Origin of the sequence: Mesorhizobium sp. B2-6-2, from assembly GCF_006440615.1 — a bacterium.
GTDB lineage: Bacteria > Pseudomonadota > Alphaproteobacteria > Rhizobiales > Rhizobiaceae > Mesorhizobium.
The window spans coordinates 226116-283786 of sequence record NZ_VFUG01000006.1 but is presented as its reverse complement, the minus strand read 5'-3'; the positions used below and the strand labels follow the sequence as shown (position 1 = coordinate 283786).

At 64.2% G+C, this 57671-nt stretch carries 47 protein-coding genes and 1 tRNA gene (2 of these 48 cut by a window edge); 19 read left to right on the top strand and 29 right to left on the bottom strand.

The annotated features are described in order from the left end of the window. Both FJ419_RS15760 and FJ419_RS15755 read left to right on the top strand, forming a co-directional pair. Positions 1 to 113: the 3' portion of an SET domain-containing protein-lysine N-methyltransferase gene (locus FJ419_RS15760; protein WP_095766869.1), read on the top strand. Its footprint begins 277 nt before the window's first position; the window shows 113 of its 390 coding nt (coding positions 278-390); its start codon lies beyond the left edge, outside the window; the stop codon is at positions 111 to 113. Between the two features lie 201 nt (positions 114 to 314). Beyond that, entirely contained in the window at positions 315 to 1127 is an 813-nt protein-coding gene (locus tag FJ419_RS15755; RefSeq protein ID WP_140694738.1) for an LON peptidase substrate-binding domain-containing protein, read from the top strand. Positions 1128 to 1138: 11 nt separating this feature from the next. Here the strand turns inward: FJ419_RS15755 and FJ419_RS15750 are convergent, their stop codons facing one another. The 4 genes from FJ419_RS15750 to FJ419_RS15735 all read right to left on the bottom strand — a co-directional run bounded on the left by FJ419_RS15750 (position 1139) and on the right by FJ419_RS15735 (position 4414). Further along, positions 1139 to 2086, bottom strand: coding sequence for a cytochrome c (locus FJ419_RS15750; protein WP_140694846.1), 948 nt, complete (start codon positions 2084 to 2086; stop codon positions 1139 to 1141). 10 nt (positions 2087 to 2096) lie between these two features. Next, the gene (locus tag FJ419_RS15745) at positions 2097 to 2531 is read right to left on the bottom strand and encodes a cytochrome c (RefSeq protein WP_140694735.1); all 435 of its coding nucleotides are present in this window, start codon (positions 2529 to 2531) and stop codon (positions 2097 to 2099) included. Between the two features lie 193 nt (positions 2532 to 2724). Beyond that, entirely contained in the window at positions 2725 to 3327 is a 603-nt protein-coding gene (locus tag FJ419_RS15740) for a superoxide dismutase (RefSeq protein ID WP_140636177.1), read from the bottom strand. Positions 3328 to 3535: 208 nt separating this feature from the next. Then, positions 3536 to 4414 carry a branched-chain amino acid aminotransferase gene (locus FJ419_RS15735; protein WP_140694731.1) on the bottom strand — a complete coding sequence of 293 codons (879 nt, stop codon included), beginning with the start codon at positions 4412 to 4414 and terminating at the stop codon, positions 3536 to 3538. Between the two features lie 151 nt (positions 4415 to 4565). Here FJ419_RS15735 and FJ419_RS15730 point away from each other — a divergent pair, with 151 nt between their 5' ends. The 3 genes from FJ419_RS15730 (at position 4566) to FJ419_RS15720 (ending at position 7031) form a co-directional block, all read left to right on the top strand. Beyond that, the gene (locus tag FJ419_RS15730; RefSeq protein ID WP_140636179.1) at positions 4566 to 5228 is read left to right on the top strand and encodes a haloacid dehalogenase type II; all 663 of its coding nucleotides are present in this window, start codon (positions 4566 to 4568) and stop codon (positions 5226 to 5228) included. A 171-nt stretch (positions 5229 to 5399) separates the two neighbouring features. Continuing rightward, positions 5400 to 6218 (top strand): L,D-transpeptidase, encoded by an 819-nt coding sequence (locus FJ419_RS15725; RefSeq protein ID WP_140694728.1) that lies wholly within the window; start codon positions 5400 to 5402, stop codon positions 6216 to 6218. A 189-nt stretch (positions 6219 to 6407) separates the two neighbouring features. Beyond that, complete coding sequence (locus FJ419_RS15720) at positions 6408 to 7031, top strand: FMN-binding negative transcriptional regulator (RefSeq protein ID WP_140694724.1); 624 nt, start codon at positions 6408 to 6410, stop codon at positions 7029 to 7031. Positions 7032 to 7080: 49 nt separating this feature from the next. On the opposite strand, the gene FJ419_RS15715 is transcribed toward FJ419_RS15720, so the two are convergent. The 7 genes from FJ419_RS15715 to FJ419_RS15685 form a co-directional block, all read right to left on the bottom strand. Further along, positions 7081 to 7557, bottom strand: a complete 477-nt coding sequence (locus tag FJ419_RS15715; RefSeq protein ID WP_140546124.1) for a DUF4189 domain-containing protein — start codon at positions 7555 to 7557, stop codon at positions 7081 to 7083. A 49-nt stretch (positions 7558 to 7606) separates the two neighbouring features. Further along, positions 7607 to 8332, bottom strand: coding sequence for a hypothetical protein (locus tag FJ419_RS15710; protein WP_140694720.1), 726 nt, complete (start codon positions 8330 to 8332; stop codon positions 7607 to 7609). A gap of 12 nt (positions 8333 to 8344) precedes the next feature. Continuing rightward, on the bottom strand, positions 8345 to 8917 hold the full coding sequence (locus FJ419_RS15705; RefSeq protein WP_140694715.1) for an invasion associated locus B family protein: 573 nt from the start codon (positions 8915 to 8917) through the stop codon (positions 8345 to 8347). 8 nt (positions 8918 to 8925) lie between these two features. Then, positions 8926 to 12627, bottom strand: a complete 3702-nt coding sequence (locus tag FJ419_RS15700) for a YadA-like family protein (protein ID WP_246679215.1) — start codon at positions 12625 to 12627, stop codon at positions 8926 to 8928. A gap of 98 nt (positions 12628 to 12725) precedes the next feature. Next, the gene (locus FJ419_RS15695; RefSeq protein WP_140694709.1) at positions 12726 to 13181 is read right to left on the bottom strand and encodes a hypothetical protein; all 456 of its coding nucleotides are present in this window, start codon (positions 13179 to 13181) and stop codon (positions 12726 to 12728) included. A gap of 183 nt (positions 13182 to 13364) precedes the next feature. Beyond that, on the bottom strand, positions 13365 to 13793 hold the full coding sequence (locus tag FJ419_RS15690) for an AraC family transcriptional regulator (protein WP_246673616.1): 429 nt from the start codon (positions 13791 to 13793) through the stop codon (positions 13365 to 13367). A gap of 393 nt (positions 13794 to 14186) precedes the next feature. After that, positions 14187 to 15710, bottom strand: coding sequence for a helicase HerA-like C-terminal domain-containing protein (locus tag FJ419_RS15685; RefSeq protein WP_140694706.1), 1524 nt, complete (start codon positions 15708 to 15710; stop codon positions 14187 to 14189). A gap of 249 nt (positions 15711 to 15959) precedes the next feature. Between FJ419_RS15685 and FJ419_RS15680 the strand changes: the two genes are divergently transcribed. Continuing rightward, positions 15960 to 17402, top strand: coding sequence for a methylmalonyl-CoA mutase subunit beta (locus tag FJ419_RS15680; protein ID WP_140694703.1), 1443 nt, complete (start codon positions 15960 to 15962; stop codon positions 17400 to 17402). After that, positions 17399 to 19522, top strand: coding sequence for a methylmalonyl-CoA mutase (scpA, locus tag FJ419_RS15675; protein WP_140694699.1), 2124 nt, complete (start codon positions 17399 to 17401; stop codon positions 19520 to 19522). Before FJ419_RS15680 ends, scpA begins: the two co-directional genes overlap by 4 nt. Positions 19523 to 19832: 310 nt before the next feature. On the opposite strand, the gene greA is transcribed toward scpA, so the two are convergent. Continuing rightward, a complete protein-coding gene (greA, locus tag FJ419_RS15665; RefSeq protein WP_140694696.1) occupies positions 19833 to 20315 on the bottom strand; it encodes a transcription elongation factor GreA in 483 nt (160 codons plus the stop codon). A 106-nt stretch (positions 20316 to 20421) separates the two neighbouring features. On the opposite strand from greA, the gene FJ419_RS15660 reads away from it, so the two are divergent. Then, on the top strand, positions 20422 to 21798 hold the full coding sequence (locus tag FJ419_RS15660) for a TIGR03808 family TAT-translocated repetitive protein (RefSeq protein ID WP_140694693.1): 1377 nt from the start codon (positions 20422 to 20424) through the stop codon (positions 21796 to 21798). On the opposite strand, the gene FJ419_RS15655 is transcribed toward FJ419_RS15660, so the two are convergent. Next, a complete protein-coding gene (locus FJ419_RS15655; RefSeq protein ID WP_140694690.1) occupies positions 21795 to 22607 on the bottom strand; it encodes a methyltransferase domain-containing protein in 813 nt (270 codons plus the stop codon). The genes FJ419_RS15660 and FJ419_RS15655 overlap by 4 nt on opposite strands. A 181-nt stretch (positions 22608 to 22788) precedes the next feature. Between FJ419_RS15655 and FJ419_RS15650 the strand changes: the two genes are divergently transcribed. Beyond that, positions 22789 to 23070 (top strand): DUF1778 domain-containing protein, encoded by a 282-nt coding sequence (locus FJ419_RS15650; protein WP_140694687.1) that lies wholly within the window; start codon positions 22789 to 22791, stop codon positions 23068 to 23070. Next, entirely contained in the window at positions 23070 to 23549 is a 480-nt protein-coding gene (locus FJ419_RS15645) for a GNAT family N-acetyltransferase (RefSeq protein WP_140694684.1), read from the top strand. The genes FJ419_RS15650 and FJ419_RS15645 overlap by 1 nt, the downstream gene beginning before the upstream one ends. On the opposite strand, the gene FJ419_RS15640 is transcribed toward FJ419_RS15645, so the two are convergent. Next, the gene (locus FJ419_RS15640; protein WP_140694679.1) at positions 23542 to 24546 is read right to left on the bottom strand and encodes an asparaginase; all 1005 of its coding nucleotides are present in this window, start codon (positions 24544 to 24546) and stop codon (positions 23542 to 23544) included. The genes FJ419_RS15645 and FJ419_RS15640 overlap by 8 nt on opposite strands. Positions 24547 to 24598: 52 nt before the next feature. Next, positions 24599 to 25765 carry an acetyl-CoA acetyltransferase gene (locus FJ419_RS15635; RefSeq protein ID WP_140694675.1) on the bottom strand — a complete coding sequence of 389 codons (1167 nt, stop codon included), beginning with the start codon at positions 25763 to 25765 and terminating at the stop codon, positions 24599 to 24601. Between the two features lie 188 nt (positions 25766 to 25953). On the opposite strand from FJ419_RS15635, the gene betI reads away from it, so the two are divergent. Genes betI through betB form a run of 5 tightly spaced genes read left to right on the top strand, consistent with a single transcriptional unit; the run spans position 25954 to position 32229 of the window. Further along, a complete protein-coding gene (gene betI, locus FJ419_RS15630) occupies positions 25954 to 26544 on the top strand; it encodes a transcriptional regulator BetI (RefSeq protein WP_140546056.1) in 591 nt (196 codons plus the stop codon). Next, positions 26541 to 28070, top strand: a complete 1530-nt coding sequence (gene betC / locus FJ419_RS15625) for a choline-sulfatase (protein ID WP_140694672.1) — start codon at positions 26541 to 26543, stop codon at positions 28068 to 28070. The genes betI and betC overlap by 4 nt, the downstream gene beginning before the upstream one ends. After that, on the top strand, positions 28067 to 29071 hold the full coding sequence (locus FJ419_RS15620; RefSeq protein ID WP_181170710.1) for a threonine/serine dehydratase: 1005 nt from the start codon (positions 28067 to 28069) through the stop codon (positions 29069 to 29071). Before betC ends, FJ419_RS15620 begins: the two co-directional genes overlap by 4 nt. After that, positions 29064 to 30716, top strand: coding sequence for a choline dehydrogenase (betA, locus tag FJ419_RS15615; RefSeq protein ID WP_140694666.1), 1653 nt, complete (start codon positions 29064 to 29066; stop codon positions 30714 to 30716). The genes FJ419_RS15620 and betA overlap by 8 nt, the downstream gene beginning before the upstream one ends. A 49-nt stretch (positions 30717 to 30765) precedes the next feature. Then, the gene (betB, locus tag FJ419_RS15610; protein WP_140694662.1) at positions 30766 to 32229 is read left to right on the top strand and encodes a betaine-aldehyde dehydrogenase; all 1464 of its coding nucleotides are present in this window, start codon (positions 30766 to 30768) and stop codon (positions 32227 to 32229) included. A gap of 219 nt (positions 32230 to 32448) precedes the next feature. On the opposite strand, the gene FJ419_RS15600 is transcribed toward betB, so the two are convergent. Beyond that, the gene (locus FJ419_RS15600; RefSeq protein WP_140694659.1) at positions 32449 to 34686 is read right to left on the bottom strand and encodes an AGE family epimerase/isomerase; all 2238 of its coding nucleotides are present in this window, start codon (positions 34684 to 34686) and stop codon (positions 32449 to 32451) included. A gap of 191 nt (positions 34687 to 34877) precedes the next feature. Between FJ419_RS15600 and FJ419_RS15595 the strand changes: the two genes are divergently transcribed. Then, positions 34878 to 34954, top strand: a tRNA-Pro gene (locus FJ419_RS15595). A gap of 257 nt (positions 34955 to 35211) precedes the next feature. Further along, positions 35212 to 35538 (top strand): hypothetical protein, encoded by a 327-nt coding sequence (locus FJ419_RS15590; protein WP_140694656.1) that lies wholly within the window; start codon positions 35212 to 35214, stop codon positions 35536 to 35538. 27 nt (positions 35539 to 35565) lie between these two features. Here the strand turns inward: FJ419_RS15590 and FJ419_RS15585 are convergent, their stop codons facing one another. The 4 genes from FJ419_RS15585 to FJ419_RS15570 all read right to left on the bottom strand — a co-directional run bounded on the left by FJ419_RS15585 (position 35566) and on the right by FJ419_RS15570 (position 40997). Further along, complete coding sequence (locus FJ419_RS15585) at positions 35566 to 37185, bottom strand: ABC transporter ATP-binding protein (RefSeq protein ID WP_140635160.1); 1620 nt, start codon at positions 37183 to 37185, stop codon at positions 35566 to 35568. Position 37186: 1 nt separating this feature from the next. After that, positions 37187 to 38311: an ABC transporter permease subunit gene (locus FJ419_RS15580; RefSeq protein WP_140694653.1), complete on the bottom strand. Its 1125-nt coding sequence runs from the start codon at positions 38309 to 38311 to the stop codon at positions 37187 to 37189. After that, entirely contained in the window at positions 38304 to 39227 is a 924-nt protein-coding gene (locus FJ419_RS15575; RefSeq protein WP_140541606.1) for an ABC transporter permease subunit, read from the bottom strand. Before FJ419_RS15575 ends, FJ419_RS15580 begins: the two co-directional genes overlap by 8 nt. A 177-nt stretch (positions 39228 to 39404) precedes the next feature. Then, positions 39405 to 40997, bottom strand: a complete 1593-nt coding sequence (locus FJ419_RS15570; RefSeq protein WP_140541605.1) for a peptide ABC transporter substrate-binding protein — start codon at positions 40995 to 40997, stop codon at positions 39405 to 39407. A gap of 294 nt (positions 40998 to 41291) precedes the next feature. Here FJ419_RS15570 and FJ419_RS15565 point away from each other — a divergent pair, with 294 nt between their 5' ends. Further along, the gene (locus FJ419_RS15565; protein WP_140694843.1) at positions 41292 to 41738 is read left to right on the top strand and encodes a TadE/TadG family type IV pilus assembly protein; all 447 of its coding nucleotides are present in this window, start codon (positions 41292 to 41294) and stop codon (positions 41736 to 41738) included. Continuing rightward, positions 41735 to 43489 (top strand): TadG family pilus assembly protein, encoded by a 1755-nt coding sequence (locus tag FJ419_RS15560; protein WP_140694650.1) that lies wholly within the window; start codon positions 41735 to 41737, stop codon positions 43487 to 43489. Before FJ419_RS15565 ends, FJ419_RS15560 begins: the two co-directional genes overlap by 4 nt. Positions 43490 to 43496: 7 nt before the next feature. Here FJ419_RS15560 and FJ419_RS15555 read toward each other — a convergent pair whose 3' ends face one another. The 9 genes from FJ419_RS15555 to FJ419_RS15515 all read right to left on the bottom strand — a co-directional run. Further along, positions 43497 to 45152: an alpha-glucosidase family protein gene (locus FJ419_RS15555; protein ID WP_140694647.1), complete on the bottom strand. Its 1656-nt coding sequence runs from the start codon at positions 45150 to 45152 to the stop codon at positions 43497 to 43499. Continuing rightward, positions 45152 to 47149: a glycogen debranching protein GlgX gene (gene glgX, locus FJ419_RS15550; RefSeq protein WP_140694643.1), complete on the bottom strand. Its 1998-nt coding sequence runs from the start codon at positions 47147 to 47149 to the stop codon at positions 45152 to 45154. The genes FJ419_RS15555 and glgX overlap by 1 nt, the downstream gene beginning before the upstream one ends. Before the next feature lie 172 nt (positions 47150 to 47321). Then, positions 47322 to 48950, bottom strand: coding sequence for an alpha-D-glucose phosphate-specific phosphoglucomutase (locus tag FJ419_RS15545; protein WP_140694640.1), 1629 nt, complete (start codon positions 48948 to 48950; stop codon positions 47322 to 47324). Between the two features lie 3 nt (positions 48951 to 48953). After that, a complete protein-coding gene (glgA, locus tag FJ419_RS15540) occupies positions 48954 to 50399 on the bottom strand; it encodes a glycogen synthase GlgA (RefSeq protein ID WP_140694637.1) in 1446 nt (481 codons plus the stop codon). Positions 50400 to 50566: 167 nt separating this feature from the next. After that, positions 50567 to 51835 (bottom strand): glucose-1-phosphate adenylyltransferase, encoded by a 1269-nt coding sequence (gene glgC, locus FJ419_RS15535; protein WP_140694634.1) that lies wholly within the window; start codon positions 51833 to 51835, stop codon positions 50567 to 50569. Between the two features lie 63 nt (positions 51836 to 51898). Continuing rightward, positions 51899 to 54112 carry a 1,4-alpha-glucan branching protein GlgB gene (gene glgB, locus FJ419_RS15530; protein WP_140694838.1) on the bottom strand — a complete coding sequence of 738 codons (2214 nt, stop codon included), beginning with the start codon at positions 54110 to 54112 and terminating at the stop codon, positions 51899 to 51901. 154 nt (positions 54113 to 54266) lie between these two features. Then, positions 54267 to 56729: a glycogen/starch/alpha-glucan phosphorylase gene (locus FJ419_RS15525; RefSeq protein ID WP_140694631.1), complete on the bottom strand. Its 2463-nt coding sequence runs from the start codon at positions 56727 to 56729 to the stop codon at positions 54267 to 54269. A 142-nt stretch (positions 56730 to 56871) separates the two neighbouring features. Beyond that, positions 56872 to 57654: an ATP-binding cassette domain-containing protein gene (locus FJ419_RS15520; protein ID WP_176477005.1), complete on the bottom strand. Its 783-nt coding sequence runs from the start codon at positions 57652 to 57654 to the stop codon at positions 56872 to 56874. 2 nt (positions 57655 to 57656) lie between these two features. Then, positions 57657 to 57671 carry the end of an ABC transporter permease gene (locus FJ419_RS15515; protein ID WP_140694628.1) on the bottom strand. It continues 1047 nt past the right edge of the window, so the window shows 15 of its 1062 coding nt (coding positions 1048-1062); its start codon lies off the right edge, out of view; it ends in the stop codon at positions 57657 to 57659.

Sequence of the window (57671 nt, the reverse complement as noted above, 5' to 3'; positions counted from 1 at the left end):
CTCCGGAAGAGGCCTACGCGTTGCGCGACATCGCGCCCGGCGAGGAACTGACCTGCGACTATAACCATTTTTTCGAGAACGGCTTCGACTTCCTGGGCGACCGCCACCCGTAGAGAGCGCTGAAATCCCAGGTCAGGATTGACAAACACCAGACCTTCGGCGCACCTTCCCGAGCGGTGGATACAACCTGCTGCTTGCACCCTCCTGGGTACGGTGAATGTATCGAGCCAATTTCGGCTCCCCTTTGCCCGAACGAACGGGTCAGCAACGCAAGCCCCTGACGCTTTCCGTTCGTTTATGCAGAGGATGATTTCATGCGCGATTTCCGCGACGCCAAGGCTATGGCGCGAACGCTAAGCGAAGCGCTGGCCGCAAAATCCGTTTCTCTTTCCCACAGTGAAAGCCTGGAGTTGATCGCCAAGATTCTTGGCCTCCGCGACTGGAACGTGCTGGCCGCAAGGATTCAGGGAACGGCGCCGGGAGTGCCGTCAGGTGTGATCCCTTCATGGCCTACGCAAACAGAAGTCCCCGTTTTTCCCATGCGGGATTTTGTGCTGTTTCCGCAAACGGTCGCACCTGTTTTCGTGGCGCGCGACAAAACCCGGCGCGCCGTTGAACGTGCCATGGCCGGCGATCGCCGGGTTATTGTGGTCGCCCAGAGGCATGGCGCCGATGACGACCCCGGCACTCTTCAATCTCTCTATCCGGTAGGTGTTACGGCGAGCGTGATAAATAGCCAGACACAAATGGACGGCGTGCTCAAGGTCACCGTGGCCGGCCTTCAACGCACAGCCATCACACGCCTGACCGACGGCGAATTCCTGGCTGCCGAGATAGAGCCGATTGAAGAGCAGCGTAGCCAGTCGGAAGAAGCTACCTCACTTTCCCACACGGTACTTGAGGCATACCGAATCTACGCCAATATCGACCTTTCCTCGCTGCCAGTGCGTCAGCGAGTCCGCTTCGGCCTTCCCTCCACTGAAAATCCCGGCCTGTTGGCCGATTCAGTCACCCAATTGCTGTCGATAGGCATTGATGAGAAGCAGCAGATCTTGGAAACCGGCGATGTCGTGGCACGGCTCGAAAAGGTGCTCGAGCTGATAAATACCGCCCAGCCCGGACAATAGGCCGGGTGTCCTCAGCTCGCCGGCTTGCGCGCCGGATAGCCGTTGGGGCGCGGCGGGACGGCCTTGAGGTAGGCGGCAATCGCCGCGCGGTCGTCGGCGGTCAGTTGCGCGATGTTGCGCTGCACGTCGACCATGGCGCCGCCGACCGAATCGAAATCGGGCGTGAAGCCGGTCTCGAGATAACTGGCGATGTCGGCCTCGGACCAGTCCTTGACGCCCTTCCCGTCGGGGGTGATGTTGGGCACGATGCCGGAGCCTTCGGCCGCCACGGCGCCTGCCAGCCACTCGCCTTTCCTGACGCCGCCGGCGAAATCGCGCGGCGTGTGGCATTCGCCGCAATGGCCCGGTCCCTCGACTAGGTAGCGGCCGGCGAGAACCTTGTCCGGCGCGCCCTCTGGCACTGCGATCACGGGTTCGGGGCTGAGATAGACAAGCTTCCAGAGGCCAATGCCGCGACGGATGGTGAAGGGGAAGGAAAGCCTGTGATCCGGCGCCTTGCCGGCAACCGCCGGCAGCGTCTTCATGAAGGCGTAGAGATCGGCGACGTCGGCCGGCTTCATGCGCGCGTAGGACGCATAGGGAAAGGCCGGATAGAAATGCTCGCCGGATGGAGAGACGCCTTTCAGCATGGCGTTGGCGAAGTCCGCCTCGCTCCAGGCGCCGATGCCGTCCTTCCGGTCCTGCGAGATGTTGGGCGGAACGAAGGTGCCGAACGGCGTCTTGAGTTCCAGACCGCCGACGAGCTCGAGGCGGGCGTCGCCCTGGGCGCCAGGTCTGGCGTGGCAGGAGGTGCAGCCCCCGGCGTAGAAGATCCGCTTTCCCCTGGCGGCGTCGCCAGGGCCGAGATCAGCGACGGTGCCGGCGTCCAGCCTGACCGGTGCCGACAGAACCCAGCTGGCGCCAGCCGCGGCGGCGCCAAGCACGACGACGGCGCCGACAAGCTTCCTCAGCCAGGCCATCGTCAAGCGATCAACTCTTCTTGATCCGGTAGGTCTGATGGCAGGTGCCGCAATCGCCGCCCAGCGTGTTGAGCTGCGCCTTCAGCGCGTCGACATCGGTCGGCGGGGAAGCGACCGCGGCCTTGGTATCGGCCAGGAACTTGTCCTCGGCCGTCTTGAAGCCCGCCATGTCTTCCCAGATCTTCGGCGCGGCCGTGGTGTCGCCCTTGTCGGAGCCGGCCGGGAACAGCGTGTCGACATCGAACTTCTCGGCATTGGCTTGCAGTGCCTTCAGCGCGTCCAGCACGGCGGCGGCATCGAAAGGCGTCTCGCCCTTGACGACCTTCGAGATCTGCCCGGCGAGCTTGCCGCGTTCCTTCATCAGGGCCTGGCGACCCTTGATCGGATCGGCATAGGCCGAGCCGGCAAAGGCAAGCAGAGAGATGGCGATGACAAGCTTTCTCATTCAATTGGCTCCGTTGATGAAGAGAGTTCGCTGGCGCAATTCCGGACGGAAAACCGTTCAATACTTTTCCTGGAACTGCTCTGGACGTTAACGAGGGTGATGGTGGGGTTATTCCCCGGCGCCGTGACGATTTTGCCGGATTTCTCCTGAAAAAGAAAAGCCCCGGCGAACCGGGGCTTCTCATCAAAATCACTCAGGCTTGAGCCTTCTCATAGAGCTCCAGGACGTGGTCCCAATTGATCAGGCTGTCGACGAAGGCCTCGAGGTATTTCGGCCGCGCGTTGCGGTAGTCGATGTAATAGGAGTGTTCCCAGACGTCGACGCCGAGGATCGGCGAGCCGCCATGGACCAGCGGGTTCTCGCCGTTCGGGGTCTTGGAGATTTCCAGCTTGCCGTTCTTGACCGAGACCCAGGCCCAGCCGGAGCCGAACTGGGTGGTGCCGGCGGCGATGAAATCCGTCTTGAACTTGTCGTAGCCGCCGAGATCGCTGTCGAAGGCCTTCTGCAGCGCGCCCGGCAGCTTGTTGCCGCCGCCGCCCTTCTTCATCCACTTCCAGAAATGAATGTGGTTGTAGTGCTGGGCCGCATTGTTGAAGAGCCCGGCATTCTTGCCGAAGGACTGCTTCACGGCCTCTTCGACCGACAGGTCGCCCATTCCGGCCTCGGCGGCGAGCTTGTTGCCGTTGTCGACATAGGCCTTGTGGTGCTTGTCGTGGTGATACTCCAGCGTCTCCTTCGACATGTAAGGCTGCAAGGCCTCGTAGTCATAGGGCAAGGCGGGCAACTCAAAAGCCATGGATGGTACTCCCTCGAGGAAAAAGTCCGGTGAAACTACCGAACTAAGATAGGTCTGGAACGGATTGGGGCAACTCCGAATGGAGCGCCGAGCGACTTTTTAGAGCAATTCCGGGAAAAGTGTGAAACGGTTTTCCGCCCGCAATTGCGCAAAACAGGAAGATGGAGCGGTTCGCCATTTCAACGAAACGGTGAGCCGCTCTGGCGGCTCAGGCGGCGGACGTCGAATGCGCCCACTCCCAATAGAGCTCGCGCGCCTTCTTGGCCACCGGACCGGGCTGCAGGTCGTGGCTTTCGATGCGCGTGACCGGCACGACCTTGGAGTGGTTGCCGGTCGAGAATATCTCGTCGGCTTCGAGGAAATCGCGGACCGACAGCGTCTTCTCGGTGGTCCTGAAACCGTAATCGCCGAGCAGGCTGATGGTGCGCGAGCGGGTGATGCCCGAGAGAAACGTGCCGTTTGGCGCCGGAGTCATCACATGACCGTCCTTGACCAGGAAGATGTTGGAGGTCCCGGTCTCGGCAACATTGCCCAGCATGTCGAGCACCAAAGCGTTATCGAAGCCGCGGTTCTTGGCCTCCAGAATGGCACGGCCATTGTTGGGGTAGAGGCAGCCCGCCTTGGCGTTGGTGGGCATGGTCTCGATGGTCGGGCGCCGGAACGGCGAAACGCCGATCGAAAAGCCGGATGGCGGGATCATCGGCGATTCATAGAGGCAGAGGCAGAAGCGCGTCGAGGCCGGGTCGGCTGGCACGCCCATATAGCCGCCATGCTCGGCCCAATACATCGGCCTGATATAGACCGCCGTCTTGCCGTCGAATTTCTTCAAACCGTCCCAAGTCAGGCCGACGATCTCTTCCGTCGTCATCGAAGGCTTCAGGCCAAGCGCGATCGCGGAGGCGTTGACGCGGGCGGAGTGCAGCTCGAGGTCGGGCGCGACGCCCTCGAACCAGCGGCCGCCGTCAAAGACGCTGGTGCCGAGCCACATGGCGTGGCTGCGCGGCCCGAGAATGGCGACGTTGCCCTCGTACCAGTCGCCGTCCACATAGGTCCAAGTCGCGGTTTGCGCCGCCGCCGCCAGTGTCATGTTCGCCGTCCAAGAGAATGATTTCAGGCCGCCATAGGACGATGCTTTGACGGCTGGCGTCAATTGACATCGGGAAAAATCGTTGGGGCCAGAGGCACTTGGCCGCAATCAATGCTTGCGCGGCGAGCCTGCGCGCCGCAAAACTTGAGACATGCATCATGCGGCCTATGTCTTCGACGCCTATGGCACGTTGTTCGACGTGCACGCCGCCGTGCGCCGCCACGCCGGCGAGATCGGCCCGGACGGCCAGCTTCTCTCCGAAATCTGGCGCGCCAAGCAGCTCGAATATTCCTGGGTGCGGACGCTGATGGGATCATACGCCGACTTCTGGCAACTGACCGAGCAGGCGCTGGATTTCGCTTTGCGCAAGGTGCCCTCGGCCGATCCGGCGCTGCGGACGAAACTGCTCGAAGCCTATTGGCAGCTCGACTGCTATCCGGAAGTGCCCGCCGTGCTGAAGGCGCTCAAGGCGTCGGGCGCGAAGCTCGCTATTTTATCCAACGGCTCGCCTGAAATGCTCGACGCGGCGGTCAAATCCGCGGCGCTGGACCAGATCCTCGACGACGTGTTTTCGGTCGACGAGGTCAAACGCTTCAAGACCGACCCGTCGGTGTACGACATGGTAGTCACCGGCTGGCGGCTTTATCCCGGCGCGGTCTCGTTCCAGTCGTCGAACCGCTGGGACATCGCCGGCGCGACGAGATTCGGTTTTCGCACGGTCTGGATCAACCGGACCAACCAGCCGGACGAGTATCGCGACCTCCCGCCGGGGCTGATCCTGCCTTCGCTCGAAGGTCTCCTGGCAGAGGTCTGATGCAGCTGTTGCTGCAGTGCAACAGCTGTGGCGCGGTCACAGCTTCGCCTTTTTCTGTCCACCCTCAGGCCAGAATTGGAACCGCCTATCGCCGCCGACTGTTATGAATGCCGCCGCGACGTGCCCGCGAATTCATGCTTTCTTGCAAATTGAGACCTAGAAAAGGCAACCATGTCAGACGCTTCCTTCCGCATCAGCCGCCGTGGCTTTCTCAATTTCACAGCCCTCGGCGCAGCTTCGGCCGCCGTGTCCGCCTGCACCACCACCGGTCCTGCACCAGCCCCCGTCCAGCCGCCGCCCGCCTATGTCGAGCCGCCGCTCGGCGATTATGAGACCATGTATGGCGCGATGTCGGACAATGGCTTCGACCTGCCGGCCATCCCGGTCAACAAGATCGATCACAGATTCTTGCGCCAGATCGTCCCCGATCCGACCGGACAGCGCCCGGGCACCATCGTCGTCGATACCACCGGCCACTTCCTCTATCTGGTGCGCGAGGGCGGCCAGGCGATCCGCTACGGCGTCGGCCTCGGCCGCGCCGGCTTCGAATGGTCGGGTGACGCGGTCGTGCAGTGGAAGCAGAAATGGCCGAAATGGACGCCGCCGGACGAGATGGTCGCACGCCAGCCGGAGCTGACGCAATTCAGCGCCAAGAATGGCGGCATGCCGGGCGGCCTGAAGAACCCGCTCGGGGCGCGTGCGCTCTATCTCTTCCAGGGCAATCAGGACACGCTCTACCGCCTGCACGGCTCACCCGAATGGTGGTCGATCGGCAAGTCGGTGTCGTCGGGCTGCGTGCGCCTGATCAACCAGGACATCATCGACCTCTACGACCGTGTGCCGACCAAGACCCCCGTGATCGTGACAGCCAATATCGGCGCGCCGGAAGAGAACATGCCGGAGCGCAAGGCCATTCCGATCGACAATGGCGTGCCGACGGGCTCTATCCTGCTCGGTCCGGTGAAGCGGCTCACCAACGAGATATTCTGACCCTGCGCCTAAGCCGGCGGTGCTTGGCCAAATATAGCCAGCACCGCCACCGGGACTGCGGTGAAAATCCATCATCCCGGCAGCCCGCATCGACACGCCATGCCGTGCGGCTGGACCATACAAACTTTCAGCGGCGGATGTTCTAAGCTGGCCGGACTTCAGGCATTTTATGCTGCAAGGAGTCTTGCCATGTACACACCACCCGCCTTTCGCGACGACGATCGTGAGAGCCTCAGGGCCACGATCCGCGCGGCGCGGCTGTCAATTCTGGTGACCGCCACGGCCGATGGGCCGCTGGCGACGCATCTGCCGCTTTTGCTCGATGAGAACGAAGGTGAGCATGGGGTGATCTACGGGCACGTCGCAAAGGCAAACCCGCAGTGGCACGTGCCGCCGCTGGGCGACGGCCTGGCGATCTTCATGGGCCCGGATGCCTATGTGACGCCGGCTTGGTACCAGACCAAGCAGGAGACCGGGAAGGTCGTCCCGACCTGGAACTATGTCGCCGTCCACGCCCATGGTCCTGTCGAATTCTTCGAGGACGCCGACAGGCTGCTCGAGGTCGTGACCCGCCTGACCAACCTGCATGAAGGCGAGCGCGCCGCGCCCTGGGCGGTGTCGGACGCGCCGGCGGATTTCATCCAATCGCAGTTGAAGGGCATTGTCGGCCTGCGCATGCCGATTACAAAGCTCGAAGGCAAGCGCAAGATGAGCCAGAACCGCAACGCCGCCGATCGCGCCGGTGTCGTGTCCGGCCTCTCATCTAGCGACCGGCCTTCAGACCGCGAGGTTGCGCCGCTCATTCCGGGGTGAACGGCGCGACGTCGGCCAACCGCCGCGGCTGCTTGAGTTCCGCAGCAAGTCAGGTGCAGACCCACTCGCGGATCTTGCACTCCTTGCTCTCGCCTCCGCACTGGGCTGTCGCCTTCTCCTCGGCTTCGCGGCGGGTCGCGGCCGATGCTGCACTCCAGAACGGCGTCGCCGCGCCACGGCTCTTGCCTACCGAGAGCGCCGCGCAGTGCTCATAGGGAAAGCCGGTGCCGTCATCATCGTCCCAATGGCGATGGTTGCGGAACACTTCAACCACCCGGCAGCCCTTGCCATCCGCATTCTCGCAATGCTTAAGCGCGATGTCTTCCGCTTCCTGCCGCTTGTCGGCGCCCCAGAAAAAGCCGTGACGGCCGTCGCCCGGCGAGTAGGCGATCGCGCCCCAGATGCCCTTTTCCTCGCCGGTCTGCGCCGGCGGCGACGGGGCGATCAGGTCAGCCGCGTTGCTCGCAATCGTAAGCCCGGCGAGCGCCGCAAGCAGCGGGATCGAAAGGCGGGGATTGATCAGCATCTTCGTGCTCCAGTTGCAGCTATTCAGCAATCGACTGTCATGCCCGGCTCTAGCCGCCCATGCGCGCGACCGAGACGACGATGCAAGTGTTGCCGGTTGGGACCAGCAGCGCTTGGCCGGCATTGTCGGCCAGGTTGAAAAGCATCGTGTTCGAAAGATTGTCCGCCAGCAGGCTGCCCTTCGGGAGCGTTCCGGCGACTTCCTGGCAAGAGCGCGGGAATGGCGCCACGCGCATGAAGCCACCCTCGCAGCTCTGGCCGACAGGCGAGGCAAAAACGACGCCCGCGGCCTGCGACTTGTAGTCCGGCAGGTTGTAGCTCATCCCGGCGACGGCCTGCACGGCATGGATGTCGGGTGAGGTTTTGTCCCATTGCGTCTGGATCGCATAGGTCGACCCGGCAGTCAGAGCCTGCCCCATCGCGGCAAAGAGATTGGCGCAGGTGCGGACACCTGCCTGCGCGACATGCGCCTGAAACGGATTCTTGTTTGCCGAGGCGTCGGCCGGCGCGGGCACGGCTTCGGCCGGCTTGCCCTGCATGGGCGCCTGCGCCTGCGCGGAGGCGGTGCCAGCGACGAATGTCCCAAGCGCGGGATAGAGACGGAACGACAGGACCACCGCCGCCGCGACCAAGACCGCGAACGCGCCGAGCAGCGCCGCGTTTCGCGCCAGGCGCCACCCTGGCGAGCGCTGTGGTGGTGGACTTGCCGGCGGTTCCGGCAGCGCGACCGGCTGGGAGTGCGTCAGGATTCTGTCCTCGATGGATTGGCGTGTCATCTCAAAGTCTTTCTAGTTGATGGCCGACAGCGCGGTCTTGAGTCCCTTGAACGGGGCATCGAGGCTGACGGTCGCTCCCGACGGCAGCGAATAGGAAACCTGGACCGTGGTCTCCTTGCCGATCTGCTCGCGAAGCACCGGGCCGACGGGCACATAGCCGACGCAGACCGACGCGTCGCAACCCTGCAGTTGAACGTCGACCGGCTGTTTGCGGCCGGCAAGTCTCAGCGAAAGCTTGCTGTCCTCACCCGCCGCGCTCGGGGTTCGCAAAATCATGAAGGGCTTGCCCTTGTCGTCGGCCGCCAGCGACCAGCTGAAGATTAGCGCCTGGCCCTGGTCGATGAAGGACTGACTGATGTTGCAGACCTTCTTCCTGGCCTGCAGGTTCTCGTCGCAGATCAGCGTCCAGTTCTCGAACGGACGGGTGGTGCGCTGATAGTCGCCAAGCTTCACGCCCGCGGGCACTGCGACGTCGGAAGGTTTTATCCGATAGGCAGGCTGGGCCGCCTGCTGCCCGGCCGCGTGCGGGCCGGACAGAAGGAGGCAAGTCCCGGATATTACGGCAAGGACCGTCTGCCTGATCATTAACGGACTCAGTTCAGGGTGAAGCTGACGCCCGCGCCGACACCCCAGTGCCCGCCGGCCGTCGTGCCCGAGACGTTCGCTCTCGCCCGGCCGTCCTCGCTGGTGTAACCGGCGCCGAAAGCCACGGCGCCTTCGCCGCGCCAGTAGCCGCCGCCGGCCGCCACGCTCAACTTGCCCGGACGGTCGTCGTAGCGCAGCGAGGCGGCCGCAAGGCCGATCGCGGCGGCCTGGCGCGCCTCGCCCCGAGCCTCGCCCATATCCATGTTGAGCTGGCTGAGCTTGGAGTCGGTGTAGGCATTGGCCTGCTGCAGCGTGGTGGCCGCCACCTGGTTGGTGTACGCCTTGGAGTTGTCGAACGTTGTCGCCAGCCCGTTGTTGAACTGCAGCACGTTGACTGCATCGGTATCGGCGGTGCCGGCGCCGACATTGTGGATGACAACAGGCGCATTCACGTCGCCGCCGACAAGCGTCAGCGAATTGGACTTGGTGCCGTCCGGGTTCTTGTCATACTGGACGGCGAATTCAGTCAGATTGCCGACACTTCCCTGCACTGCTTCGACAGCCTGATTGGTGGCGTAGAGCTGGCTGCCGTTGATGGCGTCGGTCGACGTCTGGCTGATCCGGCCCGCCGCCACATTGGTGACGGTGCGCTCCTTGCCGACATCGCCCACGCTCACCGTGCTCGTCGGAGCGGTTCCGGCGAAGGTGTAGTTGACGCCGTTGATCGTCGTGCCGGTGGTAGCTACCGCCGCGGCGGTCGTCGAACCCGCGCCGAGAGCAACACTGCCCGGCTCGTTGGCCGTGGCTCCGGCGCCGAGTGCCATGGACTGGGCGCCGTTGGCGGTCGAGTTGGTGCCAAAGGCGATGCTGTCGGCCTGGTTGGATGTCGCGTTCTGGCCGATCGCGATGCCGCCCGGCGCCGTTTGCTGGACGATGGCGCCGTTGCCCATGCCGATGCCGTTGTCGCCGTTGACGGTGGTGCGCGGGCCGATCGCGACCGACTCGGCGCCGACAGCCAGCGAGTCCGGAGCGGTCGAATTGGCGTGGAAGTACATGGTCCCCGTTACCGCAAAGGAGCTCAGCGCGCCCTTCAGCTGGCGAAGCGTGACTGCGTCCTGGTCCTGCGTGCCATCGGCCACGTTGATGATCTGGCGATAGGCGGTGGATGTACCCACCGAGACGGCGCCGAGCAGGCTCATGTCCGTGGTGTTGTAAGGAATGAGGCCGGTGCCGGAGAGGATCGATCCCGACACGGGCGCGACCGCACGGTCAGACACGGAGCCGGAGCCCAGCGCCACGCCGTCGGCGATGGTGACCGCGGTGCCACGGCCGAGGGCCAGGGAATTGGCGGCGGACGCCGTCGCCTGGTAGCCGAGCGCCGAGGAGCCAACCCCTTGCGCGAAGGCGTCGGTAATCGGGAGCGTGGTGTCGTTGGTGCGGACATAGCGGATGCCGTCGCCATTGGCGTCGGTGTAGGCAGTCGAGGTGTCGCCGGCAAAATTGTTGATCGTGTTGCCGAGAGTGGTGATGTCGGCGGTGTTGGCGGCGATGTCGGTGGTGTTCTGCGTCACCTGCTGGTTGGTCGCGAAGAGCTGCGAGCCGTTGATTGCGTCGGTCGAGGAGTTGCTCAACCGCCCGGCCGCGACGTTCTGGATCTGGCGCTCCGCGCCCACCGAGCCGACCGAGAATGCGCCCGCCGGGGTTCCGCCGGCGAAGGTGTAGTTGACGCCGCCGATGGTCGTCCCGCCGACCACCGTCGTGGTGCCGGATACGGAGTTCAGGCCGATCGCCACGTCGCCGGCATTGTTGGCCACGGCATTGGGGCCGATCGCGACCGAATCCGTCCCCAGAGCCTGGGAGTCGGGCAGCGTCGAATTGGCATGGAAATACTTGATCCCGGCACCGGTGTTGATGTTGGTGATCGTATTGCCGATGTTGGCGATATCGGTCGTGTTCTGCGTCACCTGCTGATTGGTGGCGAAAAGCTGCGAGCCGTTGACTGCGTCGGTCGAACCGCCGCTGAGCCGCCCTGCGGCGAGGTTGGTGAGGGTCCGCTCGGCGCCCGGCGCGCCGATGCTGACGGTCGAGGACGGCGTCGTGCCGGCGAAGGCGTAGGTCGTGGTTCCGATCGTCGCGCTGGCCGTGCCGACGGCCACGTCGGTCACCGAGCCCGAGCCCAGCGCCACGTCGCCGGAACTCGCCGCAGCGGTCGCGCCGTCGCCCAGCGCGACATTGCCGGCCAGGCCGGCAGCACCCGCGGTGGAACCGTTGCCCAGCGCCACGGAGCCTTGCCCGATCGCCTTGTTGTTGTTGCCGATCGCCACTGCGCCGGCGGCCTGGTTGGCGGCGGTGGCGCTGGCCGTGCCGTCGCTGTTGGCGATGTTGTTGGCGCCGCCGGTGAAGGCGCCGGTGCCGCTGGCATAGCTCGGGTCGCCGATCGAGACCGCGCCGTTGCCAAAGGCGGTGTTGTTCGCGCCGATGGAGACTGCCTGGCCGCCAGTCGCGACCGCGTTGGTGCCCATGGCCACCGCGTTGGTGGCGTCGGCCTTGGCATTGTTGCCGACAGCGATGGCGCTCTGCGCCGACGCATTGGCGCCGATGCCGAGCGCGGTGCTGGCTACCCCACCGGCGCTGGCGCTGACGCCGGCAGCAAGCGAATTGTCTCCCGTCGCCTTGGATCCAGATCCAAACGAGGAGGCATTTGCGCCGCTGGCAACGGCGGTGTTGCCAACTGCCGTGCTGGCGGCGCCGCTCGCAACGGAGGTGGTCCCCATCGCGACAGCGAAAGCGCCGGAAGAGAGGGAATTGGTGCCGATCGCGATGCTGTTGGGCAGCGCCGTGTTGGCCTGAAGGCCTGCCTGTGCACCCAGGCCGAGTGCAATGGACTGGTTGCCCCAAGCGCTGGCCGTGTTGCCCAGCGCGGTAGCACTCGTTCCCGTTGCCTTGGTCAGGATGCCTATGGCAACCGTGTTTTGCTGAGACGCCGTCACATCCGTGCCAAGGGCGATGGCGCCCTGCGCAGTAGCGCCCGCTCCCGCAAGAGTGCGCCCGCCGATATTGATGGAGTTGATCTGTGTAGCGACCGACTGGAAGCCGATCGCGATGGCATTCTGGTTGCTTGCAACGGCGGAAGTACCTTGAGCAAAGGCGTCTATTCCCGACGCGACCGATGAAGTGCCAATCGCGGTACTGCGCTGCCCGGTGGCTTGGGTCCCCCAGCCGCCGGCGAAGGAGGTGGCGCCGCTGGCCAAGGAACTGACGCCGACGGCGGTGGCGTTGCCACCCGAAGCTACGGAGAAGGTTCCCAGAGCGCTGGCACCCGCGGCGGTTGCACTGGAGCTGACACCGATCGCTACCGTATTGACGTTGTTCGAGATTGTGCCGGAGCCCAGCGCCACCGCGCCGCCGGGGCCGGTGGCCGACGCGGTTCGGCCGATAGCGACAGAGTATTGCGCGGTCGATTGAGCCTGGAAGCCGAGCGCTATGGCCCAGTTGAGGCTGGCGGTTGAGCCATTTCCGATCGCTATGGTCTCGGGAGCGGTCGCGGACCCGCCGCCAGCGGCATATTGCGCTTGCGCCGGCGCCGCGAACAGGAACAAAGCGGCGGCCGATGCAATATACCCAAGGCTTGCGCCGACGCCGAGCTTGCCGAGCCCACGTCCCTTGCGTCGCATGCCGAGCACGCGATGCGCATTGCGAAGCGCCGCCATCAGGCGACGACGGAGCGAGCGGCTATCGGCCGCGCCTGAGACCCAGTTTCCAGCAAATCGGGCCGATCCGCGCCGAATGATCCGTTCTTGCCTGAAGTTCATTGCGAGAATGCCTCCTTTGGTGGGTCGCGCTCGATAACGGCAGGTTCCGCCGACCCTGCCGCCAAAGCGTGTCTGCTCGAAAATGGGATGATCACGTCGGCGCCGCGCGCGAGCAGCGCGTGGCCCTGTTTTTCCCCGATCGCCTCGACGCGATCGAGCGTGTTCTCAAGCCAGGCGTCACCCGGATCGGGCACAGCCTGGAGTGCCGCCGCAACCCGCTCCGGCGGGATCAGCCGCTCGAGATAGGAGCGCACCGCCGCCAGATGGACAGCGGGCGCGTCATGCGCGTGAACGACGGTCGTGAGGCCGTAGAGATAATGGGCCAGCAGCATGTCCTGCTTGGCCAGGGGCACGCCATCTCCATAGCGCTTCTCAAGCGTCCTCGATGCCGACTCCAGCCAGTAACCGATCTCCTCGGAAAGGCTGCGGCGGATCGCCGTGTCGTCGCTCATGTCCCCTCGGCTAGCTAGAATCCGAATACCGGATTTGCTGCAGAAAGACAGGTTTTCAGGGCTTCGTATTCCAACAAATTGCTGTTTATCTGAAAATATACCGTAGATCTTCCATAGGTTAACGCAAAATTACTTTAGTAATACCTTTTATAAGCCGACCCATGGATAACCGCCGCCGGGAAATCAGCTCTGCCTACCGGCCCGCGATCGAACCAACCTCTCCCGCACCTGCAACGGCGTCACGTCGCGATATTTCTTCATCGTGGTGGTGAGGTGGCTCTGGCTCGAGAAGCCGCTCAGATAGGCGATGTCGGTGATTGACATGCGCCTGTCGGCCAGCAGCTTCTCGGCAAAGTCGAGGCGAAGGGCAAGAACATATTGATGCGGCGTCACGCCGAACGTCTTGGAGAAAGCGCGGGCGAAATGGTAGGCCGACAACCCGCACACAGCCGCCATCTCGGCGAGCGAAAGCTTGCGCGAAAAGTTCTCGCTCAGGAATTGCGCCACGAGGCGAGCGTGACCGAGCGACAGCCCACCTTTCGCGTTCAGCAGTGGCCGCCTTTCAGCAGGAATTTCCGAATACCAAGCTTGCAGATCGTCGTCGCGCCGCAACTTGGACTCCTGATGCTCAGCCCTCCGCAGCTTCGGCCCAACCTGAGCGGGCGCTTTTGGTTCCCTGGTCACAATAATTCGTGATCGCACGTGCTGTCGGCGTCATCCAGTTTGCCCCCCGGCAACAGCACGTCAAAGGCCATGATTTGGCGCGTCCGGTATTTCAGGAAATTGCGGTTCCGTCGGGAAAAGTTCCGTAGCGAAATGTTTAGCTGCCACTGATGCGGCTCACCCATCGACGGGTAAGATTTGATCCTCGCGAGGTAACGAGGACGGCTCTCAGGGGCGGCACATACGGTGACGGATTCGCGCGACGGCAAGCGGGTCTCGCCCGATATCAAAGGTTGCGAGGCGTGGTTCGCGTCGCGCCGAGCGCGGTGCCGCCTCTTTGCTTCAGCGGCCTCGCGCCAGGCTGCCCAAAATCCCGCGCACGATGGCGCGACCGACGGACGAGCCGACCGAGCGCACCACCGACTTGATGGCGGCTTCGGCAACCGTCTGGCGGTTTGAGGACCGCCGGTTGCCTGTCCCCAGAACATCGTCGAAACCCGGAATGGTCCAGCGCGAACCGCCGCTGTTCTGCTGCTGTGCCTGCGCCTCGGCGTCCTGCGCCTCCTTGGCCTTTTTCTGCAGCATTTCGAAGGCCGATTCGCGATCGACGGCCTCGTCATACTGGCCGGCGACTGGGCTCTCGGCGATGATCTTGCGGCGCTCGTCGGGCGTGATCGGTCCGAGCCGCGATGACGGCGGCCGGATCAGCGTACGCTGGACCATGGCCGGCACGCCCTTGTCCTCCAGCATAGAGACCAGCGCCTCACCGGTGGCGAGCTGGGTGATGGCGGTGGCGCAATCGAAATCGGGATTGGGCCGGAAGGTTTCGGCAGCGGTGCGCACCGCCTGCTGCTCGCGCGGCGTATAGGCGCGCAGCGCATGCTGGACGCGATTGCCGAGCTGGGCCAGCACCTTTTCCGGAATATCCAGCGGGTTCTGGGTGACGAAATAGACGCCGACGCCCTTGGAGCGGATCAGCCGCACCACCTGTTCGACGCGATCGATCAGCACCTTCGGCGCGTCCTCGAACAAAAGATGCGCCTCGTCGAAGAAGAACACCAGCTTCGGCCGGTCGAGATCGCCGACCTCGGGCAGTTCCTCGAACAGCTCCGACATCAGCCAGAGCAGGAAGGTGGCGTAGAGCCTGGGGTTCATCATCAATTTGTCGGCCGCCAGAACGCTGATCGCGCCGCGGCCGTCGCGCGTGGTGCGCATGATGTCGGCAATGCGCAGCGCCGGCTCGCCGAAGAAGTTCGCCGCGCCTTGGGTCTCCAGCACGAGCAGCGTGCGCTGGATGGCGCCAACCGAAGGCTTTGTGACATTGCCGTAGCGCGCGCTGAGCTGGTCGGCGCGATCGGCCATGTTGGCAAGCAGCGCCTGCAGGTCCTTGAGATCGAGCAGCAGCAGGCCTTCCTCGTCGGCGATGCGGAAGGCGATGTTCATGACGCCCTCCTGCGCTTCCGTGAGGTTCATCAGCCGCGACAATAGCAGCGGCCCCATCTCTGAAATGGTAGCGCGGATCGGATGGCCCTGCTCGCCGAACAGGTCCCAGAAGATGACCGGGAATTCCTGGAATTGATAAGGATCGAGCTTCACCTGCTCGGCGCGCTTGACCAGGAAATCCTTGGCCTCGCCCATCATGGATATGCCGGAAAGGTCACCCTTGATATCGGCGCAGAAGACAGGCACGCCGGCGTTGGAAAAGCCCTCGGCCAGGATCTGCAGGCTGACGGTCTTGCCGGTGCCCGTGGCCCCGGTGACGAGGCCGTGGCGGTTGCCGTAGCGCAGCAGCAGCTCTTCGGCGCGCTGATAGGAATCGTCGGGCTTGCGGCTGGCGCCGATGAAGATGCTGGTCTCGTCAACCATGTCCGGTCTCCGCAATTTGTTCCGCTCAAAGGCCTCACCCGAGGTATAGTAACGCGGGTCGCATGCGGCAATGCCCAGTCTCGATTTTGCGGCGCAGCGAATTTGGCCTTTGGCGCTTGCGGATTCGGCGCATGTTTGGCAATCGATTGGCTGGCCGAGAGAACCCGGCCGGATGATGCATTGTGATATCCGGTTCCTGACCTTAGATTGGCCGGACCCGGATGATGCGGCCGAGAAGCGAGGAGAGCGATGGGCGCCGGCGCCTTGACTAGGGATGTCGACTTTCCGAACCCGGACGCCAAGCGTTGGCGGGCGCTGGCGGAAAAGGCGCTTGCCGGCGGTTCCTTCGAGGAGAAGCTCGTCTCCCACACCGATGACGGCATCCGCATCGAGCCGCTCAGCCAAAGTTCGACGACCGCCGAGCCGTTGCCGCGCACGAATCCGACCGCGCCCTGGATCGTCAGCCAGCGCGTCGACGACCCGGACGTCGCCCGAGCCAGTGTGCAAGCCCTGGAAGACATCGCCCAAGGCGCCACCGGCCTGTCGCTTGTCTTCGAAGGTGCGCCGAATGCCTTCGGCTACGGCTTGCCGCGCACCGCGGAGGCGCTGGAGAGAGTGCTCGACGGCGTGCCGCTCAACCGCGTGCAGGTGCGCATCGACGCGCACCCCTGGAGCCGTGCCGTGGCCGACTGGCTGCTGGCTTTTCTCAGCCGCCGCCGCTCCGATCCGGCCAAGCTCAACCTTTCCTTCGGCATCGACCCGGCAGCGATCTTCGCCGGAACCGGGCGGCTGCGCACCTCGATCGAGGCGCTGCAGGAATCGATGCCGCAGTCGCTGGCGCATTTCTTCTCGATGGGTGTGCCGGGGGTGCTGCTCGAGGCCGACGGCCGCGTCTTCCATAATGCCGGCGCCACCGAGGCGCAGGAGCTCGGCTCGATGATGGCCTCCGTCGTGTCCTATCTCAGGATGTTCGAGAAGGCGCGCCAGCCGCTGGTCTATGCGGCGCCCTATATTGGCTTCGCGCTCAGCGTCGACCAGGACCAGTTCCTGTCGATGGCCAAGGTGCGGGCGTTGCGCAAGCTCTGGGCGCGGGTCCAGGAAGCCTGCTCCATCCCGGCCTCGACCGCCAGCATCCATGCCGAGACCTCGTATCGCATGATGACGATGGCCGACCCGGAGACCAATATATTGCGCACGGCGATCGCGGCCTTCGCGGCGGCAACCGGCGGCGCCGATTCGATCTCGATCCTGCCGCACACCATCGCGCACGGGCTGCCGGCCGGCTTTGCCCGCCGCGTCGCCCGCAACGCGCAGCTGATCATGGCCGAGGAGAGCCACATCGGCCATGTCGCCGACCCGGCCTGCGGCTCCGGTTCGGTCGAGGCGCTGACCAACGATCTCTGCGCCGCGGCCTGGGAAGAATTCCAGCGCATCGAGGCCGAGGGCGGCGTGCTCGCCAGCCTGCAGCAGGGCTATATCCAGAACCGCGTGCAGACGGCCGCCGCCAAGCGCAACGCCGCCTATCGGTCGGGCGAGCGCGGCATTGTCGGCACGACGCTTTACCGCGTCGGCAGCGAACGTCCTGTCGAGACTCTACCGCGGGAACGGCGTCCAGCCCTGACCGAAGGCGTGGCGACCTGCGAGCCGCTGTTTCCGGTGCGCATCGATCAGTCGATCGGAGCCGGATCATGATCCCGGATTTCAGCCAGATCGGCTGGTCGGAGCCGCGTCGCGCGCCGGTCGAGCTCAGAGGCCAGCGGATGACGCCGGAAGGCATCGCCGTAAAGCATATTTACGGCCAAGGCGATCTCAAGGGTCTTGCCAATCTCGACACCTATCCCGGCCTGCCGCCCTTCATGCGCGGCCCCTACCCGACCATGTATGTCCAGCAGCCCTGGACGATCCGGCAATATGCGGGCTTCTCGACAGCCGAGGAATCCAACGCCTTCTACCGACGCAACCTCGCGGCCGGCCAGAAAGGCCTGTCGGTCGCCTTCGATCTCGCCACGCATCGCGGCTATGACAGCGACCATCCGCGCGTCGCCGGCGATGTCGGCATGGCGGGCGTGGCAATCGATTCCATCCTCGACATGCGGCAGTTGTTCGACGGCATTCCGCTCAACGAGATGACGGTGTCGATGACGATGAACGGCGCCGTGCTGCCGATCATGGCGCTGTACATCGTGGCGGCGGAGGAACAGGGGGGCGCCCAGAACGATCTCACTGGCACCATTCAGAACGACATTCTGAAGGAATTCATGGTCCGCAACACCTACATCTATCCGCCGAAACCTTCGATGCGGATCGTGTCGGACATCTTCGCCTACACCTCCAGGCATATGCCGAAGTTCAACTCGATCTCGATCTCCGGCTACCACATGCAGGAAGCCGGCGCGACGGCCGATCTGGAGCTTGCCTACACCATCGCCGACGGCATCGAATATGCCCGCGCCGGCGTCGCCGCCGGCCTCGACATCGACCGTTTCGCGCCGCGCCTGTCCTTCTTCTGGGCGATCGGCATGAACTTCTTCATGGAGGTAGCCAAGCTCAGGGCCGCAAGGCTGCTGTGGTCGAACCTGATGAAGAAGAATTTTGCGCCGAAGGACGAGCGCTCGCTGTCGCTGCGCACCCATTGCCAGACCTCGGGCTGGTCGCTGACGGCGCAGGATCCCTACAACAACATCACCCGCACGATGATCGAGGCAATGGCGGCGACGCAGGGGCACACCCAGTCGCTGCACACCAATTCCTTCGACGAAGCGATGGCGCTGCCGACCGACCATTCGGCGCGGATCGCGCGCAACACGCAGCTCATCCTGCAGAAGGAATCCGGCACCACGCGCATAATCGATCCGTGGGGCGGCTCGGCCTATGTCGAGCGGCTGACGCATGATCTGGCGGCGCGCGCGCTCGCCCATATCGAGGAGGTGGAAAGCCTCGGCGGCATGGCGGCGGCGATAGAGAAAGGCATCCCGAAGCTGCGCATCGAGGAGGCGGCCGCGCGTACCCAGGCGCGCATCGATTCCGGCGAGCAGGTGCTGGTCGGCGTCAACGCGCACCGGCCTGAAGCGGACATCGAGGTCGATGTGCTGAAGATCGACAATGTCGAGGTGAAGGCCAGGCAATTGGCGAAGCTGCAGCGGCTGAAAGGCACGCGCGACGTCGTGGCGCTGGAGGATGCGCTGGCGGCGCTGACCCGTGCCGCCGAGGGCGACGAGAACCTGCTCGAATTCGCGGTCCGCGCGGCGCGCGCTAACGCTACCGTCGGCGAGATTTCGCTGGCGCTGGAAAAAGTATTCGGCCGCCACACGGCGGCGGTGCAGACGATCTCCGGCGTCTATCGCGAGGCGCTCGGCGACAACCCGGCGCTTGAGCGGCTGCAGGAGAAGATCGAAGCCTTCGAAAAGAAATCCGGCGGTAAGCCGCGCATCCTGGTGGCCAAGATGGGACAGGACGGCCATGATCGCGGCCAGAAGGTGATCGCCAGCGCGTTCGCCGATCTGGGCTTCGACGTGACCGTCGGGCCGATGTTCCAGACGCCGGACGAGATTGCGAAGCTCGCGGTGCAGCACGATGTCGACATCATCGGCGCGTCGTCGCTCGCGGCCGGGCACCTGACGCTGATCCCCGAACTCAAGGAAGCGCTGAAGAAGCTCGGCCATGGCGACATGCTGATCGTCGCCGGCGGCGTCATCCCGCCACAAGACTACGACGCGGTGCTGGCCGCAGGCGCGGCGGAGATCTTCCCGCCGGGGACCGTCATCCCTGAAGCGGCCAACCGGCTGATGGATCGGTTGTTGACCGATCAGTGAGGGCTTGCTGATTTGGCCAAAAGGCCGTTCTATGGAAATATATGCAACCATGGCGCGACGATGTTCAAGACAACCATCCATAGGCTTGAGGACGGATCGGGGGCCTTGCTACTGCCACGCGAAATGCTTGACAGCTTGAACCTCCAGGTCGGCGATGAGTTCCAGATCGTCGAAACCGACGACGGCGTCATTCTAAGGCCAATCTAAGGCCAATCCGCCACGACAACTACAAACGGCAAATGAACGCTGCTCGCGATGTCGTGGACAAATACGAAGCTGGGTTGCAGCAGCTGGCAAGTAGGCTTGGCTGCTAGTTCTCGGCCTTGTCCGAGAGCTTGACGATTTCCCATTCCTTGCCGTTCACGATGACGATCTCGCCGATCTTCTTGCCGAAGAGGGCCACGGCCATCGGCGAGACATGGGAAATGCTGCCCTTCGAGGGATCGGCCTCGTCCTCGCCGACGATGCGCCAATGCACCTTCTTGTCGTCATCGCCTTCCAGGGTGACGCCCATGCCGAAGCGCACCACGTCGCTGCCCGGCTCCGGCACCGAAAGCTCGGCGCTTTCGCGTCGCGCGGTCCAGTAGCGCAGGTCGCGCGACACGACAGCGAGGCGTTCGCGGTCGCCGCGCCTTTCAGCCTTGGCCATCAGGTCGCGTAGCTCGGCGAGGTTGTCCTCGATCATCGCAAGGCCGCGCTCCGTCACAAGATTGCGGTGCGTGCTGACCGGACGTTCGCCGACGCCGGCAATGGCGTTTTCGCTGTCTTCTTCGCGCGTGAAAGCTCTGCTCATGCGGTGAACTTAGGCTTGGCGAGGCGACTGCACAAGCGGTTTGCCGATGAGCCCGCCTTGGCACGATTCCTGCGACAGACAGGGCGAAACGCCAGGACCTGTGCCGATGTTGAACAGACGAACGCTGCTTGCCCGGACCGCCGGCTTCGCCGTCGCCGGCATCGTTGCCGGCAAGGCATCGGCCAAGTCGCTGCCGGGCATCGAGATGGCCGCGATGCGCGGCTCGATCAACGCCACCGAGATCGGCGTGCAGCCGGGCGCGGTCGACGACCAGAGCAAGGCTTTCGCCAAGATGCTGACCGAGGCCAGTGACCGCGACCAGCCGATATTCCTGCCGCCCGGCAGCTATCTCGTCTCAAACCTGAAGCTGCCCGCACGCGTGCGCCTGTCGGGCGTGCCCGGCGCGACGCGCATCATCTATGGCGGCAACGGCCATCTGATGATGGCCGAACAAGCCGAGCACATCGAGCTCAGCGGCCTGGTGCTCGACGGCGCCAACCGCTGGCTGGCCGATTACGCGCAAGGGCTGCTCGACCTGCGCCGTGTCGCGCACTTGGTCATCGACAATTGCCAGGTGACCGGCAGCGGCAAGAACGGGCTGGCGCTCGAGCATGCCGTCGGCCGCGTCGGCCGCTCCGATATTTCGGGTGCTGCAGATGCCGGCATCTATTCAGTCGAGGCCGGCGGGCTGGAGATTTCCGGCAATACGGTGTCCGATTGCGCCAATGGCGGCATCCTGGTGCATCGCTGGCAGGCGGCGGAGGACGGCACCATCGTCAGCGGCAATCGTGTCCAGCGCATCGGCGCGCGCAGCGGCGGCACCGGGCAGAACGGCAACGGCATCAATGCCTTCCGCGCCGGCAACGTCATCATCTCCGGCAACGTCGTCTCCGACTGTGCTTTCACCGCGGTCCGCGCCAACAGCTCAAGCAATTTGCAGATCACCGGCAACACCTGCTCGCGCTCGGGCGAGACCGGAATCTATTCGGAATTCTCCTTCGAAGGCGCGATCATCAGCAACAATCTGGTCGACGGCGCCGCCAACGGCATCTCGATCGTCAACTTCAACGAAGGCGGGCGGATGGCCGTCTGCTCGAACAATATAGTGCGCAACCTCTCGATCACCGGCCCCTACACCGCCGACCCGCCCGGCTTCGGCGTCGGCATCAGCGCCGAGGCCGACACGACAGTTTCCGGCAATGTCGTCGAGAACGCACCGCTCTATGGCATGCAGCTCGGCTGGGGCCCCTATCTGCGCAATGTCGTGGCGACAGGCAACATCATCCGCAAGGCGGGCACCGGCATCGTCGTTTCGGTCGTCGAGGGTTCCGGCAGCGCCGTCATCTCCGACAACGTTATCGACAGCGCGAAAAACGGCGCCATCATCGGCCAGCGCTGGGCCGATCCGGTGACAGGGGACCTCACCCAGTCAACCGATAGCGGCTACGCGCATCTCACCGTCGAGCGCAACAAGGTCAGCTAGATCGAGGCCACGATAATGTGCGCCTGGATCTTGGCGGCAATTTCGCCGCTGCCATGTCTGTCGGCAATCGCGGCTTCGGCGTAGTCGGTCGCGGACGCCAACCGTCCGGCCTCCCTCGCCTCGATCTCGTTGCGAAGCAGGGTCCCCTGACAATAGGCAACGGCCGGAACGCGCGGCGAGGATGCGCGGCTCTGCTCGGCTCTGGTGTCGATCGTCACCTCTGAAAACCCCGCGGCTTCGAGATCGCGGCGGATCAGGTCCTTGTCGTGGTAGCCGTGCGGCGTGCGCGCCAGGAAGCGCGGCGGATCATGCGGAAAGATCCTGGCGAGAGCATTCGTCACGTCGTCGGCGAATATATTCTCCTCGATGCGATCCCACACGCTGAACAGGAAATGTCCGCCGGGCTTCAGAACCCGCTTTGCCTCGCGATAGGCAGCGGAACGGTCGGGAAAGAACATGGCGCCGAACTGACAACAGACGAGGTCGAAGGCGGCATCCTCGAAAGGCAGATTCAGGGCATCCGCCTGGCGCCAGGTAACGCGGCTGTCGGGCCCCTGGCGCGAAGCCGCATAATCGAGCATCGGCTGATTGAGGTCTGTTACGATGTAGCTGGCACCAGGAGAGAGTTTCGGCGCCAAGGCACGGGTGACGGCCCCGGTGCCCGCGGCGGTTTCCAAAATGGCCAAGGGTGAGAAGGTTGCCGCCCGTTGCGCGGTCTCCGCGGCATAGGCCTCGAAAATCAACGGCACCATATGGCGATCGTAATTTTCCGGGATCGACCCGGCAAACACCTTGTCCGCTTCCAGCATAGCCAGCGCCCAGCATCCGATTGATGGTAAGGGAGACTAACAGAAACATGAACTCGCTGCTGTTCGGTTTTGCGTAGAACCGGTGCTGTCCAGGTCGCCAGCGATGAAAATTGGCAATCTCAGGTTTAGATACACATTGTGTATGCAAAATGCTATATCGGTGATGGAAGGATACATCGCCATGACCACCAAAAACGAGGACACCCGCGCCAAGCCCGTCAATTTGCGCATTCGCGAGGATATCCGCATCCTGATCGACCGCGCCGCGAAGATACGGGGGAAAACCCGCTCCGATTTCATGATCGACGCCGCCTACCGTGCAGCCGAAGACACGCTGCTCGACCAGACGCTCGTCAAGGTCGATGCCGAAAGCTATCAGCACTATCTCGATATCCTCGACCAGCCGCCGAGCGGCGAGGGATTCGCCCGCCTGATGAATGCGCCCAAACCTTGGCGGGACTGATGCTTTCGGCTCCAGCCCTTTTAGCCGATGCGCACGAACTCGACCTTTTTCAAAGCGGGACCGACAGCCTGGATCAGTGGCTTCGACGGCGGGCGCGCGCCAATCAAGTCAGCGGTGCGTCCAGAACCTATGTGGTTGCGGAAGGGACGCTCGTCGTCGGTTACTACTGCCTTTCATCGGGCGGACTTGACCTGGCGGATGCGCCTGGTTCGATCCGCCGCAATATGCCCGATCCCGTGCCTGTGGCTGTGCTTGGCCGTTTGGCTGTCGATGCGAACTGGCAAGGCAAGGGTCTGGGCGTCGCTCTGCTGCAGGACGCGGTGCTGCGGACAGGCCAGGCGGCAGCCATTCTCGGCATTCGCGGTCTCCTGGTTCATGCCATATCGGATGAAGCCAAGACATTTTATGAGCGCTATGGCTTTCAGGCTTCGCCAAAGAATCCGATGACTTTGGTGCTGTCGCTGAAGACGGCTAGTTGAGCGCCGCCGTCGGCCGAAGCAAGCCGACCTTGGCACCTATGCGGCTTTCGATTGCGGGATGGGCGAGCTCGGCGAGACGTGTCGCTACCGCCTCATCGTCGCGGAGCAACTTTGCCAGCACCGCGGCGATCATCACTTCGGCCCCTCTGCCCGCGCCGTCATCGCATTTCAAGGCAATGCCGAGGCCAAGGTCGGGCAATGCCGCGCAATAGACGCCTTCGGCGCCGGTCTTGACGAAGATGCGACCGGGTGCCGCCTGCATCAGCGCGACGTCGGCCCTGCCGGTGCCCGCGACCAGGAACGGCTCGGCCATGCAGGCCGAAAGCAGCCGCTTCGCCGCCTTGGCGCGCGCGGGCGCAAGGCCCCTGCCCGTCGCCATACGGGCAAAGCCCTGAGCAAAATTCTTCAACGGCACGGCGTAGGTCGGGATCGAGCAGCCGTCGATGCCGCAATGGTCGACGTCATGCGCCGCGCCCGTCACGGACTGCATGGCGTCGCGGACCATCTCCTGCAAAGCGTGGCCGGCCTTGACATAGCCGGCGTGGGAAATGCCGGCATGCACGCAGGTGCAGAGGAAGCCGGAATGCTTGCCGGAGCAGTTGTTGTGCAAGGCGTTCGGCACGTTGCCGGCTCGAGCGAGCGCGATGGTGGCCTCATGGCTCGAGGGCCAGTGCGCACCGCATTCCAGCGCCTTCCTGTCGAGGCCCGCCCTGGCGAGCATCGCCGTGGCCAGCTCGACATGGGCCGGCTCGCCCGAATGCGAGGCGCAGGCCAGCGCCAGCTCGCGGTTGCCGAAGCCGTAGGCATCGGCGGCACCCGATTCCACCAGCGGCAATGCCTGGATTGCTTTCACCGCCGAGCGCGGGAACACCGGGCGGTCCGTATCGCCGATCTCCCAAACGGCCTTGCCGTCGGCGTCGAAAATGGAAACCGCGCCGCGGTGCCCGCTTTCGACCACAGCGCCGCGCGTGACCTCGACCAGAACCGGATTTGTCATGTTGCCTCCCGCACGCGCCGCCCAAGGAGGGCGCGCTTGATGCGGGCCGCTTCTACCTGATCCGGTCGAGGATGGAAACGTAGTTGGCGACGGCCGCGCCGCCCATATTGAAGATGCCGCCGAGTTTTGCGCCCGGCACCTGGATGCCGCCGGCTTCGCCGGTGAGCTGCATGGCTGTCAGCACATGCATCGAGACACCGGTAGCACCGATCGGGTGGCCCTTGGCCTTCAGGCCGCCGGACGGATTGACCGGCAGGCGCCCGTCCTTTGCCGTCGTGCCGTCCAGCGCCAGCTTGGCGCCCTCTCCTGGCTTGGCGAGCCCCATCGCTTCGTATTCGATCAGCTCCGCGATGGTGAAGCAGTCATGTGTCTCGACGAAGGAGAGGTCGTCGAGCGTCACGCCGGCCTTCTTCAGCGCCTGCTCCCAGGCGCGCTCGCAACCCTCGAAGGAGAGGATGTCGCGCTTCGACATCGGCAGGAAATCCTGGACATGCTCGTTGGCGCGGAAAGTCACGGCGCGGCGCATCTTCAGCGCCGTCGCCGTGTCGGTGAGAACGAGCGCCGCGGCGCCGTCGGAGACCAGCGAGCAATCGGTGCGCTTCAGCGGACCGGCGACGAACGGGTTCTTCTCGCTCTCCTGGCGGCAGAACTCGTAGCCGAAATCCTTGCGTATCTGGGCATAGGGATTGTCGACGCCATTCCGGTGGTTCTTGGCGGCTATCATGGCAAGTGCGTCCGATTGGTCGCCATAGCGCTGGAAATAGGCCTGCGCGATCTTGCCGAAGACGCCGGCGAAGCCTGCCGGCGTGTCGCCATCTTCCGGCAGATAGGATGCCTTGAGGAGATTCTTGCCGATCTCGGGTCCGGGCGTGGTCGTCATCTGCTCGGCGCCGACCACCAGCACGATGCGAGCGGCGTTGGCGTCGATCGCGCGGATGCCTTGACGGACGGCGGCCGAGCCGGTGGCGCAGGCGTTCTCGACGCGCGTCGCCGGCTTGAAGCGCAGCCGGTCATCGGCCTGGAGCACGAGGCTTGCGGTGAAATCCTGCGGCGAGAAGCCGGCGTTGAAATGGCCAAGCACGATCTCGTCGACATCGTCCGGGCCGATGCCGGCATGATCGAGCGCCTCGACGGCGACCTTGGTGATCAGGCCCTCCAGCGTCTCGCCTTCGAGCTTGCCGAAGCGCGAATGCGCCCAGCCGACGATGCATGCGGTCATGGCAACCTCCATCTGCGCCGCAGACTAGCACGATCGCGCGCGGCACGTGATTCAATATTGTTCAATAATGAACCGTTTCCAGCCCCCATGCCATGAGCCAGAACGACACGATCGGTTGATCCCGGAGTCGATTTTTATTGATTGACGCGTCAATAAAAAATAACCTTGGCTCGAACCGGACCGCCAAAATGCCCAAAATCGGAATGGAGCCAGTGCGCCGCAAGGCGCTGATCGACGCGACGATCTCGGCGATCGGCGAGCGCGGATCGCTGGACGTGACGATGTCGGAGATCGCCGGGCGCGCCGGGGTGTCGTCGGCGCTGGCGCATCACTATTTCGGCGCCAAGGACGAGCTGCTCTTCGCAACGATGCGGCACATCCTCGCCGAGCTCAACACCGACACAAGGCGCGCGTTCGGTCTTGCCGCGACGCCGCGCCAGCGCGTCTCGGCCGTCGTCGCCGTCAGCTTTTCCGACGAGCAGTTCCAGCCACAGATCATCGCCGCCTGGCTCGCCTTCTATGTCGAGGCGCAGAAATCGACTGAGCTGCGGCGGCTGCTGCGCATCTATGCGCGGCGGCTCCATTCGAACCTGATGAGCGGGCTGACCGGCATCCTGCCTCGGATCGAGGCCGACCGCGTGGCGGAAGCGACCGCTGCACTGATAGACGGGCTTTATATCCGCCGCGCGCTGAAGGACGGCGTGCCGGACGCGCAGACCGCGATCGCGCTCGTGGAAGACTATCTCGAAACCAAGCTCAATGGACGGAGCCTGCCTTGACCACCCGGCGACCCAATTTCCTGATCGTCATGGTCGATCAGCTCAACGGCACGTTCTTTCCGGACGGCCCGGCGGACTTCCTGCATGCCCCGCACCTGAAGGCGCTTGCCGCGCGCTCGGCGCGCTTCGCCAACAATTACACCGCCTCGCCGCTCTGCGCGCCTGGCCGCGCTTCGTTCATGAGCGGGCAATTGCCGTCGCGCACAGGGGTCTATGACAACGCCGCCGAGTTCACGTCTTCCATTCCGACCTTCGCCCACCATCTGCGCGCCGCCGGCTATTATACCTGCCTGTCCGGCAAGATGCACTTCGTCGGGCCCGACCAGTTGCACGGTTTCGAGGAGCGGCTGACCACCGACATCTATCCCGCCGATTTCGGTTGGACGCCGGACTACCGCAAGCCCGGCGAGCGGATCGACTGGTGGTATCACAATCTGGGTTCGGTCACCGGTGCCGGCGTCGCCGAGATCACCAACCAAATGGAGTATGACGACGAGGTCGTGTTCCTGGCCACGCAAAAGCTCTACCAGCTATCGCGCGAGCAGGACGATGCGGGTCACCGTCCCTGGTGCCTTACCGTTTCGCTGTCGCATCCGCACGACCCCTATGTGGCGCGCAAGCAGTATTGGGATCTCTACGAGAACTGCCAGGCGCTCGATCCTGAAACCCCGTTCATACCGCATGACGAGCAGGATGCGCATTCGCAACGGCTCTACCGCGCCAGCGACTATCAGGCCTTCGAGATCACGCCAGAACAGGTGCGCCGTTCCCGACGCGGCTATTTCGCCAACATCTCCTATGTCGACAACAAGCTCGGCGAAATTCTGGACGTCCTCAAGCGTACCCGCATGCTCGAGGACACCACTGTCCTGTTCTGTTCGGATCACGGCGACATGCTGGGCGAGCGCGGCCTGTGGTTCAAGATGAGCTTCTTCGAGGGATCTGCCCGCGTGCCGCTGATGATCTCCGGCAAGGGCGTTCCGGCCGGGCTGATCAAGGCGCCGGTTTCCAATCTCGACGTGACGCCGACGCTCTGCGACCTCGCCGGCATCGACATTGCCGCGATCGAACCGTGGACCGACGGTCAGTCGCTGCTGCCGCTCATCGACGGGAAGGCCCGCGCCGCTCCGGTGCTGATGGAGTATGCGGCCGAAGGGTCCTACGCGCCGCTGGTCGCGGTGCGCGACGGCAAATACAAATTCGTCCATTGCGAGCTCGACGCGCCGCAACTGTTCGATCTCGATACCGATCCGCTCGAGCGTGACAACCTCGCCGACGATCCGGCGAACGCAGTCCTGGTGGCGGCGTTCATGGACAAGGTCAGGGCCCGCTGGGACATGACCGCCTTCGACGCCGCCGTGCGCGAAAGCCAGGCGCGCCGCTGGGTCGTCTATCCGGCGCTGCGCAACGGCGCCTACTACCCGTGGGATTTCCAGCCTCTGCAGAAGGCGTCGGAACGCTACATGCGCAACCACATGAACCTCGACAATCTCGAAGAGAGCAAACGCTATCCGAGAGGCGAATGATGGCTGACGTTCTCGTTCCCACCCTCGACCATCTGAAACAGGCCTATGCGGTCACCTCGACGGCCACGCAGGTGACGCCGCTGCTGGAGTCGGCGGCGCTCGCAAAAGAGACGGGCGCAGCGCGGGTCTTCGTCAAGCCGGAGTCGCTGCAATGGGCCGGCTCCTTCAAGGTGCGCGGCGCCTATTGGCGGTTGAACCGGCTTTCGCCGGATGAAGCGAAAAAGGGGGTCGTCGCCTATTCCTCCGGCAATTTCGCGCAAGGGCTGGCGGCGGCCGGCCAGGCGCTGGGCATTCCCGTCACCATCGTCATGCCGATCGACGCGCCCGCCGCCAAGCGCGACGCGACCGCCGGTTATGGCGCGCGCGTGGTGCTGACGGATCATGGCGAACGGGCCCGCGAGGAAGTTGCGGCTGCAAAGGCGCGCGAGATCGCCGAGAGCGAGCACCTCACCTTGCTGCATCCCTTCGACGATCCTGAGATCGTCGCCGGCCAGGCCGGCGCGGGACTGGAAGCGCTCGACCAGCTGGCAATGAAGAAGGCGCATGCAGACCTGGTATTCTGCTCGGTCGGCGGCGGCGGGTTGATCGGCGGTGTTTCGCTGGCCTTCCACTATCTGTCGCGCAACACCGAGATCATCGCCGTCGAGCCGGAAGGTTTCAACGGCATGGGCTCGTCGCTGGCGCATGGCGCGATCGAGACCATGCCGATCGGGCCGAAATCGATCTGCGACGGGCTGATGGCGCGCAAGCCCGGCGACGCGCCCTTCGCGGCGGTGCGCGCGGCCGGCGTGCGCGGCGTCACCGTCGACGACGCCTCGGTGCGGTGGGCGATGAAGATCGCCTTCGAGCGGATGAAGCTGGTGCTGGAGCCTTCGGGCGCGGCATCGCTCGCGGCGCTGCTCGGCGGCAAGGTGGATGTGAAGGACAAGACCGTCCTTGTGGTTGCAACCGGCGGCAATGTCTCGCTCGCCGACTTTATGGCGCATGTGAACAATGCTTGAAGCGGATTTCGTCATCATCGGCTCCGGCTCAGCCGGCTCGGCCATGGCCTACAGGCTATCGGAAGACGGCAAGCACTCGGTGATCGTCATCGAGTTCGGCGGCACCGATATGGGGCCGCTGATCCAGATGCCGTCGGCGCTGTCGATCCCGCTCAATATGAGCCTCTACGACTGGGGGTTCGCCAGCGAGCCGGAGCCGCATCTCGGCGGGCGCGTGCTGGCCACCCCGCGCGGCAAGGTGCTCGGCGGCTCGTCCTCGATCAACGGCATGGTCTATGTGCGCGGACATGCGCATGACTTCGACCACTGGGCCGAACAGGGCGCCGCAGGCTGGGCGTTCGCCGACGTGCTTCCCTATTTCAAGCGCATGGAGGATTGCGACGGCGGCGAGGACGGCTGGCGGGGCAAAGGCGGACCATTGCATGTGCAGCGCGGCACGCGGAAAAATCCGCTCTACGGCGCCTTCGTCGAGGCGGGCCGCCAGGCCGGTTTCGAGCTCACCGACGACTATAACGGCTCCAAGCAGGAAGGTTTCGGGCCGATGGAACAGACCATCCTGGGCGGCCGCCGCTGGTCGGCGGCGAACGCCTATTTGAAGCCGGCTCTCAGACGCGGAAATGTCAGGCTGCTCAAGGGTTTCGCCCGGCGCGTGGTGATCGAGAATCAACGCGCGATCGGCGTCGAGATCGAAGCTGATAGAAAGATTCAGGTCGTTAAGGCGCGGCGTGAGGTGATCGTCGCGGCGTCGTCGATCAATTCGCCGAAGATCCTGATGCTGTCAGGCGTCGGCCCGGGCGCGCATCTCCAGGAAAACGGCATCCAGGTGGTTGCCGACCGGCCGGGCGTCGGCGCCAATCTGCAGGACCATCTGGAGCTCTATATCCAGCAGGAATCGACCAAGCCGATCACGCTGAACTCGGTGCTCAATCCTTTCTCGAAGGCGCTGATCGGCGCGCAATGGCTGTTCTTCAAGACCGGCCTTGGCGCCACCAATCATTTCGAGGCGGCAGCCTTCGTGCGTTCGCAGGCCGGCGTCGACTACCCCGATATCCAGTATCACTTCATCCCGGCGGCCGTGCGCTATGACGGCAAGTCGGCGGCGAAGTCGCACGGCTTCCAGGCGCATGTCGGCCCGATGCGCTCGAAGTCCCGCGGATCGGTCAGCCTGCGCTCGCCCGAGCCGAAGGCCAAGCCGGTTATCCGCTTCAACTATATGTCGCATCCGGACGACTGGAGCGAGTTCCGCCACTGCGTCCGGCTGACGCGCGAGATCTTCGGCCAGAAGGCCTTCGACGGCTTTCGCGGCAAGGAGATTTCACCGGGCAGCCATGTGCAGTCGGACGACGAGCTCGACGCCTTCATCCGCGACCATGCCGAGAGCGCGTACCACCCCTGCGGCACCTGCAGGATGGGCCGCGCCGACGACTTGACTGCCGTCGTGGATCCGGAATGCCGGGTGATCGGCGTCGAGGGGCTGCGCGTCGCCGACTCCTCGATCTTTCCGCGGGTGACCAACGGCAACCTCAACGCGCCCTCGATCATGACCGGCGAAAAGGCATCCGACCACATCCTTGGCCGAACGCCGCTGGCGCCATCCAACCAGGAACCGTGGATCAATCCGCGCTGGCAGGTGGCGGACCGATAGGGCATTGTCGGACAGACCGTTCGATCGGCCAACAGTTCCGGAGAAAGCCATGCGCGCCCAGCCAACGGCATCGCACTATGTCAACGGCCGCTACGTCGAGGACGAAGGCGGCGCGCCACTGCCGGTGATCTATCCGGCCACCGGCGAGATCATCGCCACGCTGCATTCGGCAACGCCGAATGTGCTGGAGCTGGCGATCGAAGCCGCCCGGGCCGCGCAGCCTGCCTGGGCACGGTTGAAGCCCGTCGAACGCGGCCGCATCCTGCGCCGCGCTGCCGACATTCTGCGCGCGCGCAATGCCGATCTGGCCCGCATCGAGACGCTCGACACCGGCAAGGCGATCCAGGAAACGCTGGTGGCCGACGCCCCTTCGGCCGCCGACTGCCTGGAATATTTCGCCGGAGCCGTCGCCGCCTTCAATGGCGAGATGATCGATCTCGGCGGGCCCTTCGCCTATACGCGCCGCGAGCCGCTCGGCGTCTGCGTCGGCATCGGCGCCTGGAACTATCCGATCCAGATCGCCGGCTGGAAGTCGGCGCCGGCTTTGGCCATGGGCAATGCCATGGTGTTCAAGCCGTCGGAGAACACGCCGCTTTCGGCGCTGGCGCTGGCCGAGATCTATTCAGAGGCCGGCCTGCCCGACGGGCTGTTCAATGTCGTGCAAGGCTATGGCGATGTCGGCGCCGGCCTTATCGGCCACGATGTCGTGGCCAAGGTCTCAGTGACCGGCTCGGTGCCGACCGGCCGCAAGGTGCTGTCGCTTGCCGGCTCGAAGATGAAGCACGCGACGATGGAGCTCGGCGGCAAGTCGCCGCTGATCGTCTTCGACGACGCCGATCTCGAGAACGCCATCGGCGGCGCCATGCTCGGCAACTTTTACTCTACCGGCCAGATCTGCTCGAACGGCACGCGCGTCTTCGTGCAGAAGGGCCTGCACGACCGCTTCGTCGAGCGGCTTGTCGAGCGCACCAAGAAGATCCGCATCGGCGATCCGCTCGATCCGGAAACGCAGATGGGTCCGCTGGTCAACAAGGCGCAGCAGGACAAGGTCGTGTCCTATATCGAAGCCGGCAAGCAGGATGGCGCCAGCCTAGCCTGCGGCGGCAATTTACCGTCGCTGCAGGGTTTCGAAGGCGGTTTCTTCGTCGAGCCGACGGTGTTCACCAATGTCGCCGACACCATGCGGATCGCGCGCGAGGAGATTTTCGGACCGGTGATGAGCGTGCTCAAATTCGACAGCGAGGACGAGGTGATCGAGCGCGCCAACGACACCGAATTCGGGCTGGCGGCGGGCGTGTTCACGCGCGACCTGCCGCGCGCGCATCGCGTCATCGCCGAATTGCAGGCCGGCACCTGCTGGATCAACGCCTACAATCTGACGCCTGTGGAAATGCCCTTCGGCGGCGTCAAGCAGTCCGGCATCGGCCGCGAGAATTCGCTGGCGGCGCTGGCGCATTATTCGCAGCTGAAGGCGGTTTATGTCGAGACGGGGGACGTGGCGAGCCCGTATTGAGGGATTGACAGATCACGAAAGTCGGCGGGACAGCGCCCCCCTCTGTCCTGCCGGACATCTCCCCCACATGGGGGGAGATCAGATGCCGCCACCGCTTTCGCCAATCGCCATTGCCGCAGGAAAAGCGCCAGCGGAGAAATGGCCAATCTCCCCCCTCGTGGGGGAGATGTCCGGCAGGACAGAGGGGGCGCGAAGGAATGAGACTTGCGATCTCTTCCGCTACCCCTTCTCCGCCGTTCCGTCCAGATACTGCGTCAGCGCGCAGACCAGGTGGTAGAAGATGCTGGCCGGCACGTCGGTCGCCAGCGAGCGGCCGCGCTCGTCGATGCGGTCGATCCACAAGCCGAGCGGCGCCGGGTCTATGTGCCAGCGGAACAGGCGGCCGACGCGCGCTTCGATCTCGGGCTTGAGGTCCGGCCCGCCCGAGCCGTCGAGCGCGATCGCCGCCTTGATCGCCTCGGCCTGCGGCCAGCTTCGCGAGACCGTGTCGAGCGGCAGTCCCTGGCGCGAGACCGCGCCATAGGCGAGGCCGGTGGCGCGGTTGAGGCCGTTGGCAACGGCCGAGGCATAGAGCTTGCGCGCGAAGGCGGTGAGTTCGCCCTGGCCGCTGCGAGCCGCGAAATCGACCAGCAGCGAGGCCCATTCGAAGTGATGGCCAGGCTCGGTCCAGCTCCGCTTCTCGCCCGCCGCCGGCTTCCAGCCGTCGTCGAAATATTCACCCAGTGTCCAGCTTTCGGCATCGAAGAAATGGCTGCGGAAAAGATCGATGATGCGTGCCGCGCGGCGCAGATAGGCGCGCTCGCCCGTCGCCTTGTGCCAGGCGAGGAAGGCCTCGAGCAGATGCATGTGCGGATTGGAGCGCCGTTCCTCCGCGCCGTCGGAGGTTTCCAGAAAGCCGGTCAGGCGGTCATCTTCCAGATGCGCGTCGAGGAAGGCGAATGTCTCTCCTGCGAGCCGCAACGCGTCGGGATGGCCCGACATATGGGCGTGGGCGAGCGCCAGAAGCACGCAGGAATGGTCGTAGGCATCCTCGACCGGATCGGCGACCGAGCCGTCGATGTTGAGCGTGCGCACCCAGCCGCCGCGATCGGTGCGGCCCTGCCCCGCCATGAAGTCGATGCCGTGCGCGATCAGCCGGTCGGCCGGGCCGTCCCAGCCGCGCTCCTTGGCGACCGCGAAGGCATAGACCTGACGCGCCTGCGTGCGCATGCGCTTGGGTTTCATCAGCGGCGCGGCGTCGAAGCCCAGCGCCTCGTGGAAGCCGCCATGGCGTTCGTCGACGCCAAGCGTCGACCACAGCGGCAGCGTCTCCTCGAACAGCCAGTGGCGCACGCGCCGCCGCCAGGCGCCGCTCTCGATGACGCGGTCATGCGCCGGCGTGAACCTTGTTTCGAGCCGGCCGGATTTCTCCAGTTGCTCGACGATCTTCTTGACGTGCTGGCTGTGGCTGACCGGCGCGACGAAGGTGGCATCGGCCGTGGAGACGATCGCCACGTCCTTCATGCCGATGGCCGACAGCAGCCGACCCTCGCTGCGGATATAGGAGTTCTCGCAATCGATGGCGACGACGTCTCCAACGATGACGTTGCCGCCCTTGTCGGACGGGCCGACATCGAGCAGCGACTGCCAGGAGCCGAGATCGTTCCAGCGGAAACCGGCGGGCACCATGGCGATGTCTTTCGCGCGTTCCATGATGGCGTAGTCGATCGAGGTCGAGCGGATAGCGGAATAGAGTTCCAGCGGCATGTAGAGACCGGACAGATCGCTGGTCGCAGCCTTGTAGGCGGTTTCCGTCGCCTGCCAGATTGTCGGCTCATGGGCCGCGAAGGCGTCGCGCATGGCGCCGGCGCGGAACAGGAAGATGCCGGTGTTCCAGTAGAAGCTGCCGGCGTCGACATAGGCTTGCGCTGTGGCGAGATCCGGCTTCTCGACGAAGCGCGAGACGTCGAAGACGCCGTCCTGGCCTGCGCCGACCTCGATATAGCCATAGCCGGTCTCGGGCTGGGTCGGCTTGAGGCCGAACACCACGAGCCGGCCGGCATTTGCCGCGCCCGCGCCCGCCTCGATGCTTTGCCAGAACTGGCCCGGCGTCGATATCTCGTGATCCGACGGCACCACCAGCACCAGCTCGTCGCCATATTCGGAGAGCGTGCGCAGGCTGGCCAGCGCCACGGCGGCGGCCGTGTTGCGGCCCGTCGGCTCGAACAGCGGTCCGCCGCCGGCCAGATCGATACCGGCAAGGTCGGCATGGACGCGCTCGGCATGACGCTCCGCGGCGATCAGGAAGATCGGCGTCTCGCCTTGCGGGCGTGCCGCCAGCCGGCGCAAAGTCTTGGCAAGCATCGAGCCGTCGCCGGAGAAGTCGTGGAACTGCTTGGGGTTGTCCTCGCGCGATAGCGGCCACAGCCGCGAACCGACGCCGCCGCTCATGACGAAACTGACGATGCGCTGGCTCATGAACGACCCTGTCAAAAGTCCGGCTCCCATGGGTCGGACTTACGACAAAAGCCTTTAAGCCCACCTTTACCTCACAACCAAATCCTACGCCATTCGGGCAAGCTCCGCGAAAGAGAGGAAATGCGACAGAAGGACTGCCATTGCCGCTTGCAGGATCGGAAAGCGGCAGCTATAAGCCCGCGGTCTGGTCACGGAGTGTAGCGCAGTCTGGTAGCGCACCTCGTTCGGGACGAGGGGGTCGCAGGTTCAAATCCTGCCACTCCGACCAGTTTCAAGCTCCCGAGAAATCCCCTGAAAGCCTTGCGCCACAACGGTTTGCGCCGCTTCGGTGATGGGAACAAGCAGAGAACATGGGACCACCGTGAGACCGTCTCACGTCTCACCTGAGACTTTGGGCGTTCTCCTGGCGTTCAGGCGACCTCGCGATGCAGCTTCTCGTCGATCTGTTGAGGCGCTGCATGGCCGCGTAAGGCAGCGTGAGGATGGGACTGTTGAGGCGGAGCCGCAGAGCGGCTAATTGAGGGAATGACGTTCAAGTTTATGGCCATTTCGATCGCGACGCTGCTTCTGGCAGGTTGCTCATCGACCACCGCGTCGATCAGCCCGGCGAAATACGACAAAATGAACTGCCCCGAGCTCAACAATGCGGTCGGCGAAACCGCGACCGATATTTCACGCACCGCAATCGCTCGCGGCAAGGTCGCCAACACCAGCGTGCCGACATGGCTGCTCGGCGGCGAGCGCGTGAAGACGGCGGTCGCCAATCGCGAAACCGCGCGGATCGACAGGCTGCAGCAACAGCAGCAGGTGATCGTCGCGACGCGGAGGCAGAGGTGCCCATCCTCGCCGTGAGGCGAGCGAGGCTAAGCTTACCCAGCTTTAAGCGCTCATACGGAACCGTGCCGTATCGATCGCGGCGTTCATCAGCGTCTGGGTGTAGGCTTCGCGCGGATTGTCGAAGATTTCTTGCGTCGGACCTTCCTCGACAATCTTTCCCTGCTTCATGACGATGATGTAGTCGGCCATGGCGCGCACCACCGCGAGGTCATGGCTGATGAAGAGGTAGGACAGCTCGTGGTCGGCTTGAAGCTTGCGCAACAGCTCGACGATCTGCTTCTGCACGGAACGGTCGAGCGCCGAGGTCGGCTCGTCGAGCACCACCACTTTCGGCTTCAGGATCATGGCGCGGGCAATGGCGATGCGCTGGCGTTGGCCGCCGGAGAACTCGTGCGGGTAGCGGTTGCGCGCATTGGGATCGAGGCCGACCTCGCGCAACGCCTCGACGGCGCGCTGGTCGCGCTGCTTGCCGGTCAATGAGGGCTCGTGCACCAAAAGTCCCTCGGTGATCACTTGGCCGACGGTCATGCGGGGCGACAACGAGCCGAACGGATCCTGGAAGACCAGCTGCAATTCGCGCCTGAGCGGCCGCATCGCCTGGCGGTCCGCGTCCGAAATGTCGCGGTCGCCAAAGCGGATCACGCCGTCGCTGGGCAAGAGCCTGAGCAGCGCGCGGCCAAGCGTCGACTTGCCTGAACCGGACTCGCCGACGATGCCGATCGTCTGGTTACGCTTCAGCCGGATCGAGATCCTGTCCACCGCGCGCAGCATCAGCGGCTCGCCGCCAAGGAAGCCGCCGCCGATCTTGAAGACGACTTCGACATTGCGGCCTTCGAGCAGCACCGGCGCACTGGCGGGCGGCGCCGCCTTGGCGCCCGTCGGCTCGGCCGCTAGCAGCATCTTCGTGTAGGCATGCTGCGGATTGGCGAAGAGCGCTTCGGCATCGCCCTCCTCCACCACCTCGCCCAGGCGCATGACATAGACGCGGTCGGCGAAGCGGCGCACGATGCCGAGGTCGTGGGTGATGAAGACGATGGCCATGCCGAGCTTGCGCTGCAGTTCGGCAAGCAGCATCAGAATCTGCGCCTGGATGGTGACGTCGAGCGCCGTCGTCGGTTCGTCGGCGATCAGGATGTCCGGATCGTTGGCCAAGGCCATCGCGATCATGACGCGCTGGCGCTGGCCGCCCGACATCTCGTGCGGATAGGATTTCATCCGCCGTTCGGGATCGGGGATGTGCACCAGCCTCAGGAGCTTCAGCGCTTCCTCCCGCGCGGCCGCCGCGGAGAGCCCGCGATGCCGGCGGATCGGCTCGATCAGCTGGTTGCCGATGGTGTAGAGCGGGTCGAGCGAGGTCATCGGCTCCTGGAAGATCATGCTGATCTTCCGGCCGCGCACCTGGTTCAGCTCGCTCTTTGACATCGTCAGGAGATTGCGACCGCGGTAGTCGACCTGGCCGGTCGCCTCGCCATTGGAAGAAAGCAGGCTCATCGCCGCCATCATCGTCTGGCTCTTGCCGGAACCGGATTCGCCGACGACGGCGACCGTCTCGCCGGCATTGACCTTGATGTTGATGCCCTTGACCGCCTCGACCGTGCCGTCGAGGGTCTGGAAGCGGACGCGCAGGTCCTTGACGCTGAGGATCGTTTCGGAAGCAGTCATCTCAGCGATCCTTGGGGTCAAGCGCGTCGCGCAGGCCGTCGCCGACGAAATTCAGGGCGAACAGCGTCGAGACGAGGAAGAAGGCCGGGAACAGAAGCAGCCAGTTGGCGTAGCCGATGTTCTTGGCGCCGACCGAGATCAGCACGCCCCAGCTGGTCATAGGCTCCTGCACGCCCAGACCGAGGAAGGACAAGAAGCTCTCCAGGATGATGACCTGCGGCACCAAGAGCGTCATGTAGATGACGACCGGGCCAAGCAGGTTGGGGATGACATGGCGCAACAGGATGCCGCGCTGGCCGACGCCCATGGCCTCCGCCGCCTGGACATATTCCTGCCTGCGGATCGACAGCGCCTGGCCGCGCACGATGCGCGCCATGTCGAGCCACAACACAGCGCCAACCGCTAGAAACATCAGCACGAAGTTGCGGCCGAAAAACACCACCAGCATGATGACGAAGAAGATGAACGGCAGCGAATAGAGCACGTCGACGATGCGCATCATCACCTCGTCGACCTTGCCGCCGGAGAATCCCGCGGTCGCGCCGTAGATGACGCCGATGACGCCGGCGACGACGCCGGCGAGCAGGCCGATGGCCAAAGAGATGCGTCCAGCCATCAGCGTGCGCGAAAGCAGGTCGCGGCCGGTGTTGTCGGTGCCGAAGAAGAAATATTGCTGCTTCACGGCCGAGCTCATCGTCACTTCGAGGCCGTCGGGCGACTTGTTGTCGATCCTGGTGTCGTCGAAGGCGTCGGAGCGGTCGAGATAGCGGATGTTGCGGTCGTCGATCGGCTTGGTCGAGGTGACGGTGACGATGACGCGATTGCCGTCCTGATGCCATTCCTTGATGTCGGCGCGCATGCGCTTGATGGCGTCGCCCAGCGCACCCTGGATCATGTCGGGTTTCGGATAGGCCGAAAAGCTCGGCGGCATGCGCACATAGTCGCCATAGATGGTGGTGTATGCATGCGGCACGACCCACGGACCGCAAATGCTGATGATGGCGATGAAGGCCAGGTAATAGAGGCTGAGCATCGCGGCGCGGTTGCGTTTGAGCCGCGCCCAGGCATTGCCCCAGAGCGAGCGGCCGACGATCGGCTCGGGTACGGCGACGGCGAGGTCAGTCATAGCGCACCCTCGGATCGACGACCGCATAGAGCAGGTCGACGATCAGGTTGAAGACGATGGTGAAGAGCGCGATCACCACCACGGTTCCCATGACAAGCGTGTAGTCCCGGTTGAGGGCTGCATCGACGAAGTAGCGGCCGACTCCGGGTATGGAGAAGATCGTCTCGACGATGATCGAGCCGGTCAACAGCGCGGCCGCCGCCGGGCCGGTGAAGGAGACAATCGGCAGCACGGCGCCGCGCAGCGCGTGCTTGACCACCACCGACCAGTCGGACAGGCCGAGCGCGCGGGCGGTGCGGATATGGTGCGAACGCAGGCTCTCGATCATGGAGCCGCGCATCAGTCGGGCGACGATGGCGATCTGCGGCAAGGCCAGCGTCAGCACCGGACCAACCTTGTTGATCAAGGCGCCATCGCCCCAGCCGCCGATCGGCAACAGCTTCCAGGACAGCCCGAAGACGAGCTGGATCACGGGCGCGATGACGAAGGTCGGGATGGTGCTGCCTGCCGTGGCCAAGGCGATCACTGAATAATCGCCTATCTTGTTCTGGTTGAGCGCGGCGATGGTGCCCAGGATCGAGCCCAGCAGCAGCGCCAGCACCAGAGCCGAGGTGCCGATCTGTATCGAGATCGGCAGGCCCTTGGCGAAGAGTTCGGTGACGGTGAAATCCGGCAAATTGTAGCTCGGGCCGAAACTGCCGCGCAAAAGATTGCCGAGATAGTGGACATATTGCAGCCAGAGCGGATCGTTGAGGCCGAACTGGGCTTCGAGATTGGCCCTGATCTCGGGGCTCAAGCCCCGCTCCTGGTTGAACGGGCCGCCTGGCGCGACGCGGATCAGGAAAAACGCCACCGTCACGATGACGAACAGCGTCGGGATGGCGGTCAACAGCCGCCGGAAGACATAACGCAGCATCGGCGCCCCGCTTCAGCCAGCGCGACAGGCTCTCCAGTCGAAGATCCGTGGCGCGCCGGCATCTCTGATCTTCGCACCGGGCAGCCCGAAAATCCAATCCGACTTTCGGCCCGGCACGACGACAGACCGCGACCGCCGCTCCCAAAAAGAGAGCGGCGGCACGGCCAAGGTTTCTTATCAGTCCTTGGAGATGAAGCGGGACGGATGAATGTCCATCACATTGTCGTCGAAGCCATGCAGCTTCGAGGAAACGATGTCGTGGTAGCTGTAGTACAGAAGCGGGATCTCGCCGACGTCGTCGACGAGGATGCGCTCGGCTGCGGCGAGGTCCTTCATGCGGTCCTCGGGCTTGCCGCCTGCGGCAGCCGCCTTGTCCATGGCGGCTTCATAGGCAGGGCTGTTGTAGTTCGAGTAGTTGTTGCCGCTCGCCTTGCGCGAGATGCCGAGGAAGGTCTCGGGATCCTTGTAGTCGGCGATCCAGGCGGCACGGGCGACGTCGTAGTTGCCCTTCTGCTCGAGGAAGCTGTAGTGGGTCTTGGTGTCGGTGTTGAGCAGCGTCACCTCGACGCCGAGCGGCTTCAGCTGTTCCTGGATGGCGACCGCCGTGTTCTTATGGTTCTCCGAGGTGTTGTAGCGGATCTCCATCTTCAACGGATGCTCGGGTGTATAGCCCAGCTTTTCCAGGATCTTCTTGGCCGCATCCTCGCGGTCGATCTGTGGCATGTCGGCGTATTTGGCCAGTGCCGGCGTGTAGCCCTCGATGCCCGGGGGCACCATCGAATATCCGGGCAGCATCGAGTTCTGCCAGACCTTCTCGGCGAGGAAGTCGCGGTCGATCGCCATCGAGATGGCGTTGCGCAACTCTACATTGTCCCAAGGAGCCTTGTCGGTCTTGACCGCGTAATAATAAGTGCCGAGATACGGCCCGACACGGACCTGGTCGCCGAATTTGGTTTTGAGATCGGCGAGCTGCTCGGTCGGCAGGTCGCCGTAGCTGTCGAGTTCGCCTGCCTCGAAACGCTTCATCGCCGACGAGCGATCCTCGGTCGGGATATAGTTGACCACGTCGAGCTTGACGCTCGCGGCGTCCCAGAACTTCGGGTTCTTGACCAATTTCATATGGTCGTTGGGAACCCACTCCGCCAGCGTATAGGCGCCATTGGAGACCAACTTGCCCGGCTTGATCCAGTCGGCGCCGAGCTTGTCCATGGACGCCTTGTTGACCGGATAGGTCGCCTGGTGGGTCAGCATCTCCAGGAAATAGGGCGTAGGAGCCTTCAGCGTGACTTCAAGCGTGTTGGCGTCGATCGCCTTCACGCCCATATCCTCGGCCTTGCCTTTCTTGGTGTTGAAGTCCTCGGCGCCCTTCACCGGATAGAGCATCGAGGCGTATTCTGCAGCGGTGGCCGGATCTTCCAGTCGATGGAACGAAAAGACGAAGTCGTCGGCCGTCACCGGGGTGCCGTCCGACCACAGGCCGTCCTTGCGCAGCTTGAAGGTGTAGACGGTGCCGTCATCCGATACGGTCCAGCTTTCGGCGGCGCCCGGAATGAGATTTGTCTTCTGGTCATGCATGACGAGGCCTTGGAACAGGTCGCGTATGATATCGGCTTCGTAGACCGTCGACGTCTTGTGCGGATCGACCGTCTCCGCCTCGGCGGCGGCGCCGCGGTTGTAGACGGTCTCGGCGAAGGCAGGCGTGTAGAATGTGCCGGCGGCCAAGGCCAATGTGGTGGCGAACACCGTCGCCTTCAGCATGTCTTTCAGCATGAAGTTTCTCCCTGTCGGCGCAGCCCCTCAGCCGCGCCTTCTTAAGTTTTGACACCTCGGAACCGTTGAAACGGCCCCGTTTCAGGCGTGCCGCCGGTTCCTTCCGGCGGCTGGTGGCAGGAGACTAGACAGAGCGAAATCTTATTTCAACCATTGCCTGCTTGACGCAAAGTGAGCGCCATAACGCTAAAACAGCGAACCCTAAAGCTTAGAGCTTGCTTTCAACTTGGCACACCTGCCGGTTGTTCCAGCTGTTTTCTGTTTTTGCAGGCGGCCTTTGGCATTCTCCGCGCCATGCTGAAGAACCGAAAATTACTTGTTCCGTGGTCTCGTTTCCGGGCTGACGCCACGGGCACATCGGCAATCGAATTTGCCATGCTAGCGCCGGTCTTCATCCTGCTTCTGCTCGGCATGGTTGCGTATGGGATTTATTTCGGCGCCAGCCATTCGGTGCAGCAGATCGCCGCCGACGCGGCGCGCACCGCGATTGCCGGCCTCAACCAGACCGAGCGGCAGGCGCTGGTTACCGATTTCATCACTCACGATGTCTCGGGTTATCCGTTCGTCGACGCCAACAAGCTGACCGTCAACGCGCAAGACAGCGCCCTCGACGGCAGCCAGTTCGTCGTCTCGGTCACCTACGATGCACGCAACCTGCCGATCTGGAATCTGTTCCGGACGCTGCCGCTGCCGGGCACGACGATCCAACGTCAATCGACGATCCGCGTCGGAGGGATATGATGCGGGCCAAGGGGGGATTGATTGCGGCGACGCGCAGGCTGCTCGCCGACCGGAGCGCGAATTTCGCCGTCATGACCGCGCTGTGCACGCCGGTGGCGCTCGCGCTGACCGCCTTCGCGATCGACGAAGGTTCCCTTTACAACGAGCGCCGCGCCGCGCAGTCGATCGTCGACCTTGCCGCCATCACCGCGGCCTCGAACATCACCAACGCCCAGCAGGCGGTGCTGACCGCGCTCAGCGACAACGGCATCACCTCGGTCGCCGTGCAGCAACAGGGCACGACCGTGGCGCCGACCGCCAGCAAGGCCGTCGTCCAGGTCGTGCCGGGGCGCTACACGGGCGTCAGCACCATTGCCGCCGGCAGCCGTTTCGAGGCGGGCAAGCTGCCCTACAATGCGGTCCAGGTGACGCTCAAGAAGCAGGGTACGCTTTATTTCGCCGGCTCGATCATGGCGCCGCCCACTCTCGGCACGACCGCTATCGCCAGCGCGCAGCCGCAGGCGGCTTTTTCGGTCGGCTCGCGGCTCGCCAGCCTCAATGGCGGCATTCTCAACGCGCTTCTCGGCGGCCTTCTCGGCGGCAACATCTCGCTCAGCGTGATGGACTACAATTCACTGGTTTCGGCCGATGTCGACGTTCTTTCGTTCATCGATGCGCTGGCGACGCAACTGCATCTGACCGGCGTTTCCTACAACGACGTGCTCGCCTCCAAAGCAACGATCGGCCAGATCGCCACGGCAATGGCCAATGTGCCGGGGCTCGACCGCACAGCCAAACTCGCTCTGCAGACCATGGCCTCCAGCGCCACCAATACGGTCAGGATACCGCTCAGCACCCTCATCGATCTCGGCTCCGTCGGCGATCTCGGCATCGGGCAAAAGCCGGCCGGCCTCAACGTGACAGCCAGCGCGCTCAGCATGCTCACCGCGGCTGCCGCTCTGGCCAATGGCACGAATCAGGTCGCGGTCAATCTCGGCGCCACCATACCGGGGCTGGCATCGACGACGCTTGCGATCGCCATCGGCGAGCCGATGCAGAACTCGGCCTGGCTGGCTGTGGGAGAGGCAGGCACCGTGGTGCGCACGGCGCAGACCCGCATCAAGCTCAACGCCGATGTCACCGTCGGCAATTCCAATCTCGGCGGCGGCACCAGTCTGGTCGCCGTCCACCTGCCGCTCAATGTCGAAGTGGCCTATGCCGAAGGCAAGCTGACCGACATAACCTGCCCGACCGGGCCGTCGAGCATCAATGTCTCGATCGCCGCGCAGCCTGGCGTCGTCTCGGCGCATCTCGCCAACAGTAATGCCAGCGGCTTTGCCGATTTCGCCCAGCCGCAGTCCTTCTCCAACGCCGATATCGCGGACCTGCGGCTGTTGCTCATCCCGTTGCTGCAGGTGACAGGCTCGTCGGCCTTCTCGGTCACCAATATGGCGCCGACGAACCTGACCTTCAGCGCCACCGATATCGCCAACAAGACGATCAAGACGGTGTCGACGAAGAACCTGACGCAGTCGCTCACGACATCGCTGGTCAACAACCTGTCGCTTTCGATCAATGCGCTGGGGCTAGGTCTCAATGTGACCGCCCTGCTCGGCACGGTGAAACCGGCGGTAACGACGCTGCTTAACGGCGTGACCGCGCCGGTCGACAGCCTGGTCTACAACGTTCTCGGGGCGCTTGGCGTCCGTGTCGGCGAGGCCGACGTCCGGGTGACCGGCGCGACGTGCGGGCGTTCGGTGCTGGTTCAGTAAGCTGCCGTCAACCAATCCTGCCGACGAAACTGCCCAGAGGCGGCAGTGCCAACACTCTGTGCTCGACAACACCGGTAAGAATGCCGGCGGCGTCAACGTCAAATGCCGTTATCTCGGCCTCGCCGATCTCGGTGGGCAGCGCCCAGCCTGTAGCCTCGGTCGAGAAATTGAAAACGCAAAGCAGCCTTTCGTCGTCGCACTCACGGAGGAAAGCAAGCACATCGCCCTCGGCCTCGAGAAAGCGAACCGAGCCGGCAATCAGTGCCGGATGGCTCTTGCGCAAGGCGAGGATCGACCGATAGGCGGCAAGCACCGACCGTTCCTCGCCATTCTGGGCGTCGACCGCCCGGGCGCGATGCGCCTGCGGCACCGGCAGCCAGGGCTTGGCCGTGGAGAAGCCGGCATTGTCCGCCTCTGCCTGCCAGACCATCGGCGTGCGGCAGCCGTCCCTGCCCTTCATGCCGGGCCAGAAGCGGATGCCGACGGGATCGCGCAGATCCTCATAGGCTAGCTCCGCCTCCTCCAGCCCCAGTTCCTCGCCCTGATAGAGGCAGATCGAACCGCGCAGGCATGACAGCAGCGCGATCGAGAACTTCGCCACCGCGTCCGGGCTCTCGCCGGGCCGCGTCCAGCGGCTGACATGGCGTACGACATCATGATTGGAAAAGGCCCAGCAGACCCAGCCGTCCGGGGCAGTCGTCTCGAACGCCTGCACGCAGCCGCGCACATGGGCGGCGGAAAATTGCAGGCTGAGCAAGTCGAACGTGTAGCACATCTGCAATTTGTCGCCGCCCGATACATAGGCGGCGAGCGTCTGCAAGGAGCGCTCCTCGTCACCCACCTCGCCAACCGCGGCGCGGTCGGGATATTCGTCGAGCAGCGCGCGGAAGCGTTTCAGGAAGTCGAGGTTTTCGGGCCGCGTCTTGTCGAAAAGATGCTCCTGGAAGGCGTAAGTGCTGGTGGCGCCATTGGTGCCGGCGACACTTGCGGCCAAGGGCGGGTTGTCGCGCAGCCAGCGGTCGTGAACATAGTAGTTGACCGTGTCCAGCCGGAAGCCGTCGACGCCGCGCTCCAGCCAGAAGCGCACGGTGTCCAAAAGCGCGTCCTGAACGTCCGGATTGTGGAAGTTCAGATCCGGCTGAGCGGCGAGGAAATTGTGCATGTAGTATTGCCGGCGGGTAGCGTCCCATTCCCAGGCCGGCCCGCCGAACAGCGATTGCCAGTTGTTGGGCGCGCTGCCATCCGGCCTGGCGTCGGCCCAGACATACCAGTCCGCCTTGGCATTGTCGCGGCTGGCCCGGCTTTCGACGAACCATTCATGCTTGTCCGACGAATGCGAGATCACCTGGTCGATGACGAGCTTCAGGCCGAGCCGATGCGCCTCGGCGAGTAGCGCGTCGAAATCTTGCAGGCTGCCGAACATCGGATCGACGTCGCGATATTCGGATACATCGTAACCCATGTCGGCCATCGGCGACTTGAAGAAGGGCGACAGCCAGACGGCGTCGGCGCCGAGCGACGCGACATGGGCGAGCCGCGCGGTGATGCCCTTGAGGTCGCCGCTGCCGTCGCCGGTCGTGTCCTGGAAGGAGCGTGGATAGACCTGATAGATGACGCAGCCGCGCCACCATTCGCTCCCTTGCCCGGAATTTTCGGCAGCCATCACAAGCCCTTCCCGTTGCGTGATTGAGCGGCACGCCGCTCGATCATGAAATTGACGCCGCGGCCGGGCAGCGGCCGCGCAAGATCGACCGGCTGCGCCTCGATCGCCGGGCGCCACTCGTAGCCGTCCCGGACCGGCAAGGTGAAGACGCATTGGCGGCGGTCGCCATTGACCATGACGGCGAGGCGACTGCCTCCGCTATCGCTGAGCATCATGACGAGGCGATGTCGATCGGGATCGTTCCACTCCGTCTCGCCGAGCGGCGCGCCCGTCTCCGTCAACCACTCGACATCCGGAATGGCCGAAGCATCGGCCGGCTTTCCGGTCAGGAAATGCGCGTCCGACAGCGCGGGAAAGGCACGACGCATTGCAGAGAGCGATGAGGCATATCGCTCCAACGCCTGATCGCGGCCGGCCCAGTCCAGCCAAGTGATGGCGTTGTCCTGCGCATAGGCGTTGTTGTTGCCTTTTTGCGTGCGGCCGAACTCGTCGCCGGCGGTCAGCATGATGGTGCCGCGCGAGGCGAAAAGCGTCGCGAGCAACGCGCGTCGATCGTCGAAGCGCGCCTTGGCAATCGCCGCGTCGTCCGCCTCGCCCTCGGCGCCGTTGTTCCATGACAAATTGTCGTTATGGCCGTCGCGATTGTGCTCGCCATTGGCCTCATTGTGCTTGCGCTCGTAGGCGACGATGTCGGCCAGGGTCATGCCGTCATGCGCGGCGATGAAATTGACCGTGCGGCTCGCCGGGTGGCCCTCCCTGCCGAAGACATCGGAGGAACCCGCAAGCCGGGTGGCCAAGGCGCCGATCGCGCCAGTATCGCCGCGCCAGAAGCGCTTGGCATCGTCGCGATAACGATCATTCCATTCCAGATATGGCGGCCGGAAATTGCCAAGCTGATAGCCGTTCGGGCCGATATCCCAGGGCTCGGCGATCAGCACGCGGCCGGCGAGCCCGGGATCGCCGGCAATGGCCCGAAGCAGCGGCGCTTCCGGATCGAAGGTGCCGTCGACGCGGCCGAGCACCGGCGCCAGATCGAAGCGGAAGCCGTCGACGCCAGCCAAGCTGACGAAATGGCGGAGCGTATCGAGCACCATTTGGCGCATCACCGGATGATCGCATGCGACGGTGTTGCCGGTGCCGGTGTCGTTGATCAGGCTGCCGTCCGGCCGATGCCGGTAGTAAGCCAGCGCATCGAGCCCGCGCAGCGACAAAGTCGGCCCGAGCCGGTCGCTTTCGCCGGTGTGGTTGAAGACGAGGTCGAGGATGGTGCCGATGCCGGCCTGGCGCAGAGCGGCGACGGTGCCGCGCAGTTCCTCGATACCGCCGGGCGCAAGGCGCGGATCGAGCGCCATGAAGGTGACGGGATTGTAGCCCCAGGCGTTGCCCAGCCCCAATGGCGGCAGATGCCGCTCGTCGATCGATGCGGTGACCGGCATCAATTCGACGGCCGACACACCGAGACGCTTCAGGTGCTCGACGACAGCCGGATGGGCGAGCGCCGCGATGGTGCCGCGCTGGGTTTCCGGCACGTCCGGATGCAGCTTGGTGAAGGAGCGGACATTGAGCTCGTAGATCAGCCCGCCTGGCCGGAACAGCGGCGGCTGGGGCGGCATCGGTTTGGGCAGCGAACGCGCAATCGCCTTCGGCATCAGCGGAGCGGTGTCGACGCCTTCGTTGCGTTTGGCGGCAAGCCGCCAATGATATTGGTATGGGCGATCGACCTCGACGGCATAGGGGTCGGCAAGAAGCTTGTTCGGGTCGAACCACAGGCCGTGCTCCGGCGCATAGTCGCCGTCGGCGCGGAAGCCGTAACGCGCGCCGTCGCCAAGGCCGGAGACAAGGAGCGCGTGCACGCCTCCGCCTTCCGGGTTAAGCTCCAGCCGGTCGATCTCGCGCGCGCCGCTGTTGTCGAAAAGCGAGACCCACAGGCGTCTCGCCGATGACGACCAGGCGGCAAAGCGGATGCCTTCGGAGGTGATGGTGGCGCCGAGGGTCATGCAGGCTCCCCCTTCTCCCCTTGTGGGAGAAGGTGTCGCCGAAGGCGACGGATGAGGGGTGCTCCAGCTTGGCGATGACGGCGATCCGGCCAACACCCCTCATCCGTCTCGGCGCTGCGCGCCGATCCACCTTCTCCCACAAGGGGAGAAGGAAAGGCGCGCCACACCACCCTCAAGTAATCACGCTCGGCTTGTTGCGGCCGGTGTGGCTCTTGATGCCGGCGATGTCGTCGGCGGCGGCGATCAAATCGGCGAGCGCTTCCTGCGTGTCGAGGTCGTGCCTTGCCTTGTCCGGCTCGTAGCGCTCGATATAGATGCGCAGCGTCGCCCCTGACGTGCCGGTGCCGGAGAGGCGCAGCACGACGCGCGAGCCGCCCTCGAACAGGATGCGAATGCCCTGGTGCTCGCTGACCGAGCCGTCGACCGGGTCGTGATAGGCAAAATCGTCGGCCTTGGCGATCTTGAGGCCGCGCACGCTGGTGCCGGGCAGCGAGCCCAGCTTGGCACGCAATTCGTCGACCAGCGCGTTGGCGCGATCGCTCTCGACCTCCTCATAGTCGTGGCGCGAATAATAGTTGCGCCCGTAGGTCTCCCAGTGCCCGGTTACGATGTCCTTGCAGCTCTCGCCGCGCGCGGCGAGGATGTTGAGCCACAGAAGCACGGCCCACAGGCCATCCTTCTCGCGCACATGGTTGGAGCCGGTGCCGGCGCTTTCCTCGCCGCAGATGGTGGCCATGCCGGCATCGAGCAGGTTGCCGAAGAACTTCCAGCCGGTCGGCGTCTCGTAGATGCCGATGCCGAGCTTTTCGGCGACGCGGTCGGCAGCACCGCTGGTCGGCATGGAGCGGGCGATGCCTTTCAGACCGTCCTTGTAGCCCGGCGCCAGTTTGGCATTGGCGGCAAGCATCGCCACAGAGTCCGACGGCGTGACGAAGATGCCTCTGCCGATGATCAGGTTGCGGTCGCCGTCGCCATCCGAAGCCGCGCCGAAATCCGGCGCGTCTGCCCCCATCATCTCGTCATAGAGGTGCTTTGCGTGCACCAGGTTCGGATCCGGGTGGTGGCCGCCGAAATCGGGCAGCGGCTTGAAGTTGCGGCAGGTGCCGTCCGGCGCGCCGAGCCGGCGTTCGAGGATCTCCTTGGCATAGGGGCCGGTCACCGCATGCATAGCGTCGAAGCGCATGCGGAAGCCCGACTTGAAGAGCTTCCTCAGCGCGTCGAAGTCGAACAGGCTTTCCATCAGTTCGGCGTAGTCCTTGACCGGGTCGCAGATCTCGACCGTCATGTCGCCGGCCTTGACGGTGCCGATGGTGTCGATGTCGATGGCGCCGATATCGGCGATCTTGAAGCTCTTGATCTCCTTCGACTTGGCAAAGATCGCGTCGGTGATCTTTTCCGGCGCCGGGCCGCCATTGCCGGCATTGTACTTGATGCCGAAATCCTCGTGCGGGCCGCCCGGATTGTGGCTGGCCGACAGGATGATGCCGCCGAAGGTCTTGTATTTGCGGATGATGTTGGAGGCGGCCGGCGTCGAGAGAATCCCGCCCTGCCCGACCATCACCTTGCCGAAGCCGTTGCCGGCGGCGATGGCAATGGCCTTCTGGATGACCTCGCGGTTGTAGAAGCGGCCGTCGCCCCCGATCACCAGCGTCTTGCCCTGAAAACCGTCCAGGGCATCGAAGATCGACTGGATGAAGTTCTCCGCATAGTGCTCCTGCTGGAACACCGGCACCTTCTTGCGCAAACCGGAGGTACCCGGCTTCTGGTCGGTATAGGGTTTGGTGGGGACGGTTTTGATCATGCCTCAGGCAGCCCTTTTTGAAAGCAGCAAGCGATAGAGTTCGACATATTTTTCGGCGCTCTTGTCCCAGGAGACATCGGCCTTCATGCCCTGGCGCTGGATCGAGGCCCAGGTCGCGGGCCGCGCATGCTGCTCGACCAGCCGCTGGATGGCATGGAGCATCGCGGCACCATTGTTGGGCGCGAACTGGAAGCCGGTGGCGACGCCGGCCGACAAGGCGGCCTCGTTGGCGTCGATGATGGTGTCGGCCAGACCGCCCGTCCTGGCGACGACCGGCACGCAGCCATAGCGCAGGCCATAGAGCTGAGTCAGCCCGCAAGGCTCGAAGCGCGAGGGGATGATGATGGCGTCGCAGCCGCCCTGCATGACGTGCGAAAGGTCTTCGTCGTAACCAACGACGACGCCGACGCGGCCGCGATGGCGGGCGGCGGCGGCGAGCAGCGTGCCTTCGAGGCCGGCGTCGCCGGAGCCGAGGATCGCCAGCCGCGCGCCGGCGGCGACGATGCCGTCGACGACCGCGGCCAGGATGTCCATGCCCTTCTGCCAGGTCAGCCGGCTGATGACGCAGACGATCGGGCTGCCATCCGCTTCCAGGCCGAAGCGCTCTTCGACCGCCTTGCGGTTCTTGCCGCGCGCCGCAAGCGTCTCGGCCGAATAATTGGCGACCAGATGCTTGTCGGTCTGCGGATTCCAGATGTCGACGTCGATGCCGTTGACGATGCCGTAGAGATCGGTGGAGCGCATGTTTATCAGCCCGTCGAGACCCATGCCGAATTCGGGCAAGCGGATTTCCTGCGCATAGGTTGGGCTGACCGTAGTGATGGCCCAGGCGGCTTGCAGGCCGGCCTTGAGAAAGCCGACGCCGCCATAATATTCGACGCCGTCGAGCTGCATCGCCACGCTCGGCAGGCCGAGCTCGCCGAAGATGCCCGCGCCGAACTGACCCTGGAAGGCGAGGTTGTGCACGGTGATCAGCGACGGCACGCCGACCGCCTTGCCGTAGCGCATATAGGCAAGCGTCATCGCCGACTGCCAGTCATGGGCATGCACGATGTCGGGCTGGTAACCGGAGATCGCGCCGCCGGCAATGTCGCCGCCGGCCTGGCTGAGCGCGGCGAAGCGGCGCCAGTTGTCCGGCCAGTCGGCGCCGGAGGCGGTGCCGTAAGGGCCGCCCTGGCGATCGAAGAGGTGCGGTGCGTCCAAAACGAAGAGATCGAGATCGCCGATCTTGACGGCATGGATCGAAGCCTTAGCGCCCTGCAGCAGCGGATATTGGTAGACCGCCTTCTTCTTGGCGAAGGCCGCCATCACCACGGGATAGCCGGGAACCAGCGTGCGCATCGCCACGCCCTTGCCGGCAAGCGCGATAGGCAAGGCGCCGGCGACGTCGGCAAGGCCGCCGGTCTTGACCAGCGGGAAGATTTCGGGCGTGACCGACAGAACCTGCATGCGCTCCACATTCCGATCTCAAGATGACAGCTCAAAGTGACAATCTGTTGATCTAGTCGTCAGCTTGCTGATCGACCCGACAGCTTGCTGATCGACCCCGTCAGCTTGCTGATCGACCTGGCAGCTTGCCGATCGAGCCTATCAGGCCGACAGCTTGCCGATCGAGCCTACGGGGTCGACAGCTTGTTGATCATGTCCTGCGTGATGAGGCAGATGCCCTTTTCCGAAACGCGAAAACGCTTGGCGTCGAGCGCCGGATCCTCGCCCACCACCAGTCCTTCCGGGATGTGGACGCCGTGATCGATGACGACGCGCTTGAGGCTCGCGTTGCGGCCGACCTGGACGTCGGGCAGCATCACCACTTCCTCGAGCTTGGAATAGGAATTGATGCGCGCGCCGGTGAAGATCAGGCTGCGGCGCAGCGAGGCGCCGGAAACGATGCAGTCGCCGGAGACAAGCGAGGAGATCGCCTCGCCGCGGCGGCCGTCCTCGTCATGGACGAACTTTGCCGGCGGCTTCAACTCGGCATAGGTCCAGATCGGCCAGTTGCGGTCGTAGAGGTCGAGCTCGGGCGTGATATCGGTGAGGTCGATATTGGCTTCCCAATAGGCGTCCACAGTTCCGACGTCGCGCCAATAGGGTTCGGCCTCGTGCGAGGAACGCACGCAGGATTTTGCGAAGCGGTGGGCGATCGCCTTACCGTGCTGCACGATATAGGGGATGATGTCCTTGCCGAAGTCGCGGCTGGAGCCGGGTTCGGCGGCGTCGCGGCGCAGCTGCTCCATCAGGAACTTGGTCTTGAAGACATAGATGCCCATCGAGGCCAGGGCGAATTCCGGCTTGTCCGGAATGCCGGGCGGATCGGCCGGCTTTTCGACGAAAGCGATGATGTTGTCCTTCTTATCGACATGCATGACGCCGAAGCCGGTCGCCTCCATGCGCGGCACTTCCAGGCAGCCGACGGTGACGTCGGCGCCGGCGTCGACATGCTGGCGCAGCATCAGCTCATAATCCATCTTGTAGATGTGGTCGCCGGCGAGGATGACCATGTATTCAGGGCCGTAGGCCTCGATGATGTCGATGTTCTGGTAGACGGCGTCGGCCGTGCCTTCATACCACTGCGTTTCCGAGACGCGCTGCGATGCAGGCAGGATGTCAAAGCTTTCGTTTCGCTCGGGCCGCAGGAAGTTCCAGCCGCGCTGCAGGTGGCGGATCAGCGAGTGCGCCTTGTACTGGGTGGCGACGCCGAGGCGGCGGATGCCGGAGTTGAGCGCATTGGAGAGGGCGAAATCGATGATGCGCGTCTTGCCGCCAAAATAGACCGCCGGCTTGGCGCGCCGGTCGGTCAGCTCCCTGAGGCGGCTGCCGCGGCCGCCGGCCAGCACATAGGCCATGGCATCGCGTGCCAGCGGCTGGGTTCTTCTGATCTCTGCCATTCTGTTACCCTCCCAAACAAGCTGCCCGGACTGTTGCAAGAGCAGGATGAGACATCATCTGCTTCAATCCGTGACGAATTCCAGCATGATCGTCGACAGCGGCGGCAAAAGCATCGTCGCCGATACGCCGCCTCCTTCCCCGCTTGCCTCGACCATGCCGCTATTGCCCATGCCGGAGCCGCCATAGACCTCGGCGTCCGTATTGATGATCTCGCGCCATTTTCCCGCCTTCAGCAGCGGCACGCGATAATTCTCGCGCGGCACCGGCGTGAAATTGGAGACGACGGCGATCGAATTGCCGTCCGGCGCGCTGCGCAGCCAGGCGAAGACCGAATTGTCGCGGTCGTCGACGATCAGCCAGGAAAAACCCTCCGGCTCGCAGTCGCGCGCATGCAGCGCCGGGCGCGAACGATAGAGGTAGTTCAGGTCCCGCACGGCCTGCCAGACGCCGCGATGCGGCGCGAATTCGAGCAGGTCCCAGTCGAGCGCGCGTTCCTCGCTCCACTCGCGGCGCTGGGCGAATTCCTGGCCCATGAACAGGAGCTTCTTGCCGGGATAGCCCCACATGAAGGCGTAATAGGCGCGCAGCGTGGCGAACTTCTGCCAGTCGTCGCCTGCCATCTTGTGGAGCAGGGTGCCTTTGCCGTGCACGACCTCGTCATGCGAAAGCGGCAGCACGAAATTTTCCGAGAAGGCGTAGACCAGGCCGAAGGTGATGTCGTTGTGATGATGCTTGCGGAAGATCGGCTCCTTGGAGAGATACTCCAGCGTGTCGTGCATGAAGCCCATGTTCCACTTGAAGCCGAAGCCGAGGCCGCCTTCATGCACAGGACGCGACACTTTCGGCCATGAGGTCGATTCCTCGGCGATCGTCATCACGCCGGGGTGGTGGCCGTAGACCTCCTTGTTCATCTTCTGCAGGAAGCTGACGGCCTGCAGGTTCTCGCGCCCGCCCTTCTCATTGGGGATCCACTCGCCGGCCTTGCGCGAATAATCGAGGTAGAGCATCGAGGCGACCGCGTCGACGCGCAAGCCGTCGACATGGTATTTCTCGGCCCAGAACAGCGCGTTGTTGACCAGGAACGACACCACCTCGCGGCGGCCGAAATTGTAGATGGCCGTGTTCCAGTCCGGGTGGAAACCCTGGCGCGGGTCGGCATGCTCGTAGAGCGCCGTGCCGTCGAAATGGACCAGGCCATGCTCGTCGACTGGGAAATGCGCCGGCACCCAGTCGAGGATGACGCCGACGCCGGCGCGGTGCGCGCCGTCGACGAAGCGGGCGAAGCCATCGGGGTCGCCGAAGCGGGCTGTCGGCGCATAAAGCCCGGTGGTCTGGTAGCCCCAGGATGGGTCGTAGGGGTGCTCCGAGATCGGCAGGAACTCGATATGGGTGAAGCCGGTGTCGACCACATAGGGGATCAGCCGTGCGGCGAGCTCGTCCCAGGAGAGGAACGTGCCGTCGTCGCGGCGCTGCCAGGAGCCAGCATGGACCTCGTAGATCGAGATCGCCTCGCGCCGGGGATCGGCTTTCTGCCAATAGCCGCGATGCGCCTCGTCGCCCCATTGATGCGCTATGGGCGGCGCCGTCACCGAGGCGGTCGCCGGACGCAATTCCGACTCGAAGGCGAACGGGTCGGCCTTCAGCGGCAGGCGCACGCCGTCGGGCCCGATGATCTCGAACTTGTAGGGCTTGCCAGCGCCGATATCGGGAATGAATAGCTCCCAGATGCCCGTGTCCTTGCGGTCGCGCATGGTGTGCCGGCGACCATCCCAGTCGTTGAAGGCGCCGACCACGGAGACGCGCCGCGCATTGGGCGCCCAGACGGCGAAATGGACGCCGGTGGCGCCCTCGTGTTCGACGATGTGGGCGCCGAGCTTGTCGAAGAGCCTGAGATGCGAGCCTTCGGCCATGTAATAGTCGTCCATCGGACCGAGCACCGGGCCGAAGGAATAGGGATCGGTCAGCCACCAATCGCCGCCGGCATTCCTGGCGTGATAGCGCAGCGGCTGGCGCTTGCGGATCGAGACCTTGCCCTCGAAGAAGCCGGCGTCGTCGCGGCGGGAGAGCTCGCCGACCTCCTTGCCGGTCAGCGTGTAGGCCATGACGAATTCGGCGTTGGGCACGAAGCAGCGGGCGACGAAACCCTTGCCGGCTTCCTGCACGCCCAGGACCGCGAAAGGATCGCCATGCGTTCCGGCGACAATCGCCGCGACATCGCCGGCTGGCGCCAGTCCGTCCGGCCCGCTTGTCGCAGCGGTCGCGCGCGGCTTCCTCATCAAACGGTCGCCCTCCCCGGGCACCTTGTTCTGGCGCATGCCACGCTCCGGCATGCGCTGTTCTTCGTCTTGGTGCATGTCGCGGTCCCAAAATCGCTACGCACTTTTGGGCGACATGCATCTGGCCACGTTCTTTGTGGCTCATGCAATCATATCAGACGGGTACGTTCCAGATGTCTTTCGCATATTGGCGGATTGTGCGATCGGACGAGAACCAGCCGACGCGGGCGACGTTGCGGATAGCGCGCGCGTACCAGTCGGGGCTGTTGCGCCACACGGCGTCGACCTCGCGCTGGCAGGCGGCGTAGGAATCGAAGTCGGCCGCCACCATGAACCAGTCGCTCTGGTAGAGGCCGTTCATCAGGTCGCGATAGCGGTCGGGATCGTCGGGCGAGAAGACGCCGGAGGAAATGGCCGATACCGCCTGCGACAGCTCGGACGAGGTCTCGATCACGCCGCGCGGATTGTAGCCATTGGCGCGCCGCTCTGCGACCTCCGCGGTGGTGAGGCCGAAGATGAAGATGTTGTCGTCGCCGACATGTTCCTTGATCTCGACATTGGCGCCGTCGAGCGTGCCGATGGTCAAGGCGCCGTTCAGCGCGAACTTCATGTTGCCGGTGCCCGAAGCTTCCATGCCGGCGGTCGAAATCTGCTCGGAGAGATCCGCGGCCGGCATCAGCACCTCGGCCAGGCTGACATTGTAGTTCGGCACGAACACCACCTTCAGCAGGCCGCGCACCGACGGATCGCCATTGATAACCTTTGCGACGTCGTTGGCCAGCTTGATGATCAGCTTGGCGTTGTGATAGCTGGGCGCCGCCTTGCCGCCGAAGATCTTGACGCGCGGCATCCAGTCCCGTTCCGGATGCGAGCGGATCTGATCATACAGCGCGATCGCTTCCAGTATGTTGAGCAGCTGGCGCTTGTATTCGTGGATGCGCTTGACCTGGATGTCGAACAGCGCCGACGGATCGAGCCTGATGCCGAGCCGGTCGGCAACGAGATTGGCGAGCCGCGCCTTGTTCTGCCGCTTCACGGCGGCGAATTTCTCACGGAAAGCTGCGTCATCGGCGAGCGGATCGAGATCCTTGATCGCCTCGATGTCGTCCATGAAGCGGTCGCCGATCGCCTCGCGGGCAAGCGAGGTCAGGCCGGGATTGCACTGGATCAGCCAGCGCCGGGGCGTGATGCCGTTGGTCTTGTTGTTGATGCGATCGGGATAGAGCTTGTGGAGATCGGCGAACACCGTCTCCTTCATCAGCTCGGTGTGGAGCGCCGAGACGCCGTTGATCGAATGCGAGCCGACAAAGGCCAGATTGCCCATGCGCACGCGGCGGTCGCCATTTTCCTGGATCAGCGAGATGCGGGCGATCTGATCGCCGGAGAACTGGTTGGTGGCGCGGGCCTCGAGCAGCACCTGCGCATTGATGGCGTAGACGATCTGCATGTGGCGCGGCAGCAGACGCTCGAACAGCGGCACCGGCCAGCTTTCAAGCGCCTCGGGCAACAGCGTGTGGTTGGTGTAGCCGAAGGTGCGCTTGGTGGTGTCCCAGGCCTGGTCGAAATCCATGCCGTGGACGTCCATCAGGAGCCGCATCAGCTCCGGGACGGCGACCGCGGGATGGGTGTCGTTCAAGTGAATCGCCGCCTTGTCGGGCAGCGATTTCAGGTCGCCGTACTGGCTCAAATGACGCTGCACGATGTCCTGCAGCGAGGCGGTGGAGAAGAAATACTCCTGCCTCAGCCTGAGCTCCTGGCCGGCCATGTGGGAATCGGCAGGATAAAGCACGCGCGACAGCGCGTCGGCCTTGTTGCTCTCGGCCAGCGCGCCGATGTGGTCGCCCGCATTGAACTTGTCGAGCAGGATCGGGTCGATCGGCATGCCGGACCAGAGTCTCAACGTGTTGACGCGCCTGGCGCGCCAGCCGGCTACCGGCGTGTCATAGGCGACGGCGAGCACATGCTCGGTCGGCTTCCAGACGTGGCGTTCGAGCCGGCCTTCTTTCGAGGTGATCGATTCCACCGAGCCGCCGAAGCCGACCTCGAAGGAACGCTCGCGCCGTTCGAACTCCCAGGGATTGCCGTGATCGAGCCAGGTCTCCGGCAGCTCCACCTGCCAGCCGCCGTGGATTTCCTGGCGGAACATGCCGTTGGCGTAGCGGATGCCGTAGCCGTGGGCGGGGATGTCGACGGTCGCCATGCTTTCCATGAAACAGGCGGCGAGACGGCCAAGGCCGCCATTGCCGAGTGCGGCGTCCGGTTCGAGCCCCGCGATCAGGTCGAGGTCGACGCCGAGCGAGGACAGCGCCTCGCGCATGTTCTCCATCAGGCCGAGATTGGAGAAGGCGTCGCGCATCAGGCGCCCGATCAGGAATTCGAGCGAAAGGTAATAGACGCGTTTTTCCTGCTGGTCGTAGGCTTCCCTGGTCGCCTGCATCCAGTGGTCGACTACGCGGTCGCGCACCACCTTGATCGAAGCGGTCAGCCAGTCATAGGGCGTGGCGACGGTTGTGTCCTTGCCGACCCGGTATTTGAGCGACATCAAGACTTCTTCGGCGAGCGTCTTGGGGTCGGGATTGTCGAGAACAGGGACTTCGATCGTCATGGCGGATGTCATGCTGCCTCTCGTTCAACTGGCCTGATCATAGCGGCTTTCACCGTTCCTCCCAGCCCATCTTAGTGCGTTGCAGCATAGGTTCAATCGATTTACTCAACCGACCCGTCAGCCCGCCTGCGGCAACAGGGACATGTCGTAGGGATCAAGCCGCCAGCGCGTCCTCCGGCGGCTTCTTGGCGCCGGTCATCAGCGCCACCGCGTCCGACATGGAAATCTGCTTAGGATCGACGACGCAGAGACGCCTTCCAAGCCGGTGGATGTGAATGCGGTCCGCCACCTCGAAGACATGCGGCATGTTGTGTGAGATCAAAACGATCGGCAGGCCGCGCTTCTTGACGTCCAGGATCAGCTCCAGCACGCGGCGGCTTTCCTTCACGCCAAGGGCGGCCGTCGGCTCGTCCATGATCACCACTTTCGAGCCGAAGGCGGCAGCACGCGCCACCGCAACGCCCTGGCGCTGGCCGCCCGAAAGCGTTTCCACCGCCTGGCTGATGTTCTGGATGGTCATCAGACCGAGCTCCGTGAGCTTGTCGCGAGCACGCTTCTCCATCGCCGGACGGTCGAGCATGCGCAGCCAGCTGCCGAGCGGGCCGGGCTTGCGGATCTCGCGGCCGAGAAACATGTTGTCGGCGATCGACAGCGCCGGCGACAGAGCGAGGTTCTGGTAGACGGTTTCGATCCCGGCTTCCCGGGCCTCCATCGGCGACTTGAAAGCAACGGGCTTGCCCTCAAGCCGGATTTCACCTTCGTCGGGCACGGCCGCGCCGGAAATCGCCTTGATCAGCGATGATTTGCCCGCGCCGTTGTCGCCGATGACGGCGAGGATTTCGCCCGGATAGAGATCGAAATCGGCATTGTCGAGGGCGGTAACGCGGCCATAGCGCTTGATCAGGCCGCGCGCTGTGAGAATGGGCTCCTGGGTCATGACTATGCCGAAACCTT

Bases quoted from the DNA above. Each gene is read 5' to 3' on its own strand.
- FJ419_RS15635 (WP_140694675.1), bottom strand. From the start codon at position 25,765: ATGACCGCATGCATCGTCGGCTGGGCGCATTCGCGCTTCGGCAAGCTC.
- FJ419_RS15645 (WP_140694684.1), top strand. From the start codon at position 23,070: ATGCTTTCGGCTCCAGCCCTTTTAGCCGATGCGCACGAACTCGACCTT.
- glgX (WP_140694643.1), bottom strand. From the start codon at position 47,149: ATGACCCTCGGCGCCACCATCACCTCCGAAGGCATCCGCTTTGCCGCC.
- FJ419_RS15555 (WP_140694647.1), bottom strand. From the start codon at position 45,152: ATGGCTGCCGAAAATTCCGGGCAAGGGAGCGAATGGTGGCGCGGCTGC.
- FJ419_RS15580 (WP_140694653.1), bottom strand. From the start codon at position 38,311: ATGACTGACCTCGCCGTCGCCGTACCCGAGCCGATCGTCGGCCGCTCG.
- FJ419_RS15655 (WP_140694690.1), bottom strand. From the start codon at position 22,607: ATGCTGGAAGCGGACAAGGTGTTTGCCGGGTCGATCCCGGAAAATTAC.
- glgC (WP_140694634.1), bottom strand. From the start codon at position 51,835: ATGGCAGAGATCAGAAGAACCCAGCCGCTGGCACGCGATGCCATGGCC.
- FJ419_RS15735 (WP_140694731.1), bottom strand. From the start codon at position 4,414: ATGACACTGGCGGCGGCGGCGCAAACCGCGACTTGGACCTATGTGGAC.
- FJ419_RS15750 (WP_140694846.1), bottom strand. From the start codon at position 2,086: ATGGCCTGGCTGAGGAAGCTTGTCGGCGCCGTCGTCGTGCTTGGCGCC.
- glgB (WP_140694838.1), bottom strand. From the start codon at position 54,112: ATGAGGAAGCCGCGCGCGACCGCTGCGACAAGCGGGCCGGACGGACTG.
- FJ419_RS15705 (WP_140694715.1), bottom strand. From the start codon at position 8,917: ATGATCAGGCAGACGGTCCTTGCCGTAATATCCGGGACTTGCCTCCTT.
- FJ419_RS15620 (WP_181170710.1), top strand. From the start codon at position 28,067: ATGATGGCTGACGTTCTCGTTCCCACCCTCGACCATCTGAAACAGGCC.
- FJ419_RS15710 (WP_140694720.1), bottom strand. From the start codon at position 8,332: ATGACACGCCAATCCATCGAGGACAGAATCCTGACGCACTCCCAGCCG.
- FJ419_RS15525 (WP_140694631.1), bottom strand. From the start codon at position 56,729: ATGACATCCGCCATGACGATCGAAGTCCCTGTTCTCGACAATCCCGAC.
- FJ419_RS15725 (WP_140694728.1), top strand. From the start codon at position 5,400: ATGTCAGACGCTTCCTTCCGCATCAGCCGCCGTGGCTTTCTCAATTTC.
- FJ419_RS15575 (WP_140541606.1), bottom strand. From the start codon at position 39,227: ATGCTGCGTTATGTCTTCCGGCGGCTGTTGACCGCCATCCCGACGCTG.
- scpA (WP_140694699.1), top strand. From the start codon at position 17,399: ATGATCCCGGATTTCAGCCAGATCGGCTGGTCGGAGCCGCGTCGCGCG.
- FJ419_RS15700 (WP_246679215.1), bottom strand. From the start codon at position 12,627: ATGGCGGCGCTTCGCAATGCGCATCGCGTGCTCGGCATGCGACGCAAG.
- FJ419_RS15590 (WP_140694656.1), top strand. From the start codon at position 35,212: ATGACGTTCAAGTTTATGGCCATTTCGATCGCGACGCTGCTTCTGGCA.
- FJ419_RS15755 (WP_140694738.1), top strand. From the start codon at position 315: ATGCGCGATTTCCGCGACGCCAAGGCTATGGCGCGAACGCTAAGCGAA.
- FJ419_RS15720 (WP_140694724.1), top strand. From the start codon at position 6,408: ATGTACACACCACCCGCCTTTCGCGACGACGATCGTGAGAGCCTCAGG.
- FJ419_RS15695 (WP_140694709.1), bottom strand. From the start codon at position 13,181: ATGAGCGACGACACGGCGATCCGCCGCAGCCTTTCCGAGGAGATCGGT.
- betB (WP_140694662.1), top strand. From the start codon at position 30,766: ATGCGCGCCCAGCCAACGGCATCGCACTATGTCAACGGCCGCTACGTC.
- FJ419_RS15560 (WP_140694650.1), top strand. From the start codon at position 41,735: ATGATGCGGGCCAAGGGGGGATTGATTGCGGCGACGCGCAGGCTGCTC.
- FJ419_RS15680 (WP_140694703.1), top strand. From the start codon at position 15,960: ATGGGCGCCGGCGCCTTGACTAGGGATGTCGACTTTCCGAACCCGGAC.
- FJ419_RS15715 (WP_140546124.1), bottom strand. From the start codon at position 7,557: ATGCTGATCAATCCCCGCCTTTCGATCCCGCTGCTTGCGGCGCTCGCC.
- FJ419_RS15685 (WP_140694706.1), bottom strand. From the start codon at position 15,710: ATGGTTGACGAGACCAGCATCTTCATCGGCGCCAGCCGCAAGCCCGAC.
- FJ419_RS15740 (WP_140636177.1), bottom strand. From the start codon at position 3,327: ATGGCTTTTGAGTTGCCCGCCTTGCCCTATGACTACGAGGCCTTGCAG.
- FJ419_RS15520 (WP_176477005.1), bottom strand. From the start codon at position 57,654: ATGACCCAGGAGCCCATTCTCACAGCGCGCGGCCTGATCAAGCGCTAT.
- greA (WP_140694696.1), bottom strand. From the start codon at position 20,315: ATGAGCAGAGCTTTCACGCGCGAAGAAGACAGCGAAAACGCCATTGCC.
- glgA (WP_140694637.1), bottom strand. From the start codon at position 50,399: ATGCAGGTTCTGTCGGTCACGCCCGAAATCTTCCCGCTGGTCAAGACC.
- FJ419_RS15545 (WP_140694640.1), bottom strand. From the start codon at position 48,950: ATGATCAAAACCGTCCCCACCAAACCCTATACCGACCAGAAGCCGGGT.
- FJ419_RS15585 (WP_140635160.1), bottom strand. From the start codon at position 37,185: ATGACTGCTTCCGAAACGATCCTCAGCGTCAAGGACCTGCGCGTCCGC.
- FJ419_RS15730 (WP_140636179.1), top strand. From the start codon at position 4,566: ATGCATCATGCGGCCTATGTCTTCGACGCCTATGGCACGTTGTTCGAC.
- betA (WP_140694666.1), top strand. From the start codon at position 29,064: ATGCTTGAAGCGGATTTCGTCATCATCGGCTCCGGCTCAGCCGGCTCG.
- FJ419_RS15660 (WP_140694693.1), top strand. From the start codon at position 20,422: ATGTTGAACAGACGAACGCTGCTTGCCCGGACCGCCGGCTTCGCCGTC.
- betI (WP_140546056.1), top strand. From the start codon at position 25,954: ATGCCCAAAATCGGAATGGAGCCAGTGCGCCGCAAGGCGCTGATCGAC.
- FJ419_RS15570 (WP_140541605.1), bottom strand. From the start codon at position 40,997: ATGCTGAAAGACATGCTGAAGGCGACGGTGTTCGCCACCACATTGGCC.
- FJ419_RS15650 (WP_140694687.1), top strand. From the start codon at position 22,789: ATGACCACCAAAAACGAGGACACCCGCGCCAAGCCCGTCAATTTGCGC.
- FJ419_RS15565 (WP_140694843.1), top strand. From the start codon at position 41,292: ATGCTGAAGAACCGAAAATTACTTGTTCCGTGGTCTCGTTTCCGGGCT.
- FJ419_RS15745 (WP_140694735.1), bottom strand. From the start codon at position 2,531: ATGAGAAAGCTTGTCATCGCCATCTCTCTGCTTGCCTTTGCCGGCTCG.
- FJ419_RS15600 (WP_140694659.1), bottom strand. From the start codon at position 34,686: ATGAGCCAGCGCATCGTCAGTTTCGTCATGAGCGGCGGCGTCGGTTCG.
- FJ419_RS15640 (WP_140694679.1), bottom strand. From the start codon at position 24,546: ATGACAAATCCGGTTCTGGTCGAGGTCACGCGCGGCGCTGTGGTCGAA.